This window comes from Corallococcus sp. CA049B (assembly GCF_003611685.1).
GTDB lineage: Bacteria > Myxococcota > Myxococcia > Myxococcales > Myxococcaceae > Corallococcus > Corallococcus coralloides.
Genome location: NZ_RAWC01000052.1, coordinates 1 through 46,131 on the forward strand (window position 1 = coordinate 1; position 46,131 = coordinate 46,131).

Below are 46,131 nucleotides of genomic sequence, written 5' to 3' on the forward strand. Positions count from 1 at the left end.
AGGCCGGTGGTGCCTGGGTGCCGGTGGATCCGCTGCTGCCCCGCGAGCGACTGGCCTTCATGATGGAGGACAGCGCGGCCCAGGTGCTCGTCACCCAGCAGCCACTCGTGGACCGCTTCCCCGAAGCGCTGCATGCCCGCGCGCTCTGCCTGGATACGGAGCGCAGCGCGCTCTCCGCTGAGCCGACAGATGCGCCTACTACGTGCGTGACGCCCGCGAACATGGCGTACCTGCTCTACACCTCGGGCAGCACCGGCACGCCCAAGGGCACGGCGGTGGAGCACCGCAGCGTGGCCAACCTCGTCACCCACGAAGCGGTGGCCTACGGCATCGGCCCTGGCAGCCGCGTGTTGCAGTTCGCCAGCCTCAGCTTCGACCTCTCCGTGGAGGAGATTTTCACCACCCTCTGCAACGGCGCCACGCTGGTGTTGGCACCGCTGGAGAAGCTGATGCCGGGCGCGCCGCTGCCCGTGCTGTTGCGGGAGCAGGAGTTGAGCGTCGTCAGCCTCACCCCCGCGGCGCTGGCGGCCACGTCCTCCGAGGGGCTGCCCAAGGTGCGCACCGTCATCTCCGGCGGCGAAGCCCTGCCCGCGGACGTCGTCGCGCGCTGGGCCCCGGGGCGGCGCCTGCTCAATACCTACGGCCCTACCGAAGCCACCGTCATCGCCACCTTCGGCGAGGTGGTGGCGGATGGGGACGTGCCCTCCATCGGCAAGCCGCTGGCGAACGTGCGCGTCTACGTGTTGGACCCGCACGGGCAGCCCGTCCCCGTGGGTGTGCGCGGTGAGCTGCACATCAGCGGCGTGGGCGTGGCGCGAGGGTACGCGGGACGGCCGGGCCTCACCGCCGAGCGCTTCGTACCGGACGCCTTCTCCGGGGAGGAAGGGGCTCGCCTCTACCGCACCGGCGACGTGGTGCGCTGGCGCGCGGATGGCCAGTTGGACTTCGTGGGCCGCATCGACGCCCAGGTGAAGGTGCGCGGCTTCCGCATCGAGTTGGGCGAAGTCGAGAACGCGCTGCGTGCCGCCCCGGCCGTGAAGGACGCCGTCGTGCTCGCCCGCGAGGACTCCCCGGGCGACAAGCGACTGGTGGCCTATGTCGTCGGTGACGCCCTCGACGTCACGGCCCTGCGCGCCCACCTCAAGCAGCACCTGCCCGAGTACATGGTGCCCGCCGCCTTCGTCCCCATGGACGCGCTGCCTCTCACGTCCAACGGCAAGGTGGACCGCAAGGCCCTCCCTGCTCCCGACGCGAGCGCGCTCCGGGCTTCACACGCCTACGAGGCCCCGGCGACGCCACTGGAGGAGAAGCTCGCCGCACTCTGGAGCGAAGTGCTGCGCGTCCCCGCCGTGGGCCGCACGGACAACTTCTTCGAGCTGGGTGGCCACTCGCTCCTCGCCACGCAGCTGGTGGCCCGCGTGCGCGCGGCGCTGGACGTGGAGTTGCCCCTCCGCGCCCTCTTCGAGGCCCCCACCATCGAGGCACTCGCGGAACGCCTCCAGCGAGCCTCTACCCGCACGCGTCTGCCCTCCTTGACGCGTACGCGCACCGAAGGACACCTGCCGCTCTCCTTCGCTCAGCAACGCCTTTGGTTCCTCGACCAGCTGACCCCGGACGACGCCTCCTACAATCTGCCCGTCGCGCTGCGACTCCTGGGCCGCCTGGACATCGAAGCGCTGCGTCGTGCCTTCGAAGCGCTCGTCGCGCGCCATGAAGCGCTGCGCACCACCTTCTTCGAGGAGCAGGGCCAGCCGTTCCAGCGCATCCACGCCCCGGCGACCTGGGCGCTCCCCGTGGAGGATCTGTGCGGCCTGGAGGAGTCCGCGCGAGAGGCGCAGACGTTGCGGCTTGCCACCCGTGAGGCCCGACTGCCCTTCAACCTCGTCCGTGGGCCGCTGCTGCGCACGGCCCTCCTCAAACTTTCGGACGACTCCCACGTCCTCCTCGCGACGATGCATCACATCGTCTCCGACGGCTGGTCCATGGGCGTCCTCATCCGTGAACTGGCGAGCCTCTATGAGTCCTTCAGTGGAGGCCGGGCTCCCTCCCTGCCTCCGCTGCCCGTGCGGTACGCGGACTTCGCCCTCTGGCAGCGCCAGTGGCTCCAGGGTGAGACGCTGGATGCGCAGCTCGGATACTGGAAGCAGCAGCTGTCCGGTGCGCCTGCCGCGCTGGAGCTGCCCACGGACCATCCTCGGCCAGCCGTGCAGTCCCGCCGTGGCGCCACCGTGCCCGTGCAGTTCCCCTCGGAGCTGACGGACTCACTGCGCAGCCTCGCTCAGCGGGAGGGCGCGACGCCCTTCATGCTGCTGCTCTCTGCCTTCCAGCTGCTGCTGTCGCGCTACTCCGGCCAGGACGACATCAGCGTCGGCTCCCCCATCGCCGGCCGCACCCACTCCGAGGCCGAAGGCCTCATCGGCTTCTTCGTCAACACGCTCGTCCTGCGTGCCCACGTGCGCCCGGAGGACTCCTTCCGCCAGCTGCTCTCCCAGGTGAAGGCCACCACCCTCGCGGCCTATGAGCACCAGCACGTCCCCTTCGAGAAGCTGGTGGAGGTCCTCCAGCCCTCGCGTGACTTGAGCCGCAGCCCGCTCTTCCAGGTGATGCTCGTCCTGCAGAACGCACCCGCCGAAGCGCTGCGCGTGCCGGGCATGGCCTTCCAGCCCATCCCCCTGGAGGGCAACTCCTCCCGCTTCGATTTGGCCCTCACCCTCTTCGAGGTGCCCCAGGGCCTCACCGGCTTCCTCGAGTACAGCTCCGACCTCTTCGACGCCTCCACCGTCCAGCGCCTCATGCGCCACTTCGGTGTCCTCCTCGCCTCTCTCGCCGCACAGCCCGACGCGCGCGTGTCCACGCTGGAGGTGATGACCGCGGAGGAGCGGAAGCAGCTCCTCGTCGAGTGGAATGAGACGGACATCGCCTTCCCTCGCGACACCTGCATCCACCACGTCGTCGCGGAGCATGCCCGACACACGCCTGACGCCGTCGCCGTGCGCATGGGGGAGCGAAGCGTGACCTACGCGGCCCTCAATGCATGGGCGAACCAGCTTGCCGTCCAGTTGCACGCGGCCGGTGTCACTCGGGGGAGCCGCGTCGCCGTCGTCGCGGAGCGCTCTCCGGAGCTGGTGGCGGGCCTGCTGGGCGCCCTCAAGGTGGGCGCCGCCTACGTCCCCGTCGCTCCCGGTGTCCCGCCGGAGCGCCTGGCCTTCATGCTGGAGGACTGCGGCGCTACCGTCCTCCTCACCCAGCAGCACCTGCGTGACTCGCTGCCGTCCCTCACTTCGCGCGTCCTCTCGCTGGAGATGGAAACGGGTGCACCGCAGCCGCCGCTGCCGGTGACGCCCGTGGGCCCGGAGGACTTGGCCTACGTCATCTACACGTCCGGCAGCACCGGCCGCCCCAAGGGCGTCGCCGTCCACCACCGCGCGTTGATGAACCTCGTCTCCTGGCACCAGCGCACCTATTCGCTGACGCCCCAGGACTCCACCGCCCTCACCGCGGGCGTCGCCTTCGACGCTTCCACCTGGGAGGTGTGGCCGTCCCTCGCCTCCGGCGCCAGCCTCGTCGTCCCGCCTGACTCCGTGCGTGCGGAGCCGTCCCAGCTGCTTCAGTGGCTGGCCCGCGAAGCCATCACCACCTGCTTCATGCCCACGCCCCTGGCCGAGGCCGTGCTGCGTGAAGAGTGGCCTCGCCCCATGGCCCTCCGTGCCTTGCTGACGGGCGGAGACGCCCTGCACCACGGGCCGCCGCCTTCGGTGCCCGCCCCCCTCTTCAACCACTACGGCCCCACTGAGAGCACCGTCGTCGCCACCTTCACCGCCGTCACGCGCGACGACGGCACGCGGCCTCCCATTGGCCGCCCCATCGCCAACACCCGCACCTACGTCCTCGATGCCCACTTGCAGCCGGTGCCCGTGGGTGTCCCCGGTGAGCTGTTCCTAGCCAGCGAAGGCCTGGCCTGGGGTTACCTGGGCCAGCCCGCACTGAGTGCCGAGCGCTTCATCCCGAACCCCTTCTCCTCCACCCCAGGTGCCCGCCTCTACCGCACCGGTGACGTCGTGCGCTGGAAGGCAGACGGCCAGCTGGACTACCTCCAGCGGCTCGACTTCCAGGTGAAGGTGCGTGGCTTCCGCATCGAGCTGGGCGAAATCGAGGCCTCGCTCCTCGCCCATGCGTCCGTGCATGAAGCCGCCGTCCTCGCCCGTGAGGACGTCCCTGGAGACAAGCGACTCGTCGCATACGTCGTGCCCGCCCAGGACCAGCAGCTGGACCCCTCGGCGGTGCGCACGTTCCTCAAGGAGCGGCTGCCCGAGTACATGGTGCCCTCCGCCTTCATCGTCTTGGAGGCCCTACCCCTCAGCCCCAACGGCAAGGTGGACAGGAAGGCGCTGCCCGTCCCCGACGCATCGCCGCTCGCGGACTTCGTCGCTCCTCGCGATGCAACCGAAGAGAAGCTCGCGGACGTCTTCGCCCACGTCCTGCGCGTGGAGCGCGTGGGCGTCCACGACGACTTCTTCTCTCTCGGTGGACACTCGCTGCTGGCCACCCAGCTCGTCTCTCGCGTCCGCGCGGCCTTCGGTGCGGAGCTGCCGCTGCGTGCCCTCTTCGAGGCCCCCACCGTCGCCGCCCTCGCCGAGCGCCTGCGCACCGCCACCGAGGGCTCCCGACTCCCGCCGCTCCCTGTCGCCGCCCACGAGGGTCCGCCGCCGCTCTCCTTCGCGCAGCAGCGGCTGTGGCTGTTGGATCAGCTCCAGCCGGGCAGCGCCGCGTACAACATCCCCGCCGCCCTTCGGCTGAAGGGCCAGGTGGACGTGGAGTCCCTGCGCCGTGCCTTCGAGGCCCTCGTCGCCCGGCATGAGACGCTGCGCACCACCTTCTTCCAGCACCAAGGCCAGCCCGCTCAGCGCATCCACTTGCCCGGGGCATGGACACTGCCGCTGCTCGACGTGTCCTCGGTGCCCGAGGCCCAGCGGGAAGAAGAGGCGCGCCGCCTCGCGAACGTGGAGGCCCGGCGTCCCTTCGACCTGGAAGCCGGTCCGCTCCTGCGCACGTCGCTGGTGCGACTGGGGGAAGCGGAGCATGTGCTGCTGGTGACGATGCACCACATCGTCTCCGACGGCTGGTCCATGAGCGTCCTCGTCCGGGAGCTCACCGCGCTCTATGCGGCGTTCCACACGGATCACCTGCCCACCCTGGCGCCGCTGCCCGTGCAGTACGCGGACTTCTCCGTCTGGCAGCGTTCATGGCTCCAGGGCGAGACGCTGGAGACCCAGCTCGCCTACTGGAAGGAGAAGCTCGCGGGTGCGCCCGCCGCGCTGGACCTGCCCACGGACCGTCCACGTCCGCCCGTGCAGTCGCACCGTGGAGCCACGGTGGACCTGCGCGTCCCCGCGCAGCTCTCGGACGCCCTCAAGGTGCTGGCGCAGCGTGAAGGCGCCACGCCCTTCATGCTGCTGCTCGCGGCGTTCCAGGTGCTGCTGTCGCGCTACTCCACGCAAGGCGACATCAGCGTGGGCACGCCCATCGCGGGCCGCACGCAGGCGGAGACCGAGGGCCTCATCGGCTTCTTCGTCAACACGCTGGTGCTGCGCGCTCACGTGCAGCCGCAGGCGACCTTCCGCCAGCTGCTTGCCCAGGTGCGCGGTACGACGCTCGCGGCCTACGAGCACCAGCACGTGCCGTTCGAGAAGCTGGTGGAGACCCTCCAGCCCGTGCGCGACCTGAGCCGCAGCGCGCTCTTCCAGGCGATGTTCTCCCTGCAGAACACGCCCATGGAAGCGCTGCGCGTGCCGGGCTTGTCCTTCGAGCAACTCCCGCTCGAATCGAACTCGGCGAAGTTCGACCTGACGTTGACGATGCAGGACTCGCCCCAGGGCTTCGTGGGCGTCCTGGAGTACAGCAGCGACCTCTTCGATGCGTCGACCATGCAGCGCATGGTGGGCCACCTGGGCGTGCTGCTGGAGGCCATCGCCGCACAGCCGGACTCGACGCTCGCGAGCCTGCCCCTGCTCACCGCTCCGGAGCGGCAGCGGATCCTCGTCGATTGGAATGGCCCCAGTGCTGAGTTCCCCCGCGACCTCTGCCTTCACGACGCCTTCAGCGCCCAGGCCCGTCTCACCCCGGATGCACTGGCAGTCATCTGCCGTGAGGAGCAGCTCACCTTCCGTGAGCTGGACACGCGCGCCAATCAGCTCGCCCACCGGCTGGTGAAGCTGGGCGTTGGCCCCGACGTTCGCGTCGTGCTGTGCGTGGAGCGCTCCGTGGAGGCACTCGTTGGCATCCTCGGCATCCTCAAGGCCGGTGGCGCCTACGTCCCCATCGACCCCAGCTACCCGCGCGAGTGGCTTGCCCACGTCCTCACCGACACGGGTGCTCCGGTGGTGCTCACCCAGCAGCGCCTGCGTGACTCACTGCCTCCGCACTCCGCGCACACCCTCTGCCTGGACTCCGATTCGGACTCACTCGCCCGTGAGCCCTCGGGCGCTCCGGTGACGTCCGTCACGCCGGAGCACCTCGCCTACATCATCTACACCTCCGGCAGCACCGGCCGCCCCAAGGGCGTGATGATTCAGCACCGCTCCGTGCTCAACCTTCGCGTCGCCCTCGCCGCGACGGTGCACGCGGACTCACAACCGGGAGAGCGCGTCAGCGTCAACGCGCCGCTCTCCTTCGACGCCTCCGTCAAGCAGCTCATCCAGGTGCTCGACGGCCACACCCTCTGCATCGTCCCTGACGAAGCCCGCGCCGACGTGGCCGAGCTGGTGAATCGCATCGAGAAGGACGCGTTGGACGTCCTCGACTGCTCCCCCGCGCACCTGCGCCTGCTGGTGGATGAAGGCCTGCTGGAGCGCGAGGCCATCCCCAGCCGCGTCCTCGTCGGCGGTGAGGCCGTGGACCCCGCCACCTGGCGTCACCTCGCCCAGGCCCCGCGCCCGCGCGTCTTCAACGTCTACGGCCCCACCGAGTGCACCGTCGACGCCACCGCCTGCGCCTTCGATGCTTCTCCCTCTCCCACCATCGGCAGGCCCCTGCCCAACGTCCGCGTCTACGTGCTCGACGGCACGCTGCGCCCGGTGCCCATTGGCGTCGCGGGTGAGCTCTTCATCGGCGGTGAGGGTGTTGCGCGCGGCTACCTCAACCGTCCCGAGCTGACGGCGGACCGCTTCATCCCGGATGCCTTCTCCACCACGCCCGGTGCCCGCCTCTACCGCACGGGCGACGTGGTGCGCTGGCGCGCGGACGGCATGCTCGACTACCTGGGCCGCGCGGACTTCCAGGTGAAGGTCCGCGGCTTCCGCATCGAACTGGGCGAAATCGAAGCCGCGCTCCTCAAGCATCCCCAGGTGCACGCCGCCGTGGTGCTGGCTCGCGAGGACGTGCCCGGCGACAAGCGGCTCGTCGCGTACGTCGTGCCTCCGGAAGGCACGGAGTCCGCGCCCACGCCTGAAGTTCTCAAGGACTGGCTCAAGCAGCTCCTGCCCGAGCACATGCGCCCCTCCGCGCTCCTCGTGCTGGAAGCCCTGCCGCTGAACACCAACGGCAAGGTGGACCGCAAGGCCCTGCCCGCGCCCCAGGGCACCGCGCTCGCCTCCACCTTCGTCGCGCCGCGCACTCCTGCCGAAGAGCAGCTCGCGGCCCTCTTCACGCAGGTGCTGCACTTGGAGCGCGTGGGCATCCACGACGACTTCTTCGCGCTAGGCGGTCATTCGCTGCTGGCCACCCAGCTCGTCTCCCGCGTGCGCGCCACGTTCCGCACAGAGCTGCCGCTGCGGGCCCTCTTCGAATCCCCCACGGTGGCCACGCTCTCCGAGCGCCTCCAATCCCAGACGCCGAGCGTCCGCCTCCCTCCGCTCACCCGGACCCAGGCGGACGGGCCCCAGCCCCTCTCCTTCGCGCAGCAGCGGCTCTGGTTCCTGGATCAGCTCACGCCGGGCGATGCGTCCTACAACATCCCCACCGCGCTCCGGCTGACGGGTCAGGTGGACGTGGAGTCGCTGCGCCGCGCCTTTGAAGCGCTGGTCGCTCGCCACGACGCCCTGCGCACCACCTTCCGCGAAAGTGAAGGGCAGGCCACCCAGCACATCCACACGCCCGCCACGTGGGCGTTGCCGCTCATCGACCTTTCCACGCTGCCCGAAGCGCGACGCGAAGACGAAGCACAGCGGAAGGTCGAGGCGGATGCACGTCAGCCGTTCGACCTGCGGAACGGTCCGCTGCTGCGCACCGCGCTCGTGCGACTGGCGGCGGAAGAGCACCTGTTGCTCGTGACGATGCACCACATCGTCTCCGACGGCTGGTCCATGGGCGTGCTCGTCCGCGAGTTGGTGGCCTTCTACGAGGCCTTCAGCGCCGGTCAGACGCCCGCGCTGGCCCCGCTGCCGGTGCAGTACACGGACTTCGCGGCGTGGCAGCGCGACTGGCTCCAGGGCGAGACGCTCGACGCGCAGTTGGGCTACTGGAAGCAGCAGCTCGCGGGGGCTCCGGCCACGCTGGAGCTGCCCACGGATCATCCCCGCCCGGCCATCCAGTCCCCCGCGGGTGCGACTCACGCCGTGAGGATTCCCCAGGCGACCTCCGAAGCGCTCAAGGCCCTGGCCCAGCGCGAGGGCGCCACGCCCTTCATGGTGCTGCTCGCGGCCTGGCAGGTCCTCCTGTCGCGCTACGCGGGCCAGGACGACATCACCGTGGGCTCGCCCATCGCGGGGCGCACGCAGGCGGAGACAGAAGGACTCATCGGCTTCTTCGTCAACACGCTCGTGCTCCGTGCGCGCGTGACGCCAGAGGAGTCCTTCCGCCAGCTGCTCGCTCAAGTGCGCGGCACGACGCTCGCGGCGTACGAGCATCAGCACGTGCCCTTCGAGAAGCTGGTGGAGGTCCTCCACCCCGTGCGGGACGCGAGCCGCAGCCCGCTGTTCCAGGTGATGTTCGTCCTCCAGAACGCCCCTGGAGAAGCGCTGCGCGTACCGGGCCTCACCTTCCGGCCGGTCGTCGCCGAGGGCCACTCCGCCAAGTTCGATCTCACCCTGACGTTGCAGGACTCACCGCAGGGGTTCACCGGCTGGATGGAGTACAGCACCGCCCTCTTCGAGCGGAGCACCATCGAGCGGATGGGCAGCCATCTGCGCACGCTCCTGGAGGCCGTGGCCGCGAAGCCCGAGCAGCCCGTTGCCGGGCTGTCCCTCCTCTCCAGTGAGGAGCGTCACCGCGTCCTCGTGGAGTGGAATGCCACGGCCGCCGTCAGTCCTACGGACGTGCCCGTCCACGTCCACTTCGTCCGGCAGGCACAGCGCACGCCCGACGCGGTGGCCCTGGTGCTGGGCGACGCGACGCTGACGTATGCACAGCTGGATTCACGCGCGAACCAGTTGGCTCATCACCTGCGTGCCATGGGCATCGTCCCTGGCGCGCGCGTCGGCCTCGCCATCGAACGCTCCTTCGAGCTGGTGACCGCGCTCCTCGCCACCCTCAAGGTGGGCGCGGCCTTCGTCCCCGTGGACCGCAATGCCCCCGTGGACCGCATCGCCGCCCTGCTGGAGGACACGGGCGTCAGCGTGACGCTCGCGCACCAGCCCTTCGCTTCCCTGCTGCCCGCATCCGGTACCCGAGTCTGGCTGGATGCCCAGTCCGCGGAGCTCGCCTCGCGGCCCACGCATGCGCCCGACGTCCGCGTGGACGGTGAAGCCCTGGCTTACGTGATGTTCACCTCGGGCTCCACGGGCCGTCCCAAGGGCGTCAGCGTACCCCACCGGGGCATCACCCGCCTCGTGCTCGGCAGCACCTTCATGCGCTTCGGGCCGGACGAGGTCTGGCTCCAGGCGGCCCCTGTTGCCTTCGATGCGTCCACGCTCGAAATCTGGGGCGCGCTGCTGCACGGCGCGAAGCTCGTCCTCGCTCCGCCGCACTCCCTCTCCCTGGAGGAGCTGGCTGCCCAGCTGCGTCACCACCGCGTGACGTCGCTCTGGCTCACCGCCGCCCTCTTCGAGCAGATGGCACTTCACCAGGGTGAAGCGCTCGCGGGCGTGCGCCAGGTCCTCGCGGGTGGCGACGTGCTGCCTGCCGCCCGCGTTCGTGAGCACCTGGCCCGCCTGCCGGAAGGCGCCACCTTCCACAACGGCTACGGCCCCACGGAGAACACCACCTTCTCCACCACCTTCGCCATGCACCGCGATTCCGTGGTGGGCGGGTCGGTGTCCATCGGCCGGCCGCTCTCCAACTCCACGGTCTACGTGCTCGACGCAAGCCTGCGCCCGATGCCCGTGGGTGTCGCGGGCGAGGTGTACGTCGGCGGCCAGGGCCTGGCCTGGGGCTACCTGAACCGCCCCGACCTGACCGCGGAGCGCTTCGTCCCCCACCCCTTCGCCTCCACTCCGGGCGAGCGGCTCTACCGCACGGGAGACAAGGCCCGCTGGAAGGCGGACGGCACGCTCGACTTCCTGGGCCGCGTCGACTTCCAGGTGAAGGTGCGCGGCTTCCGCATCGAGCTGGGTGAAGTCGAAGCCGCCCTGCGCGCCTTCCCGGGCGTCAACGAGGCCGTCGTCGTGGCCCGAGGCGCGGACGCGGACAAGCGCCTCATCGCCTACGTCACCGCGAGCGAAGGCCAGTCGCTGGACGCGGACGCGCTCAAGGCCCACCTCCGGCGGAGCCTGCCGGAGTACATGGTGCCGTCGGCCTCCGTGGTGCTGGACGCGCTGCCCCTCAACGCCAACGGCAAGGTCGACCGCAAGGCCCTGCCAGAGCCGGAGGAGACCGCGCGCGCCGTCGCCTACGTCGCACCGCGCACCGCCACCGAGAAGCAGCTGGCGGCCCTCTTCACCGAAGTCCTCCGGGTGGAGCGGGTGGGCCTCCACGATGACTTCTTCGCGTTGGGAGGCCACTCGCTGCTGGCCACCCAGCTCGTCTCGCGCGTGAGGGCCACGCTCGGGCTGGAGCTGCCCCTGCGGGCCCTCTTCGATGCGCCGACCGTGGCCGCCCTCGCGCTGAAGCTCGCGGACGCGCGGCCCGCGGCGGCCCGAGGGGCGCCTCCGCTCCGCCCCGCCTCACGCACGGGCGCCATTCCGCTCTCCTTCGCCCAGCAGCGCCTCTGGTTCCTGGATCAGCTCACGCCGGGGGATGCGTCGTACAACATCCCCTCGGCGCTCCGGCTGAAGGGGCCGGTGGACGTGGCGTCGCTGCGCCGCGCTTTCGAGTCCCTGGTCGCGCGTCACGAATCCCTGCGCACCACCTTCCATGAGCATGAAGGACAGGCCACGCAGCACATCCACGTGCCGGACGCGTGGACGCTGCCGCTCGTGGACCTGTCCGCGCTGCCCGACGCGCGGCGCGAAGCCGAGGCTCAGCGCCGGCTCACCAGGGAAGCGAACCAGCCCTTCCACCTGGAGCGAGGCCCCCTGCTGCGCACGACGCTGGTGCGGCTGACGGAGGAGGACCACTTCCTGCTCGTGACGATGCACCACATCGTCTCCGACGGCTGGTCCATGGGCGTGCTCGTCCGCGAGCTGGTGGCCTTCTACGAGGCCTTCACCTCCGGTCAGACGCCCACGCTGGCCCCGCTGCCGGTGCAGTACGCGGACTTCGCGGAACGGCAGCGCCAGTGGCTCCAGGGGGAAGCCCTGGACGCGCAGCTGGGCTACTGGAAACAGCAGCTCTCGGGCGCGGCGTTCGCGCTGGAGCTGCCCACCGACCATCCGCGTCCCGCCATCCAGTCCCACCAGGGCGCGGCCGTCTCCGTCCGGATTCCCCAGGCGACGTCCGACGCCCTCAAGGCGCTGGCGCAGCGTGAAGGCGCCACGCCCTTCATGGTGCTGCTCGCGGCGTTCCAGGTGCTCCTGTCGCGCTACTCCGCGCAGGACGACATCACCGTGGGTTCGCCCATCGCGGGCCGCACGCAAGCGGAGACCGAGGGCCTCATCGGCTTCTTCGTCAACACGCTCGTCCTGCGCACGCGTGTGACGCCGGAGGACTCCTTCCGGGCGTTGCTCGCCCAGGTGCGCGGCACGACGCTCGCGGCCTACGAACACCAGCACCTTCCGTTCGAGAAGCTGGTGGAGGTCCTCCAGCCGGTGCGGGACGCGAGCCGCAGCCCGCTGTTCCAGGTGATGTTCGCCCTCCAGAACGCTCCGGTGGGAGAGCTGCGCGTTCGCGGCCTCACCTTCCAGCAGATCATCACCGAAGGGCGCTCCGCCAAGTTCGACCTCAACCTGGCGATGCAGGACTCGCCCCAGGGCTTCGTGGGTTCGCTGGAGTACAGCACCGCCCTCTTCAAGCACGGCACCGTGGAGCGGATGGCCCGCCAGCTGCTCACGCTGCTGGAGGCCGTGGCCGCCCGGCCCGAGCAGTCCCTGTCCGGGCTGTCCCTGCTCTCCAGCGAGGAGCGGCAGCGCATCCTCGTGGAGTGGAACGACACCACCGTCGCCAGCCCCACGGACATCCCCGTCCACATCCACTTCGCCCGGCAGGCGCAGCGCGCGCCCGACGCCGTCGCCCTCGTCCTGGGGGACGCCTCGCTGACCTATGCCCAGCTGGACGCGCGCGCGAACCAGCTGGCGCACCACCTGCGCGAGCTCGGCATCGCGCCGGGTGCGCGGGTCGGCCTCGCCGTCGAGCGGTCCTTCGAGCTGGTGGCGGCGCTCCTCGCCATCCTCAAGGTGGGGGCCACCTACGTCCCCGTGGACCGCAATGCACCCGTGGAGCGCATTGAAGCCCTGCTGGAGGACGCGGACGTCCACTTCGTCGTCACCCACCAGCCCTTCGCGTCACTGCTGCCCGCCACCGGCACCCGCGTCTGGCTGGATGCGCAGCGCGACGTCATCGCCACGCGGCCCACCCACGCTCCCGACGTCCGCGTGGACGGCGAGGCCATGGCCTACGTGATGTTCACCTCCGGGAGCACCGGCCGCCCCAAGGGCGTCTGCATTCCGCACCGGGGCATCACGCGAATGGTGGTCGGCAGCACCTTCATGCGCCTCGGCGCTGACGAGGTCTGGCTCCAGGTCGCCCCCATCGCCTTCGACGCCTCCACGCTCGAAATCTGGGGAGCGTTGCTGAATGGCTCGAAGCTCGTCCTCGCGCCGCCGCACTCGCTCTCGTTGGAGGAGCTGGCCGCGCTGCTGCGCCACCACGGCGTGACGACGCTGTTCCTGACGACCGCGCTCTTCGAGCAGATGGCCCTGCACCAGGGTGAAGCGCTCGCGGGCGTGCGTCAGATCCTCTCCGGGGGCGACGTGCTGCCCGCGGACCGGGTGCGTGAGCACCTGGCGCGCATCCCCGAAGGCGCCAGCTTCCACAACGCCTACGGCCCCACGGAGAGCACCACCCTCGCCACCACCTTCGCCATGGGCCATGGCTCGCGCGTGGAAGGCGCCATCCCCATCGGCCGGCCGCCCTCCAACTCCACCGTCTACGTGCTCGACGGGCACCTGCACCCGGTGCCCGTGGGCATTGCCGGCGAGGTGTACGTCGGAGGCCAGGGCCTGGCCTGGGGCTACCTGCACCGTCCGGACCTGACCGCGGAGCGCTTCATCCCCCACCCCTTCGCCACCACGCCGGGCGAGCGCCTCTACCGCACGGGCGACCAGGCCCGCTGGCGGGAGGACGGCACGCTCGACTTCCTGGGCCGTGTCGACCTCCAGGTGAAGGTGCGAGGCTTCCGCATCGAGCTGGGCGAAATCGAGACCGCGCTGCGCTCCGCCGCTGGCGTCAATGAAGCGGTCGTCGTGGCGCGAGGCACCGGCGCGGACAAGCGCCTCATCGGCTACGTCACCGCGCGCGCGGGCCATTCGCCGACCCCGGACACGCTCCGGGCAGGCCTCAAGCAGCGGTTGCCGGAGTACATGGTGCCGTCGGCCTTCGTGGTGCTGGACGCGCTGCCCCTCAACGCCAACGGCAAGGTGGACAGGAAGGCCCTGCCGGAGCCGGGGAACACACCGCGGAGCACCGTCTTCGTCGCGCCGCGCACCGCCACCGAGGAGCAGCTGGCCACGCTCTTCGCCGACGTCCTCCGCGTGGAGCGCATCGGCGTGCGGGACGACTTCTTCGCCATGGGAGGCCACTCGCTGTTGGCCACCCAGCTCGTCTCGCGCGTGCGCGCCACCTTCCGTGTGGAGCTGCCGCTGCGGGCCCTCTTCGAGGCGCCCACGGTCGAAGGGCTCGCGCCGAAGCTCGAGGAAGCCCGGTCCGCCGGGCTGCGCGCACCGCCCCTGCGGCCCATGCCGCGCGAGGGCCTCATCCCGCTGTCCTTCGCCCAGCAGCGCCTGTGGCTGCTGGATCAGCTCCAGCCGGGTGACCTCTCGTACAACATCCCCACCGCCCTGCGGCTGACGGGCCCGGTGGAGCTGGAGTCATTGCGCCGCGCCTTCGAAGCGCTGGTGGAGCGCCACGAATCCCTGCGCACCACGCTCTCCACGTCGCAGGAGGAGCCGTCGCAATGCATCCAGGAGCCCTCCGGCTGGGAGCTGCCCCTCATCGACCTGACGTCCCTGCCTGAGTCGCGGCGGGAGGAGGAGGCCCAGTGCGCGGCGGCCACGGAGGCCCGGCGTCCCTTCGACCTCTCCACGGGCCCGTTGCTGCGCAGCACGCTGGTGCGGCTGGGGCAGGACTCGCACCTGTTGCTGGTGACGATGCACCACATCGTCTCCGACGGCTGGTCCATGGGCGTGCTCGTCCGGGAAGTGGCGGCCTTCTACGAAGCCTTCGCCACGGGCCAGTGGCCTTCGCTCCCGCCGCTGCCCGTGCAGTACGCGGACTTCTCGATGTGGCAGCGAGGCTGGCTCCAGGGCGAGGCCCTGGACGAGCAGCTGGGCTACTGGAAGAAGCAGCTCGGGGGGGCACCTTCCGCGCTGGACCTGCCCACGGACCGTCCGCGTCCGCCGGTGCAGTCGCGCCGGGGCGCCACGGTGGACGTGCGCATCCCGTTGGAGGTCTCCCAGTCCCTGAAGGCCCTGGCCCAGGATGAAGGCGCCACCCCCTTCATGCTGCTGCTGGCGGCCTGGCAGCTGCTCCTGGCGCGCTACTCCACGCAGGACGACATCAGCGTGGGCACGCCCATCGCGGGCCGCACGCAGGCGGAGACCGAGGGCCTCATCGGCTTCTTCGTCAACACGCTGGTGCTGCGCGCTCACGTGCAGCCGCAGGCGACCTTCCGTGAGCTCCTCGCGCAGGTGCGCCGCACGACGCTCGCGGCCTACGAGCATCAGCACCTGCCCTTCGAGAAGCTGGTGGAGGTCCTCCAGCCTTCGCGCGACCTGAGCCGCAGCGCGCTCTTCCAGGCGATGTTCTCCCTGCAGAACGCGCCCACCGAAGCGCTCCGCGTGTCCGGCCTGTCCTTCCAGAGCGTCCCGGTGGACACCCGGTCCTCCAAGTTCGACCTCACGCTCACCCTCGGCGAGTCGCCCCAGGGCTTCGTCGGGCTGCTCACGTACGCGACGGACCTCTTCGAGGTTGCGACGGTCCAGCGAATGGTGGGCCACCTGGGCGTGCTGCTGGAGGCCATCGCCGCTCAGCCGGACGCGACGCTCGCGAGCCTGCCCCTGCTCACCGCTCCGGAGCGGCAGCGGCTCCTCGTGGATTGGAACGGCCCCAGCGCTGACTTCCCTCGCGACCTCTGCCTCCATGAGGCCTTCAGCGCCCAGGCCCGTCTCACCCCGGATGCACTGGCCGTCATCTGCCGTGAGGAGCAGCTCACCTTCCGTGAGCTGGACACGCGCGCCAATCAACTCGCCCACCGGCTGGTGAAGCTGGGCGTTGGCCCCGACGTGCGTGTGGTGCTCTGCGTGGAGCGCTCCGTGGAGGCCCTCGTCGGCATCCTCGGCACCCTCAAGGCCGGTGGCGCCTACGTCCCCATCGACCCCAGCTACCCGCGCGAGTGGCTTGCCCACGTCCTCACCGACACGGGTGCTCCGGTGGTGCTCACCCAGCAGCGCCTGCGTGACTCACTGCCTCCGCACTCCGCGCACACCCTCTGCCTGGACTCCGATTTGGACTCACTCGCCCGTGAGCCCTCGGGCGCTCCGGTGACGTCCGTCACGCCGGAGCACCTCGCCTACATCATCTACACCTCCGGCAGCACCGGCCGTCCCAAGGGCGTGATGATTCAGCACCGCTCCGTGCTCAACCTTCGCGTCGCCCTCGCCGCGACGGTGCACGCGGACTCACAACCGGGAGAGCGCGTCAGCGTCAACGCGCCGCTCTCCTTCGACGCCTCCGTCAAGCAGCTCATCCAGGTGCTCGACGGCCACACCCTCTGCATCGTCCCTGACGAAGCCCGCGCCGACGTGGCCGAGCTGGTGAATCGCATCGAGAAGGACGCGTTGGACGTCCTCGACTGCTCCCCCGCCCACCTGCGCCTGCTGGTGGATGAAGGCCTGCTGGAGCGCGACGCCATCCCCAGCCGCGTCCTCGTCGGCGGTGAGGCCGTGGACCCCGCCACCTGGCGTCACCTCGCCCAGGCCCCGCGCCCGCGCGTCTTCAACGTCTACGGCCCCACCGAGTGCACCGTCGACGCCACCGCTTGCGCCTTCGACGCTTCTCCCTCTCCCACCATCGGCAGGCCCCTGCCCAACGTCCGCGTCTACGTGCTCGACGGCACGCTGCGCCCCGTTCCCATTGGCGTCGCGGGTGAGCTCTTCATCGGTGGTGAAGGTGTCGCGCGCGGCTACCTCAACCGGCCAGAACTGACGGCGGACCGTTTCATCCCGGATGCCTTCTCCACCACGCCCGGTGCCCGCCTCTACCGCACGGGCGACGTGGTGCGCTGGCGCGCGGACGGCATGCTCGACTACCTGGGCCGCGCGGACTTCCAGGTGAAGGTCCGCGGCTTCCGCATCGAGCTGGGTGAAATCGAGTCCTGCCTGCTGGGACACCCCGCCGTGCATCAAGCCGTCGTCCTCGCCCGCGAGGATGTGCCCGGAGACAAGCGGCTCGTCGCCTATCTCGTCCCCGAGGCGGGAGAGTCCCTGGACTCCACCGAGCTGCGCACCTTCCTCAAGCAGCACCTGCCCGAGTATATGGTGCCCTCCGCGCTCCTCGTGCTGGAAGCCCTGCCGCTCAACACCAACGGCAAGGTGGACCGCAAGGCCCTGCCCGCGCCCCAGGGCACCGCGCTCGCCTCCATCTACGTCGCGCCGCGCACTCCCGCCGAGGAGCAGCTCGCCACCCTCTTCATGCAGGTGCTGCGCGTGGAGCGCGTGGGCGTCCACGACGACTTCTTCGCGCTCGGCGGTCATTCGCTGCTGGCCACCCAGCTCGTCTCGCGCGTGCGCGCTACGTTCCGCGTGGAACTGCCGCTGCGGGCTCTCTTCGAAGCGCCTACCGTGGCCACGCTCGCGGAGCGGCTCCAGACGGCCACACCGAACCTCCACCGGTCCGGGCCCACCCAGACGCACGCAGACGGCCCGCGACCGCTGTCCTTCGCGCAGCAGCGCCTGTGGCTGTTGGATCAACTCCAGCCGGGGGACGCGTCGTACAACATCCCCACCGCGCTCCAGCTCTCGGGACACCTGGACGTGGAGTCACTGCGCCGTGCCTTTGAAGCGCTCGTCCAGCGCCACGAGGCCCTGCGCACCACCTTCCACGAGCACCAGGACCAGCCCATCCAGACCGTCCACGCGCCCAGCGGATGGACGCTGCCGCTCGTGGACCTCTCCGCCCGGCCTGATGCGCTCCGGGAAGAAGAGGCACGGCGGATGGCCGACGAGGAGGCGCGGAGGCCGTTCGACCTCGCCAGGGGCCCGCTGCTGCGCAGCACGCTGGTGCGGCTGGCCGAGGACTCTCACCTGCTGCTCGTGACGATGCACCACATCGTCTCCGACGGTTGGTCCATGGGCGTCCTTGTCCGGGAAGTGGCGGCCTTCTACGCGGCCTTCTCAACGGGCCAGTCACCTTCGCTCCCGCCGTTGCCCGTGCAGTACGCGGACTTCGCGGCATGGCAGCGCAACTGGCTCCAGGGGGAGGCCCTGGACGCGCAGCTGGACTACTGGAAGCAGCAGCTCTCCGGAGTTCCCGCGGCGTTGGAGCTGCCCACGGACCATCCGCGCCCGCCCGTGCAGTCGCACCGGGGCGACTCGGTGGACGTGCGCATCCCCAAGCACATCGCGGATGCCCTCAAGGCCCTCTCCCAGCGAGAGGGCGCCACGCCCTTCATGACGTTGCTGGCGGCGTTCCAGGTGCTGCTGTCGCGCTACTCCGCGCAGGACGACATCAGCGTGGGGTCGCCCATCGCCGGCCGCACCCAGGCGGAAACCGAAGGCCTCATCGGATTCTTCATCAACACGCTCGTCCTGCGCGCCCGGCTGAATCCTCGCGCGACGTTCCGCGAGCTGCTCACCCAGGTGCGAGGCACAACGCTCGCGGCCTACGACCATCAGCACCTGCCGTTCGAGAAGCTCGTGGAAGCCGTGCAGCCCACGCGCGACCTGAGCCGCAGCCCCCTCTTCCAGGCCATGTTCGTCCTGCAGAACACGCCCACCGAGGCGCTGCGTCTGCCCGGCCTGTCCTTCCAGGCCCTGCCGCAGGAAGCGCACTTCGCCAAGTTCGACCTGTCCCTGGGTCTGCGTGAAGGCCGGGATGGATTCGTCGGCACGTTCGAGTACGCAACGGACCTGTTCGATGCGGCGACCATCCAGCGCATGGCGGGCCATTTCGGCGTCTTGCTGGAGGCCATTGCCAAGAAGCCGGACACCCGACTGGGTGACCTGCCGCTGCTCACCGGCACGGAGCGCCAGCAACTCCTCGTCGAGTGGAATCCCCCTGCCTCGCAGGCGCTGCGTGAGCCCAGCATCCCCGCGATGGTGGAAGCCCAGGTGCGTCGCACGCCGGATGCGCTGGCCGTCATCACGTCTGAGCGGCAGCTGACGTACCGGGAGTTGGATGCGAAGGCGAACCAGCTCGCCCACCGTCTGCGTGGACTGGGCGTCGGCCCCGAAGTCCGCGTCGGCCTGTGCGTCGAGCGCACCGAAGACCTGGTCATCGGAGCCCTCGGCATCCTCAAGGCGGGTGGCGCCTACGTGCCGTTGGACCCCAGCTACCCGCGTGAGCGCCTGGGCTGGCTGCTCGAAGACGCACAGGGTCCCGCCCTCGTCGCCCATTCGCATCTGCTCTCGGCGCTGCCCGAAACCAGCGCCACGCCGGTGTGCCTCGACTCGGACGCGGAGCTGGCGAAGCAGCCGACGACGGCTCCTGTGGTGGACATCCACGCCGGCCACCTCGCCTACCTCATCTACACCTCCGGCAGCACCGGTCGGCCCAAGGGCGTCGCCATCTCCCATGGCAACGCGGTGGCGTTCCTCCACTGGGCCTTGGAGACCTTCTCGCCGGAGGAGCTGAAGGGCACCCTCGCAGCGACGAGCCTCAACTTCGACCTCTCCGTCTTCGAACTCTTCGCTCCGCTCTCCAGTGGCGGAGCGGTGGTGGTGGCGCGCAACGCGCTGCACCTGGCGGAGCTGCCCACCGCATCTCACGTCACCCTCGTCAACACCGTGCCTTCCGCCATGGCGCAACTGCTGCGTCTGGGCGCGGTGCCTCCGAGCGTGCGTGTCATCAACCTCGCCGGTGAAGCCCTGCCGGAGACACTCGCCAAGCAGGTCTACGCAGTCCCCACGGTGCAGAAGCTCTTCAACCTCTACGGCCCCTCCGAGGACACCACCTACTCCACCGCCTCTCTCGTCGGCCGTGATGAGGTGCCCCTCATCGGCAGGCCGCTGCCTGCGACGCGCGCCTACGTACTGGACGCGTCACTGCAACCGGTGCCCGTGGGCGTGGCGGGCGAGCTGTACCTCGCGGGCGAAGGCCAGGCGCGTGGATACCTGCTGCGTCCGGAACTCACGGCGGAGCGCTTCGTTCCGGAGCCCTACGGTCCCCCCGGTGGCCGCATGTACCGCACGGGTGACCGCGTCCGTTACCGCCTGGACGGGCGGCTGGAGTACCTCGGCCGCATCGACTTCCAGGTGAAGGTGCGTGGCTTCCGCATCGAGCTGGGCGAAATCGAAGCCGCCCTCCGTCGTGCGCCGGGCCTCAAGGACGCCGTCGTCGTCGCCAAGGGTGAGGCCGCCGACAAGCGCCTCGTCGCCTACGTCACGCCCAAGGCGGATGCCTCCCTGGAGGTGGAGGCCCTCAGGACGCATCTGCGTCAGGGCCTCCCTGAGTACATGGTGCCCACCACCTTCGTGGTGCTGGACGCACTGCCCCTCAACTCCAACGGCAAGGTCGACCGCAAGGCCCTGCCGGAGCCGGAAGCACCTCAGTCCGGCAGCACCTACGAAGCGCCTCGCACGGAGGCCGAAGCGAAGCTGGCCGCCATCTGGGCCGAAGTCCTCCGCCTGCCCCAGGTGGGCGTGAAGGACTCCTTCTTCGAGCTGGGTGGCCACTCGCTACTGGCCACGCAGGTGGTGTCCCGCGTGCGCGCCGAGTTCAGCGTCGAACTTCCTCTGCGCGCGCTCTTCGAGTCCCCCACCGTGGAGGCGCTCGCCGGGCGACTGCACGGGAGCGCGACTTCTCAGGCCCCGAAGCTCACCCGCGTCACGCATGACGGTCCGCTGCCGCTGTCCTTCGCCCAGCAGCGGCTGTGGCTCCTGGATCAACTCCAGCCGGGGGACCCGTCGTACAACATCCCCACCGCGCTCCAGCTCTCAGGACACCTGGACGTGGAGTCACTGCGCCGTGCCTTTGAAGCGCTCGTCCAGCGCCACGAGGCCCTGCGCACCACCTTCCACGAGCACCAGGACCAGCCCATCCAGACCGTCCACGCGCTCAGCGGTTGGACGCTGCCGCTCGTGGACCTCTCCGCCCGGCCTGATGCGCTCCGGGAAGAAGAGGCACGGCGGATGGCCGACGAGGAAGCGCGACGGCCGTTCGACCTCGCCAGGGGCCCGCTGCTGCGCAGCACGTTGGTGCGGCTGGCCGAGGACTCTCACCTGCTGCTCGTGACGATGCACCACATCGTCTCCGACGGTTGGTCCATGGGGGTGCTCGTCCGGGAGATGGTGGCCTTCTACGAGGCCTTCTCCACGAACAGCACGCCGGCTTTCGCGCCTCTGTCCGTGCAGTACGCGGATTTCGCGGCATGGCAGCGCAACTGGCTCCAGGGGGAGGCCCTGGACGCGCAGCTGGACTACTGGAAGCAGCAGCTCTCCGGAGCGCCCGCGGCGTTGGAGCTGCCCACGGACCGGCCGCGCCCGCCCGTGCAGTCGCACCGGGGCGCCACGGTGGAGGTGCGAATTCCCTCGGAGGTCTCCCGCGCGCTCAAGGCTCTGGCGCAGCGAGAAGGCGCCACGCCGTTCATGACGTTGCTGGCGGCGTTCCAGGTGCTGCTGTCGCGCTACTCCGCGCAGGACGATGTCAGCGTGGGAACGCCCATCGCCGGCCGCACGCAGGCGGAGACCGAAGGCCTCATCGGATTCTTCATCAACACGCTCGTCCTGCGTGCCCGGCTGAATCCTCGCGCGACGTTCCGTGAGCTGCTGACCCAGGTGCGAGGCACGACCTTCGCGGCCTTCGAGCACCAGCACCTGCCGTTCGAGAAGCTCGTGGAAGCCGTGCAGCCCACGCGCGACCTGAGCCGCAGCCCGCTCTTCCAGGCCATGTTCGTCCTGCAGAACACGCCGAATGAGGCACTGCGCCTGCCGGGCCTCGCCTTCCAGGCGCTGCCGCTGGAAGCCCACTTCGCGAAGTTCGATCTCTCCCTGGGTCTGCGTGAAGGCCGGGATGGATTCGTCGGTACGCTGGAGTACGCGACGGACCTGTTCGACGCGGCGACCATCCAGCGCATGGCCGGACACTTCGGGGTGTTGCTGGAGGCCATCGCGAAGCAGCCGGATACGAAGCTTGGCGACCTGCCTCTGCTCAACGACTCCGAGCGCCAGCAACTCCTCATCGAATGGAATCCCCCAGCCTCACAGACGCCGCGTGAGCCCAGCATCCCCGCGATGGTGGAAGCCCAGGTGCGACGCACGCCGGATGCGCTGGCCGTCATCACGCCTGAGCGGCAGCTGACGTACCGGGAGTTGGATGCGAAGGCTAACCAGCTTGCAAACCGTCTGCGTGGACTGGGCGTCGGCCCCGAAGTCCGCGTCGGCCTGTGCGTCGAGCGCACCGAAGACCTGGTCATCGGAGCCCTCGGCATCCTCAAGGCGGGTGGTGCCTACGTGCCGTTGGACCCCAGCTACCCGCGTGAGCGCCTGGGCTGGTTGCTGGAGGACGCCCAGGGTCCTGCCCTCGTGGCCCATTCCCACCTGCTCTCGGCGCTGCCCGAAACCAGCGCCACGCCGGTGTGCCTCGACTCGGATGCGGAGCTGGCGAAGCAGCCGACGACGGCGCCCGTGGTGGACATCCACGCCGGACACCTCGCCTACCTCATCTACACCTCCGGCAGCACCGGCCGCCCCAAGGGCGTCGCCATCTCTCATGGCAACGCGGTGGCGTTCCTCCATTGGGCGCTCGCTACGTTCTCTGCCGAGGAATTGAAGGGCACCCTCGCCGCGACGAGCCTCAACTTCGACCTCTCCGTCTTCGAACTCTTCGCTCCGCTGAGCAGCGGTGGTGCGGTGGTGGTGGCACGCAATGCCTTGCACCTGGCGGAGCTGCCGACGGCCTCTCACGTCACCCTCGTCAACACCGTGCCCTCCGCCATGGCGCAGCTGCTGCGTCTGGGCGCGGTGCCTCCGAGCGTGCGCGTCATCAACCTCGCGGGCGAAGCCCTGCCGGAGACACTCGCCAAGCAGGTCTACGCAGTCCCCACGGTGCAGAAGCTCTTCAACCTCTACGGCCCCTCCGAGGACACCACCTACTCCACCGCCTCTCTCGTCGGCCGTGATGAGGTGCCCCTCATCGGCAGGCCGCTGCCCGCCACGCGCGCCTACGTACTGGACGCGTCGCTGCAACCGGTGCCCGTGGGCGTGGCCGGTGAGCTGTACCTCGCGGGTGAAGGCCAGGCGCGCGGCTACCTGCTGCGTCCGGAGCTCACCGCGGAGCGCTTCGTTCCGGAGCCCTACGGTCCCCCCGGTGGCCGCATGTACCGCACGGGTGACCGTGTCCGTTACCGCCTGGACGGGCGGCTGGAGTACCTCGGCCGCATCGACTTCCAGGTGAAGGTGCGTGGCTTCCGCATCGAGCTGGGCGAAATCGAAGCCGCGCTCCGTCGCGCCCCGGGTCTCAAGGATGCCGTCGTCGTCGCCAAGGGTGAGGCCGCCGACAAGCGCCTCGTCGCCTACGTCACGCCCAAGGCGAATGCCTCGCTGGAGGTGGAAGCCCTCAGGACGCATCTGCGTCAGGGCCTCCCTGAGTACATGGTTCCCACCACCTTCGTGGTGCTGGAGGCCCTGCCCCTCAACTCCAACGGCAAGGTGGACCGCAAGGCCCTGCCGGAGCCGGAAGCACCCCAGTCCGGCAGCACCTACGAAGCGCCTCGCACGGAGGCCGAAGCGAAGCTGGCCGCCATCTGGGCCGAAGTCCTCCGCCTGCCCCAGGTGGGCGTAAAGGACTCCTTCTTCGAGCTGGGTGGCCACTCGCTACTGGCCACGCAGGTGGTGTCCCGCGTGCGCGCCGAGTTCAACGTGGAGCTGCCCCTTCGAGCCCTCTTCGAGTCCCCCACCGTGGAGGCGCTCGCGAGTCGTCTGACAGGGCTGACCCGCACCAGCACTTCGCAGCTCACCCGCGTTTCGCATGACGGTCCGCTGCCGTTGTCCTTCGCCCAGCAGCGGCTGTGGCTGATTGATCAGCTCGAACCAGGCAGCCCGCTCTACAACGTGCCCGTCGCCGTCCGGCTGGACGGCCACCTGCGCGCGGACGTGCTGGAGCGTGCGCTGCAGGAAGTCGTGCGCCGACACGACGCCCTGCGCACCACCTTCGCGCAGGTAGACGGAGCGCCGGTCCAGCGCATCCACTCCGACAGTCACCCGCCCCTGGCCCTCGTGGACCTCACGGGCGCGCCGGAGGCGCAGCGCGAGTCCGAGGCGCGGAGCCAGGTGGAACAGGAGATGCGCCGGCCCTTCGACCTACGCACGGGACCGCTCATCCGCACGCTGCTCTTCAAGCTGGCCGACCACGATCACGTGCTCGTCGTCACCCTGCACCACATCGTCTCTGACGGCTGGTCGCTGGGTGTGCTCGTGCGTGAAGTCACCACCCTGTACGCGGCCTTCTCCGCGGGACAGCCGTCGCCCCTGCCGCCCCTTCCCGTGCAGTACGCGGACTACGCGGACTGGCAGCGCCGGACGCTCTCGGGTGAGACGCTGCGGCAGGAAATGGCCTACTGGGAGGGGAAGCTCTCCGGCGCCCCGGCCGTGCTGGAGCTGCCCACGGACCGGCCGCGTCCAGCGGTCCGGAGCACCGCGGGCGCGACGTTCGGCTTCACCCTGCCGAAGGAGCTGACGGAGGCCCTGCGCGGACTGGCCCACCGGGAAGGCGGTTCGCTCTTCATGGTGCTGCTCGCAGCCTGGCAGGGCCTGCTGTCGCGCTACACGGGGCAGCAGGATCTCAGCGTGGGCTCACCCATCGCCGGCCGCACCCGCTCGGAGACGGAGGGCCTCATCGGTTTCTTCGTCAACACGCTCGTCCTGCGCGCGAAGGTGGACGAGGGCCAGTCCTTCCGGACACTGCTCCAGCAGGTGCGCGCCACGGTGCTGGAAGCCTACGAGCACCAGGAGGTGCCCTTCGAGAAGCTGGTGGAAGTCCTCCAGCCGACGCGCAGCCTCAGCCACACGCCTCTCTTCCAGACGCTGCTCGCGCTCCAGAACGTGCCCACGGAGGACGTGCGGCTGCCAGAGCTCCGCCTCCGCGGATTGGAATCCACCCAGTCGACGTCGAAGTTCGACGTGAGTGTCTTCTTCACGGAGACGCCGGATGGCCTGCGAGGCGCGCTGGAGTACAGCACCGCCCTCTTCAACCAGAGCACCGTGGAGCGGATGGCCCGCCACCTGCGCACGCTGCTGGAGGCCGTGGCCGCGAAGCCTGAGCAGGCCATGGCCCATCTGCCGCTCCTCTCCAACGACGAGCGACAGCGCGTCCTCATGGAGTGGAACGACACCCGCGTCACCAGCCCGACGGATGTCCCCGTCCACGTCCACTTCGCCCGGCAGGCCCAGCGCACGCCTCACGCCGTCGCCCTCGTGATGGGGGATGACGTGCTGACATACGCGCAGCTGGACGCACGCGCGAACCAGTTGGCCCATCACCTGCGGGCCCTGGGCATCGTCCCTGGCGCGCGCGTCGGCCTCGCCGTCGAACGGTCCTTCGAATTGGTGACCGCGCTCCTCGCCATCCTCAAGGTGGGCGCGGCCTTCGTCCCCGTGGACCGCAATGCGCCCGTGGAGCGCATCGCGATGCTGCTGGAGGACGCGGGCGTGGGCGTGGTGGTCACTCACCAGCCCTTCGCGGCGTTGCTGCCCGCCACCGGCACCCGTGTCTGGCTGGATGCCCAGTCCGCGGAGCTCGCCTCGCGGCCCACGCATGCGCCGGATGTCCGAGTGGAGGGTGAGGCCCTCGCCTACGTGATGTTCACCTCGGGCTCCACCGGCCGACCCAAGGGCGTCAGCGTGCCCCACCGGGGCATCACGCGTCTGGTGCTCGGCAGCACCTTCATGCGCTTCGGGCCGGATGAGGTCTGGCTCCAGGCCGCCCCTGTTGCCTTCGACGCCTCCACGCTCGAAATCTGGGGCGCACTGCTGCACGGCGCGAAGCTCGTCCTCGCGCCACCGCACTCCCTCTCCCTGGAGGAGTTGGCCGCCCAGCTGCGTCACCACCGCGTGACGTCTCTGTGGCTCACCGCCGCCCTCTTCGAGCAGATGGCCCTGCACCAGGGCGAAGCGCTCGCGGGCGTGCGCCAGGTCCTCGCCGGGGGCGATGTGCTGCCCGCTGCTCGTGTGCGTGAGCACCTGGCGCGCATTCCGGAGGGCGCCACCTTCCTCAACGGCTACGGCCCCACGGAGAACACCACCTTCTCCACCACCTTCGCCATGCAGCACGGCGCGCGTGTGGAAGGCGCCATCCCCATTGGTCGTCCTCTCTCCAACTCCACCGTCTACGTACTCGACGCGCACCTGCACCCCGTGCCCGTGGGCGTCGCCGGAGAGGTGTACGTCGGCGGCCAGGGCCTGGCCTGGGGCTACCTGAACCGCCCCGACCTGACCGCGGAGCGCTTCGTCCCCCACCCCTTCGCCGCAACTCCGGGCGAGCGCCTCTACCGCACGGGCGACCAGGCCCGCTGGAGGGAGGACGGCACGCTCGACTTCCTCGGCCGCGTCGACTTCCAGGTGAAGGTGCGTGGCTTCCGTATTGAACTGGGCGAAGTCGAAGCCGCCCTGCGCGCCTCCACTGGCGTCAACGAGGCCATCGTCGTGGCCCGGGGCTCGGACGCGGACAAGCGCCTCATCGCCTACGTCACCGCGAGCGAAGGCCACGCGCTAAACGCCGAAACCCTCAAGGCAGGCCTCAAGCAACTCCTGCCCGAATACATGGTGCCGTCTACCCTCGTGGTGCTGGACGCGCTGCCCCTCAACGCCAACGGCAAGGTGGACCGCAAGGCCCTGCCCGAACCCGATGCGCATGCCATCGAAGCCCGGGACTTCGTCGCGCCCCGCGATGCGCTCGAAATGCAGCTGGCCCGCCTCTGGGAGGACCTCCTCGGCGTCCGCTCCGTCGGCGTCCGCTCCAGCTTCTTCGAGCTGGGCGGCCACTCCCTGCTCGCCGTGCGCATGGTCGCCGCCGTGCGCGAGCGCCTGGGCCAGTCGATTCCCCTCTCCGTCCTCTTCCAGCAGCCCACCATCGAGCAGCTCGCCCAGGTGCTTCGCAATGACTCCAAGGAATGGACGCCCCTCGTCCCGCTGGAGCGCGGAGAGCCCGGGCACCGGCCGCTCTTCCTCGTCCACCCCGGCGGCGGCAATGTCCTGGCCTACTCGGAGCTCGCGCGCCGTCTGGGCCCCGCTCTGCCGGTCTACGGCCTCCAGTCGCGCGGCCTCGACGGACGGCCCGTCGCCGAGTCCATCGAGGAGATGGCCAGCCTCTACCTCGAAGCCATCCGCACGGTGCAGCCTCACGGTCCCTACCAGTTGGGAGGCTGGTCCCTCGGCGGCGTCATCGCCTACGAGATGGCCCGCAGGCTGCGCGAAGCCGGTGAAGCCGTGGACCTGCTCGCCCTCATCGACGCCCACGTCCACGGCCTGACGAAGCCCGCCCAGACCGAGCCGCAGCTCGACTCCAAGGCCCGCGCGAGGCTCGCCTTCGCCCATGCCACCGCCACCGCCTTCGGCCAGGCGCTCTCCGTCCCGGACGAAGCGCTGGCACAGGACGACGACGCGATGCTGGGGCACCTGCTGCGGGAAGGACTCCGGGCGCGCATCCTCGACGCGCACTCCGGCCCCGCTCAGCTGCGAGCCCTCTTCAACGTCTTCCGGGCCAACCTCTTCGCCCACGAGAAGTACGCGCCCCAGCCGTACGACGGCGCCGCCCTGCTCTTGAGCGCCAGCACCGCCGCCGCCGGGACTCCGCGTCACCGCGGATGGGAGCCCCTGGTGCGTGGCGGCTTGCAGGTGCACGACGTCCCCGGTGGCCACCACGAGCTGATGCAGGACCCGCACCTCGGGCCTGTCGTCGAGCACCTGCGGTCCGCCCTGGCCGCGCTCACGCCCAACGACGCCACCGGCAGTTGAAGACAGCCTCCACTCCGTGTCTGTCTTTCAGGCACGGAGTGGAAGGGGTTACGGGGCGCGCATGTCGCGTGAAGAGAACAATCGCTATCTCCGCGGAGTCGCGGACAAGCAGCTCCACAAGGTGCCCGTCCTGGGATGGCTGGGTCGCCATCCGTTCAGGTTCCTCCGGGGCTGGGCCGGCAGTTGTTCCCCTTCCTCATCCTCTTCTTCGTGCTCGTGGGCGGGAGCCTGGCCTGGCGGCAGCTCGATGCGCCAGTTCCTCCAGACGCACGCGCCCCATTGAGCCCCGCTCCACCGGCTGCCCGCGCGGGTCCCGGCGGAAGCCTAGAGCTTCAGCCGCTTGAACACGGGCTCCGGGATGCTCTTGATGATGAGCATGATGAGCGCCCAGAAGCCGGGCACGTAGACCTCGTTCTTGCGCCCGTCCGCGGCCTTCAAGAGGCCGCGCGCCACCTGCTCCGGCGACGCGAAGAGCTTGTTCTTCGGAACGTGGGCCGTCATCGGCGTGTCCACGAAGCCGGGCTTCACCGTCACCACCGCCACGCCGGACTTCGCCAGCCGGTTGCGCAGGCCCTGGAGGAACACGGTCAGCGCGCCCTTGGACGCGCCGTACACGTAGTTGCTCTGCCGGCCCCGGTCTCCCGCCACCGACGAAATCACCACCAGCGTGCCGGCCTTCTGCGCCTCGAAGCGGTTGGCCAGCTCCGTCAGCAGCGACGCGGCGGAGAGGAAGTTCGTGCGCAGCACCACCTCCGCCGCCGCCCACGAGCGCTGGCTCTCCGTCTGGTCGCCCAGCACGCCATGCGCCAGCACGGCCCCGTCCAGTCCGCCCAGGGCCTGCCACGCGCGCTCCACGAGGCTCGCGTGCGCTTCGCAGTCGTTCAAATCCAGCGCGCGGAACTCCACCTTCTGCGCGCCGCGCGTGGACGCGTCCTGGGCCACCGCCTCCAGGTTCGCGGCGTTGCGGCCCACCAGGTACAGCGACGCCCCGCGCGCGGCGAGCAGCCGCACCGTGGCCTGGGCAATGGCGCTCGTGGCGCCGAGGACGATGACTTTCTTCATGGGAGGGCGGCCTGACGGTCTTCCTGCGCAGGCAGGGGCAGCGGCGCCGGGTTCACCCGGCGCCAGAAGGAGGACGAGAACGCGGGATCGATGTACGCGGAGAACTGCTCCCGCCTGGGGAAGTACGCCGCGAAGCTCTCCGGGCTCATGCGCGCGTCCTTGGCCGGGTACACCGCCCCGCCCGCCTCGCGCGTCACGCGGTCCAGCGACTCCACCAGCCGCCACGTCTTCTCCCCCTGGTTGGCGAAGTCCAGGGCCAGCGTGTAGCCGGGGCGCGGGAAGGACAGCCACCCGGGCGAAGGCAGGTCACCGAACGTCTTGAGCACGGACAGGAAGCTGGGAAGCCCGCCCCGGGCGCTGCGCTCCAGCAGCTCCTTCAGCGCGTCGCGCGCGGTGGCGTGGGGCACCACGCATTGGAACTGGAGGAAGCCCCGCCGGCCGTAGATGCGGTTCCAGCCGTACACGCTGTCGAGCGGGTAGAAGAACGGATCGTAGTGCACGAGCCGGGGGGACGGCTTCGTCCGCTCCCGGTGGTAGTACAGGAAGTTGAAGGCGGACACCGACAGCCGGTTGAGGCAGAAGCCCGGCAGGTCCATGGGCACCGCGAGCCCGCTGCGATGGGACAGGTGGCTCTTCGCCAGGGGCAGCCGGTCGAACTGCGTGGGCGCGAAGTTGCCCCGGTAGAACAGGCCACGCCCCAGCTTGCGCCCCCGCGCCAGGCAGTCCACCCACGACACGGTGAACTCGGAGTCCCGCTCGGACTCCGCGGACACGCGCATGAAGCCGTCCAGGTTCTCGAACGGGACGGTCTCCTGGAGCACGAAGGGGTTGCGGATGGGCTGGAGCTGCACCTCCGCCCAGGTGACGAGCCCCGTGAGCCCCAGGCCGCCAATCGTCGCGCCGAACCAGTCCGGGTTCTCGTCGGGCGAGCACATCCGGCGGCTGCCGTCCGAGCGCACCAGCTCGAACCTCCGCACGTGCCGGCCGAACGTCCCGACCCGGTGGTGGTTCTTGCCGTGCACGTCGTTGGCGATGGCGCCGCCCACCGTGACGAACTTCGTGCCCGGCGTCACCGGCAGGAACCAGCCGCGCGGCACGGCCAGCCGCAAGAGCGTGTCCAACGACACGCCTGACTCGCAGCGCACCACGCCCGTCGTTGGGTCGAAGTCGATGAGCCGGTCCAGGCCCGCGGTGAGCAGCACCGTGCCCCCGCCGTTGAGGCACGAATCGCCGTAGCTGCGGCCCAGGCCCTGCGGCAGCACGGGCCCATCCACCTGGGGCAGCGCGTCCGAGCGCCACGTCAGCGCGCGCGTCCGCTGCTCCACGCGGGGGAAGCGGCCCCAGGAATCCGACGTGCTCATCGCCAGGCTCCCGTCACGTCGCCACCCACAGCACCAGCGCGGCGACCGCGCCCACGACGTAGCTGACGCGGTCCCTCAGCGCGAAGACGAGCGGGTCCTCGTTCACGAGCCCCCGGTGCGCCAGCAACCAGATGCGCCCCACCCAGTACAGCATCACCGGGCACAGCAGCCACAGCCGCTCCGGGTGGGCATACAGCGCCGTCACCTCCTTGCTGGTGATGTAGAGCGCCAGCACCAGCACCGACACCTGGCCCGACGCCGCGCCCAGGCTCGCGAGCTGCTCGTAATCCTGCGCCAGGTAGCCGCGCCCGTGGGCGGACACCTCGTTGGACTGGCGCAGCCGCCGCACCTCGCTCAGCCGCTTGAGCAGGGCCAGCGACAGGAAGAGGAAGGTGCTGAACATGAGCAGCCAGCTCGACGTGGGCACGCCCACCGCCAGCGCGCCGCCGAAGATGCGCACCGTGTAGAGCCCCGCCAGCACCAGCACGTCCAGCATCACCACCTGCTTGAGCCGCAGCGAATACGCGAGCGTGAGCACGAAGTACGCGGCCAGCAGCCCAAAGAACGACAGGGGCAGCGTCGCCAGCGCCAGCGCCGCGGCGCCCAAGAGCAGCAGCGGCGCCAGCACGACGCCCGCGCGCACCGGCAGGGCCCCGGACGCGAAGGGCCGCAGGGACTTGGACGGGTGCCGCCGGTCCGACGCCAGGTCCAGCAGGTCGTTGATGATGTACACGCTGGAGGCGCAGAGGCTGAACGCAAGGAACGCCAGCACCGCGCGCGGGGCCATGCCGCCCTGGGTGGCCTTGTGGGCCGCCAGCACCGGCACGAAGACGAGCGCGTTCTTCGCCCACTGGTGCACCCGCAGCGCCTTCACCCAGGGGCGCAGCCCGCCCGGCGGGGCCTCGAAGACGCGGTGCACGGGGCGGCCCAGGCCCTGGGCCTGGCGCAACACGCCCGCCGGCGCATGCACCACGATGATCCGCCGGCACTCGCGCCACAGGTGCAGATCCACCGCGTCGTTGCCCGCGTAGTCGAAGCGGCCCAGCCGCTCGCGCAGCCGCTCCAGCTTCCGCGCGCCGGACAGGTTCACCCCGCCTTCGCTGGCGACCACGGTGTGGAAGAGGCCCAGGTGGGCGGCCACCGCGTCGGCGATGCTCCGGTCCGCGGCCGTGGCCAGGACGAGCCGCCGCCCCCGGGCGTGCTCCTCGCGCAGGAAGGCCACCACCTCCGCGTTGTACGGCAGCGAGGTGACGTCCAGCCGGGCCCGGCGGGCCACCTCCGCCTTGAAGAAGGCCTTGCCCCGGAGCACCCACAACGGCAGCAGCAGCAGCAGCCACGGCGCGTGCTTGAGGAGCACGAGCAGGTTCTCGTGCAGCGTGTCCGTGCGCACCAGCGTCCCGTCCAGGTCGACCGCGAGCGGGACGTCGGGGGCGTCATCGGGGATGGGAGCTTGAGGCTGCATGAAGGGGGCCCGCAGGGTAGCCCAAGGGCCCGGGGCGTCCACCGTTCCGTGCCCCTCCGAAGGCCGAAGCCCCTCCAGACGACGGTCCTCCTGGCCGCCGCCCGGACGGGGAGGCGTCGCGTCCGTGCCTCAGAGCGACTTCAGGAAGGCGAGCAGCGCGGCCCGGTCCTCCCGGGGCAGCCGCACGTAGCGAGCCTGCGCGGGGGCCGCCTCCCCTCCGTGCCAGAGGACGGCCTCCTCCAGGGAGCGGGCCCGGCCGTCGTGCAGGAAGCGGGTGTGCCGGTTGACGGCCTCCACCAGTCCAATGCCCCACAGGGGCGGCGTGCGCCACTCGCTGCCCGTGGCCAGCCCGTCCGGGCGCCCGTCCGCCAGGCCCTCGCCCAGGTCGTGCAGCAGCAGGTCCGTGTAGGGGTAGATGACCTGACGGGAGAGCTCGTCGAAGCCCTCCACCGGCCCCGTCTCCTGGGGCGTGTCCACGTGGCACGCCGCGCAGCCGATGGCGCGGAAGACGGCGCGGCCCCGCTGGACCTCCGGCGCCTCCCAGTCGCGCCGCTTGGGCACGGCGATCAGGCGCATGTAGATCATCAGCAGGTCCATGTCGTCCTGGGACACCTCCGGTTCACCCGGGGCGTCCCGGCCCTGCTCCTGGCGGTAGAGCGTCGTGGTGACGCCCATGTCCGCGACCAGCGCATGCGCCACCTGCTGGCGCAGCGTGGGCTGGTTGGCCTTCCACCCGAAGCGGCCCAGGCGCGTCTCGCCCGTCTCCACGTCGAGCACCCGGTTGACCCGGCCGGAGATGCCGTCCTGGTCGCGGTCCTCGGGGTCGGCGCGGGCCACGATGGCGGCCTCGGGCAGCGCCTCCAGCAGACCCAGTCCGAAGTTCACGGGAGACACGCGGGCGGAGAACAGGGCGCCGTCGCCCAGGGGGCCGTGCACCAGCCCCTGGAACTGGTAGCGCGGGCGCACGAGCGAGTACGGCTCACCGGTGGCGAAGGTGCCGCGCATCTCCTCGAAGTCGACGCGGACGTGGCCCTCGGGGACCTGGCCCTCCACGGCGTGCATGTCCAGCTGCATGCCGTACAGCGGGTGGGGACCGGCGCCATCGGGCGCGCTCAGCTGGAACGCCAGCGAGACGGGCGCCTCCGTGGGGCTCGCGGGCGGCTGGCCCCGGCCGTCCTTCACGTGGCAGGTCATGCAGCCGGTGGCGCTGAAGAAGGGACCGGCCACGGCGGGACGCAGGCGCGAGTCGCTCCAGTCGCGGTCGAAGACACCCTTGCCCGCGTAGAAGTCCGGCCAGCGCGAGCGCGGCATGTTCATGGGCGCGCGCCCAAAGGCGTTGCGCCCGGTGTCCGCCACCGTGGTGGCGCCGCCGGACTGCTCCACGTGCGGCAGGACGACGGGGGGCAGCGCGCCCAGCACCAGGGGTTCGGGGCGGCGGACGACAGTGGCCCACGCGGCGCCGATGAGCAGCGCTCCGGCGGAGATGCCAGCGAGAGACCAGGGCACGCGCATCGTCACGACTCCTCGACGAAAAGACAAAGACAGACAGACACCACCGGGCGGGAACACGCGGCCCCCGCCCGGCGGAGGGACAGCTTACTTCTCCTGGCCGAAGGACTCGCCCGTGACGAGGAAGTCCGTGGCGCTGGCGTTCACGTCGATGCCGGAGAAGTGGCGGTACGGGTAGGCGCCGTCGCCAATCTCCTCGATGAACTCCACCGTGTCGCCGACGATGGCCTTGCCGTCCGCCCCCCTGAGGGAGAACGTCGTGCCCGGCGAGTTCAGGCGCCAGCCGCAGGCACCGTCGAAGCCGGAGTCCTGGGCGTAGACGGAACGGTAGGAGAAGAAGTGCCAGTGCATGTTCCACCAGTTCACGAAGGACCACCAGTCGTAGAACGTGATGGAGAAGGACGCAGGCTGCTGCGTGGTGTTCACGAGCCGGCCGTCGCGGTACACGTTCATCCGGTAGTTGCCCGCGGGCGAACCGGTGAAGCCCGGCGTCACGTTCACCTGGCGGTCGGCGCTGGAGGTGATGCTCAGCGTGCTGACGACCTGATCGCCGTCACGCGCGGACAAGGCGACGCTGCCCTTCTGGCTGCCCACGCGAATCTGGGCTTCCTGGGACCAGTTGATGGCGGCGTTGAACGTGCTGGAGACGCCGTCCGTCTTCGCGTCCTTCAGCCCTGTGACCTGCACGCCCTTCTCGGAGGCGGCCAGGGACGCGTTGCCCTTGGCGCAGGTGGTGATGCCGTCGAACCGCTGCACGCAATCCGCCTTGGCGGACAGCGTCGCGGACTGAGAACCTTCGGGAGACTGCGTCGGCTCACCCTGGCAACCAGCCACCAGGCTCAGGAACGCAGCCGCCAGAAGGCGACTCGTCATCTGCAGGTGCATGTGTGGGACCTCGACTGTGTGGGGGGCACTGTCTGCTTCACTCACAACGGACGGAGACGCGGGGGCCCGGCAGGCGGATGCAGGGGGAAGCACCGGACGCACGTTCCAAGCCGTGCGTCTGCACCTACCGCGCCACGGCTCAAGGTTTCGGGGCTTTCCTCGGAAGGCCCCGCTGCGGATGACACGGGTGTCGTGGCCGCTGTAGCGCCGACAGTTACAGGAGCGCGGGAGCGTGTGTCCCTCCGTGTCACAGCCACGCGCCCGGTGGCTTGCGCCAGGCCCGGCACGGGGCTAGGGACAGCCCACGTATGTCGGCGCTCGCGGAACTGCTCGAAGCCATCCGGGAGGAGTCAGGCCCGGCCACGTGGTCCGCCGGACAGGCCCTGTCCCGTGCGGGGGTCGTGTCGGTGCAGTCCGTGGACGAGGAGGAGGTCGTCCTGCGGGTCCGCATCCCCGGCCGCCCCACCCCGCTCACCACCACCCTCTACCCCGAGGACGAAATCTGGGAGTGCGACTGCCGGGGGAAGGTGGACCCCTGCGAGCACGTCATCGCCGCGGCCATCGTCCTGCGGCAGGCGGAAGGAAGGAAGGCCATGGCGGCGGCCTCCCCTGCCCGTCCGGGCCCCGCCGCCGCGGCACCACGCCCCGGCGCCACGCCGAAGACGGAGCGGCTGGTGTACCGCTTCAAGCGCGCGGACGGAGGCCTCCAACTGGAGCGCCTCGTGGTCCGGCCGGACAACACCGCGCGGCTGCTGGCCCGGAGCCTCGCGTCCCTGCTCCAGAACCCCGTGGAGGCCGCGCGCATCCAAGTGGAGCCGTGTGATCTGCTCGCGGACAAGCTGCTCGCGCAGCCCACCCGCGGCGCGCTCCCGCAGAGCAAGCTGGACGCCCTGCTGCACGTGCTGGAGAAGGCGCGCACCGTCCTCTTCGACGGCGCGCTCGTCTCCGTCTCCAACGAGCCGCTCCTCCCGCGAGTCACCGTCGAGGACCGGGGCGAGCAGACCGTGCTCAAGGTGGAGAAGGATCCGCGCATCCACGAGCTGGTGAGCCCCGGCGTCGCGCTGTGCGCGGGCGCGCTCTGCCGGATGGGAGAGCTGTCGCTCACCGGCGCGCGGCTGGAGAACCTGCCCCAGGAGCGCGTCTTCGCCCCGGAGCAGCTGGCGGACCTGACGAGCAAGGTGCTGCCGGACTTCGCGCGGCGCATGCCGGTGGACGTGAAGAGCCGGCGGCTGCCGCCCATCGACCGGACGCTCAAGCCGCGCATCTCGCTGGAGCTGGACAAGCTCGACACGGGGCTCTCGGTGCTGCCCACGCTGGTGTACGGCTCGCCGCCCACCGCGCGCATCGACAATGGGAAGCTCGTGTACCTCCAGGGCGCCGCGCCGGTGCGCGACGAGCCCACGGAGACGAAGCTCATCCACCAGCTGAGGGACGAGCTGAACATGGCGCCGGGCCGGCGCGTGACGGTCCACGGCAAGGAGGCCGTGCAGCTCGCGGACAAGCTGCGCAAGTGGCGCGGAGGACTCACGGGGAACGCCGCGGGCGTGGTCAGCCCGGACGTGAAGCTCAGGCCCATGCTCACGCTGGACACTGCCACCACCGACGCGGGTGTGCCGCGGGTGGGCTTCTCGCTCGACTTCCAGGTGGAGGGCCTGGGCCCCGGAGAGAAGCGCACCGTGGACGCGGGCGCGGTGATGCGGGCCTGGGAGGAAGGCCTGGGGCTGGTGCCGCTGGAGGGCGGAGGCTGGGCGCCCCTGCCCACGGGCTGGCTGAAGGCCCACGGCCAGCGAGTGACGGACCTGCTGTCCGCGCGCGAGCGGGACGGCCGGCTCGCGAACCACGCCATCCCCCAGCTCACCGGCCTGTGCGAGGCCTTGGAGCACCCCGCCCCGCCCGTCATGGAGCGGCTCGCGCCCCTGGTGCAGGGCTTCGAGAAGCTCCCCGAGCCGCACCTGCCCAAGGACCTCACCGCGACGCTGCGCCCGTACCAGTTGCAGGGCGTGAGCTGGCTCACCTTCCTGAGGCAGGCGGGCCTGGGAGGCGTGCTGGCGGATGACATGGGTCTGGGCAAGACGCTGCAGACCATCTGCACGCTGGGCAAAGGAACGCTGGTGGTGGCGCCCACGAGCGTGCTGCCCAACTGGGAAGCGGAGGTGAAGCGCTTCCGCCCGTCGCTGAAGGTGTCTGTCTATCACGGCGTGGGGCGCACGCTGGACGAGTCCGCGGACGTGACGCTCACCACGTACGCGCTGCTGCGCCTGGACGCGGCCATCCTCGCGGCGAGGACGTGGGACACGGTGGTGCTGGATGAAGCACAGGCCATCAAGAACCCGGACAGCCAGGTGGCGCGAGCAGCGTACGAGCTGGACGCGGGCTTCCGCATCGCGCTCAGCGGCACGCCCATCGAGAACCGGCTCGAGGAGCTGTGGAGCCTGATGCACTTCACCAACCGGGGCCTGCTGGGCGGGCGCAAGGCGTTCGAGGAGCGCTGGTCCCGGCCGGTGTCGGAGAACCAGAAAGGCGCCGCCGAGGCCCTGCGTGCGCGAATCCGCCCCTTCGTGATGCGAAGGCTCAAGCGCGACGTGGCGCCTGAATTGCCACCGCGCACGGAGGCCGTGCGGCACGTCACCCTCACGGAGCAGGAGCGCGCCGTCTACGACGCGGTCCACGCCGCGACGCGCGAGGAGGTGGTGTCGCAGTTGGAGGAGGGCGGCAGCGTGCTGAAGGCGCTGGAGGCGCTGCTGCGGCTGAGGCAGGCGGCCTGTCATCCGGCGCTGGTGCCGGGGCAGCAGGCGAGGACGTCATCGAAGGTGCAGGCGCTGGTGGAGGCGCTCGGCACTGCGGTGGCGGACGGGCACAAGGCGCTGGTCTTCTCGCAGTGGACGTCGATGTTGGACCTCATCGAGCCCGCGCTGAGCGACGCGGACATCGGCTTCATCCGCCTGGACGGCAGCACTGCGAACCGGGGCGCGGTGGCGGCGTCCTTCCAGGACGAGAAGGGAGCGCCCGTGATGCTCATCTCGCTGAAGGCGGGAGCGACGGGGCTCAACCTGACGGCGGCGGACCACGTCTTCCTGGTGGATCCGTGGTGGAACCCGTCAGTGGAAGCGCAGGCGGCGGACCGCGCGCACCGCATCGGGCAGCAGCGCCCGGTGATGGTGTACCGGATGGTGTCCCAAGGCACGGTGGAGGAGAAGATCCTCCTCTTGCAGGAGAAGAAGCGAGCCCTCTTCGAAGCCGCGCTCGGAGGTGCCGAGGGAGGAGGCGCCGCGCTCACGCGAGCGGACCTCATGCAGCTCTTGAATTGAGGCCATTCCGCGGCGGGGTGGAGGGCGGCAGCCCCCTCCCCCGCCGTGCCTGCGTGGGGCCTGTGACGCTGAACGTCACGCGGAGCATGTGCATCGTCTCGGAGGACGAACTTCAATCCGAGAGGGAGTCACAGCATGCCAGCATCCATTCCCGAAAAGATGAGGGCCGCGGCGCTCGACCGCTTCGGCGGCCCGGAGGTCCTGGGCATCAAGACCGTCTCCGTGCCCACCTGTGGCGACGATGAAGTGCTTGTGCGCGTCGCGGCGGCGGGAATCGGTGCCTGGGATTGGATGGAGCGCGAGGGCCAGATGGCCGAGATGATTCCAGGCGGCCCGAAGTTCCCCTACGTGCCCGGAGCCGACGGCGCGGGAGAGATCGCCGTGGTGGGCAAGAACGTGAAGGACTTCAAGGTCGGCGACCAGATCTACGGCTTCGCGTTCTTGAGCAACAAGGGAGGCTTCTACGCGGAGTACGTCGCCGTGAAGGCGGACCAGGCGGCGAAGGTGCCCAAGGGGTTGAAGGTGGAGCAGGCGGCGGGGCTCGCCGCGGACGGCCTCACCGGGCTCCTGGGCCTGGAGGAGCACCTCCAGCTCAAGTCAGGGCAGAAGCTGCTCGTCTTCGGCGCCAGCGGAGGCATCGGACACATCGTCGTGCAGCTCGCGAAGAGGCTGGGAGCGAAGGTGCTGGCGGTCGCGTCCGGACAGGACGGCGTGGAGCTGGCACGGAGGCTGGGAGCGGACGCGGTCGCGGAGGGCCACCAGGAGGACCTGGAGAAGGTCTGCCGGGACTTCGCGCCAGACGGCTTCGACGCGGCGCTGGTGCTGGCCCGGGGAGACGCCGCCGAGCCCCTGCTCCGCAACGTCCGCAAGGGAGGGCGCATCGCCTACCCGAACGGCGTGGAGCCGGCGCCCAAGGGCCCGGAGGGAGTCGAAACCAAGGCCTACGACGGCATCCCCAACCCCCAGGTGATGAAGCGGCTCAACGAGCTGATTGAAGCAGGGCCGTTCCACCTGGAGATTGGCCGCCTCTACGCGCTGGAGGAAGCCGCGAAGGCCCAGCAGGAGGTGCTCAAGCATCACCTGGGCAAGTACGCGATGAAGATCCAATGACGCTCAATGCGGTCCAGTGTCATCCGTGGGGGTGCTGAGCATCCGCACCGCCACGGAGCGGCACTCCGAGCAGACGACCCCGGTGCGCTCCCAGTGCACCTGCGCCTCCAGCTCACCGGGGTCCGCGGAGCCTTCATCCAGGCGACGGACCAGCGCCGCGAGCGCCTCCGCCGGATTGCCCTCCAGGTCATCCGAAGGGTCGAGCAGGTCCTGCTCCCCTTCCAACACCAGACTGAAGCGGTAGTAGACGGCGTGCGCGGCGATGACGCGTCCGCACGTCGCACAGGTCTTCGCTTGCGGTCCCGTCATGACGACAAGGATAGCGGCGAAGAAGTCTTGCCGCTCGAACGAAAGCCAGACACCTGACGCGCATGCACTTGCACGAGCCGGGGCTCGAACCCGGACGACCCTTGCGAGTCAGCGGATTTTAAGTCCGCTGCGTCTGCCAGTTCCGCCACTCGTGCGTCGTCCTGTTGGCACCCCCAGCTCCGTGCCCCACCGTATCCGGGCATGGAACCTACCAGATGCGAGAGGCGCCACGCAGCAAGAGCGGTTCCAGGATGGCGGAAAAACCGCGCCTGTTCACAGCGCGGCGGAGGCGCGTCCCAGGCCCTCGGCCACGGAGGTGAAGGCATCGCGGGTGCGCACGCGGCTCTCCCCGAAGCGTTCAATGTAGAGCCGGCGCACGGCGGGGATCTGCGAGGAGCCACCCGTGAGGAAGACCGCGTCCACCTCTCCGGCGCCCGCGCAGCGCTCCAGCAGGCCCTCGGTCACCTGGCGCAGTTCCTGAAGCAGCGGCTCGCTGGCGGCCTCGAAATCGGCCCGGGTGATGCGCTCGCGCAGCTGGATGCGCGCTTCGTCGAACTCCAGCACCGTCTCGTCCTCGGACGACAGCCGCACCTTGGCGGCCTCGATGGCCCGGAAGAGGCGGTAGCCCAGGTTCTCCATGACGAGGTCATACAGCGCCTTCGCCTCGTCGGGCTTGTCACTGGAGACGAGCATCAACTCCAGCACCTCCTGGGTGGCCTTCTTGCGGATGAATGACATTTCATGCCAGGAGAGCAGCTTGGCCATGACGTGCTGGGGCACGGGCAGCCGCTTGTCGCTCACGCCTCGCACCCGGTAGGTCGAGCCCGCGCCAAAACGCGGCAGCAGCGAGTGGCGCATGATCTCCGCGTCGAAGCGGTCACCGCCGATGCGCACACCGGTGGAACCAATCACATCCATCTTGCGGTCCGGCAGGCCTCGTCGCGAGGGCCCCAGCCGCATCAGCGTGAGGTCCGTGGTGCCGGCGCCGAAGTCGGCCACCAGCACCAGCTCGTCCTGGGTGAGCTGGGCTTCGTAGGAGAGCGCCGCGGCGATGGGCTCGATCAGGAACTGGACGTGGGTGAAGCCCGCGAGTTCCGCGGCGCGGCGCAGGCGCTGCTCGGCGAGCGCATCCGCCTCGGGGTCCGAGGAGAAGAGCGCGGGGCGGCCGAGCACGACACGCTCGGGAGCCCCGCCCATGTGGGGCGCCGCGGCCTCGCGCACCCGGCGCAACAACAGCGCCGCCAGCTCCTCGATGAGCCAGGTGCGCTCGTGAATCTGCGTGGCGCGGAAGGAGGTGCTGTGAAGGAAAGACTTCACGGACTGGATGAAGCGGCCCGCGGGGTCGTCCAGGTAGCGCGAGATGGCGGGGGCCCCCGTGTACGCCTCGCGCTCGTCCTCGGGAAAGAAGATGACGGAGCGGTAGAGGCGCGGGTCGCTGTAACCGGTAGAAACGGGCAGCACCCTTCCGTCAGGAAGGGCGAGGGCCGAATTGCTGGTTCCGAAGTCGAGTCCACAGACAGGCATAGGGCTCTTCCTCTACGTGCAAATCGCGGAGATGGATAGCGCCGAGTGCCGGTCCAACCCAGGCTCCAGTGCAGAGCCCGGATCCTCCCCCGGCCGCTCAAAGAACGGCGAGAATCTCGATCTCGACGTCGGGCTCGGAACAGCTGTCGCCCGGCACCTCCATGCGGGCGCCCGCCTTGCGTCCGATGAGCATCGAACCCGAACCCAGCCCACCCCGGTTGAAGACAATCTCGGTGCCGGCATAAGCGAAGGGCTTGTCCGTCTCCGAGGGAGGCGTGATCCACCGCCACTCCACGGCGTTCTCCCGCTCGTCCATGAAGCGCACCTGGACCAATGCCCCCACGTCGATGGGCTCATCCGCCTGGAAGAGCCGCAGGCGCGAATTCCTCGCGGCCTCCAGCCCCAGGAGGAGCGTCTTGCGCCGCGCCTCCATGCCCTTCTCCAGAAAGGGACGGTTGTTCTCGCTCATCGTGGCCAGCAGGCTGTCGCGCTCCGCCTCGAGCCCCTCGAGCAGCGACTGGAATCGCTCGCCCCGCATCCCATGAATCTGGGTCTTGTCCTCGGAGGTCAATCTCTTCGCACTCATTTCAGGCACCCCATGTCTTGTATCAAGATGATTCCGCGTGTCCTCATCACCGCCGCGCCCCAGACACCTCACGTGACGAGCGGACGGCCTCCGTGAGCGGCAACTTCCAACCAGGAATGACGCTCGTCGCGCTCGTGGTGTCGAGGTGGCTCGCGATCTGGTAGAGGCGCCGCGCGTCCGGCAAGGGGACACTGAAGCGGTCGCGCAGGTAATACGGCGGGATGGCCTGATAGTGCAGCCGTGCGCGCACCCGCGCGTGGAGGGAGATGGCGGAGAGTGGCACGTGGTAGCTCACGACGTCACAGCCACAGGCGGCGGAGCCATCGGCGGGGTAGTCGGGATCGCCGTCGACCCCGTGCGGCGCGAGCCCCTCTGGCAGCTTGCCATTCTCCAGCAAGGGCTCGAAGTTGGACTTCCAGCCCGTTGGCAACAGCCGGTTGTCCTTGAGCGGTTGGTAGAGCCCCAGGAAGCTCGTGGTCAGCTTGCCGTTGGAATCCGCGATGCGCTCCTCGTAGATTTGCACCTCGTCCTCGCGGGTGATGACCTGGTGGTGGGGCTCGGGCGCGAGGGTGTCCAGCTCACTCGCGAGCACCTCGCCGTCATGCCCGATGATGGCGCCAGCGCCGTTGGTCCGGCCCGAGGCCCACAGCGTCCCGCCGCTGTCATCCTCGATGGAGACCTCGAGAAAGGCGCGGCGGAAGGCCACGCCCGAGGGCAGCTTGTGCCCGGCCTTGTTGGTGACCTTGACGGTGAAGTCGAGGTGGTCTCCGTTCACCGTGGGCACGCCGATCTCGACGGCCGCCGAGGCATCGGCGAAGGCGCGGCCGCTCACGAGCGCGGTCTTCATCTGCAGGCGCGTCGGCTCGCCGTGCTGGTTGGACATGTAATCGTAGTCGGCGAGGCCGAACACACGCGGGGCCTGCGCGAACATGCTGAGCGCGAACAGGTTGATGCCGTTGAGCTGGTGGCGCGAATAGGGCGTGCGCTCCACGAGATCCACTCCCATGTGCACGTCAGGTGCGCCCGGGATGCTCGCCGTCGGGAAGTCGGAGTCCTCGATGCTCGCGATCTTCTTCTTGAGCGGACTGCCAGCGAAGCTCTTCGGCATATGGCAGTCCTGGCAGCGTTGCGGCGTCGCGCCAGCGTGCCCCTCGTCCTTGATGAACGCGTCGTTCACCCGATAGCTGCTGTTGCGCCACTCGAGGAACGTCGCCTGCTCGAAGAAGAAGCGCTCGTTGGTGCAGGAGCCGACCTTGCGCACGGGCAGCTTCACCACATGGCACGAGCCACAGAGCGCGGAGCTCTTCACCACCTGGCTCCGATCGCCCTCCCCCGACGGCGTCTTGCCTAGCGCGCGCTTCATCGGATCGGCACGTACATCCGCGGAGAACGGCCCCTGCACGTCATCCGCCGCGGTCGGCGTCCAGTTGCCCGTGTAGCTGGCGGGCGTCCCCAGGTCCTTGCCACTCATCTGGTGGCACACCGAGCAGGAGACACCGTCGCGCGCGAGTGCGCCGTATTTGCCGTCGGGGGCATCGGCGAGCGCGGAAACCATGGCGTGGTCGAACTTGCGTGAAGGCGCGTCCAGGCGCAGCTGCCGCTGACCAGCGGGGCCGTGACAGCTATAGCAGAGGTCGGTGATGTCCTCGGCGCAGGACTCCCGGTGGTGGGCCTCCCACTCGCGCTGGGCACGGAAGATGGGATCGCGTCCCGCCAGGCCCATCATCGAAGCCGACCATTCGCCATAGGACGAGACATCGGCATAGCGGGGTGTTCCATCGGCCAACTCGCCGTCGCGCGCCAGCAACGAGCCGGCACCCGCCAGCCCCTGCGCGATGTGGCCGACTCCCGAGTGGCAACTCCAGCATTGATCCGAGGTGAGGAAGGTGTCCGGCTGATGCTGGGCCGCCTTGGCGAAGACATGATCGAAGAAGCGCGGGATGTCCTCGGACGGCGCGCTCTCGTCGGCGGGAAGGCCGTATTGCGCGACGAATTCCGGATTGGCGCCGCCGAGTGCCGGGGGAATCGTGTCACGATCCGGATGAGGCGCGATGTAAGTGCTGGCAGGCTTGTTCTTGTAGTCGTCGTAGTGGTTGTCGGGATTCTGGGCATCGGCCTCGCGCCAGACGCGGCGATAGTCATAGATCGTCTGGGTGCGCGCGCGCGTGCCGCCGGTGCTCGCCGGCAGGTGCGTGGTCTGCGCGAAGGTGAAGTCACGCTGCGATGCGTGGCAGCGCAGGCAGACCTGATAGCCGAAGCCGTTGAAGGGACGGCAGTTGTCGAGGCGAAGCGTCTCCGACGAAGTCCACGCCAGCGGAGGTCTGCTGCACGCGACCACCCCGTGGCGCACTTCATCCTGGGCGATGTCGCTCCAGAACCAGCCATCGCGCGAGTCCTGGGGCCGGCGGATCATCGGCTGCCAGGCCACCAGCTTGAACACGCCGCCCTCCTCCTTGGCCTCGCCAATCGGCCGGAAGGTCTCCTTGATGATGATCGCCTGCTCGGGAACCTCTTTCTCTGGACGGCCTCGCTGGAGCCAGGCGCTCACCTCGGGGGAGTACCAGACACGCACCCAGCCGTGCGAACTCCCCTGGGTGGGTGTGCCCGTGAGGTGGACACCGTCCTCCCCACTCCAGCCGGGCAACTTGTAACACTGCCGCTCGAGGAAGGCCCGGAGCCGGTTGTTGAGCCCGGCCTCAAGCGGCAGATGCGGCGCCTCGAAGCTTGCGGGAGGCTGAGATGCGGTGATGGTCGCCGCGTCCTCGAACAGCGCCGCATGCAAGCCGCGACACTCCTCGGCGGTGCCGGGACTGTAGCCAGGCTCGTGGTCTGAAGGCACGGGGTCGGAGGAAGGGCTCGGGCTGCGGCAACCCATGAACAGCAGCACCAGAAAGACGAACTTCCTTGAGTGGATCGTCATCCCATCAACACTAGCGCACTTGGAGGCATGAGCGGATGGATTGGACAGACACAGCCTGAGGGGGCGCGGCCTGCACGGGTGCAGCAGCCGGGGCGATGAGTCCATTCCAACCTGGCCGCCTCCTCATTTAACCCTGACGGCAATATCCACAACAATCGAATCAATGCCTGACGCTCCGCGTCCAAGCCACCCGTCACCCTGGCGAGCCTTGCCCCCCCCCCACGCCAAGCTATTGACACGGTTCGCTTACCATGTTCAAAACCGGACATGGCAGAAAGTCCAGTCAAAATCGATAGATCGGTCGAAACTGGCGCCCCCAACGGACCTGCCTTTGAGAACACTCTCAAGGCCCTGGTGCGGGACAGGAAGCTCTCCTCGGAGGTCCTGAGTGCGCTCTTGGAGGGATTGCGCAGTCGGCCCGAGCGGGCGCAGCAGGCCCCACCGCCGTGCGAGATCGCGGTCGCGGGTATTGGCTGCCGACTTCCCCCCGATATCGACTCACCCGCTCGGCTCTGGGAGGCCCTGCGCACGGGTCACAGCGGTATCCGGGAGACGCCTCCAAGCCGCTGGGACGTGGAAGCCTACTACGATCCCAATCCTGACCGGCCCGCAAAGACGTACACGAAGTACGGCGGGTACCTTGACCGCATCGACGAATTCGACCCCGCGTTCTTCGGCATCTCGGCCCGTGAGGCGGCCGACATGGACCCGCAGCACCGGCTGCTGTTGGAGGTCGTCTGGGAAGCAATCGAGGACGCGGGCCTTCCCATTGAGCGGCTGAGGCAGCTCAAGACCGGTGTCTTCATCGGGATGAGCACAGACGACTATTACCAGCTCACCGTGGACGACCGCCGGCTCGATCAGCTGACCGCCTACACGAGCCTGGGAACCAGCCGCAGTGTCAGCGCGGGCCGCATCTCCTATCTCCTGGGCTTCAATGGCCCGACACTGCAGGTTGACACGTCCTGTTCGTCCTCACTGGTGGCGCTCCACCTGGCCGCGCAGAGCCTGCGCACGGGCGAGAGCGACATCGCCATCGTGGCGGGCGTCAACCTCATCCTCTCCCCCCTCAATCCCATCCTTCGCAGCCGCATCAGCGCGCTGTCGCCCACGGGCGTCTGCCGGGCCTTCGATGACTCCGCCGACGGCTTCGTCCAGGGAGAGGGAGTCGCCGCGGTCGTGCTCCGGCGGCTGCCGGAGGGCAAGGCTCATCAGGGCCGCGTCCGTGCCCTCCTGCGCGCCTCCGCCAGCAACCACAACGGCGGCGGCAATGGTCTCACGGCCCCCAATGGCAAGGCGCAGCATCAGCTCCTCGGAGACACCCTCAAGGCGGCGCGGCTCGGCCCGAACGATATCGACTACCTGGAGGCACACGGCACGGGCACCCGCCTGGGCGATCCGATCGAGGTCGAGGCCATCGCCGCCGCCTATGCCGGCCGCACCACCCCGCTGTTCGTCGGCTCGGTGAAGACCAACTTCGGCCACCTGGAAGCCGCCGCGGGCCTCTTGGCCTTCATCAAGACGGCGCTGGCCGTGGAGCATGGCGAGATCGCGCCTCAGCTCAACTTCTCCACGCCCAACCGGGAGATCGACTGGGAGCATGTCCCGGTACGGGTCGCGGATCGTCTCCTTCCCTGGCCGAGCACGGGGCGGCCCCGGCGCGCCGCGGTGAGCTCCTTCGGCATCAGCGGCACCAACGCCCACTGCATCCTGGAGCAGGCCCCCGCGGAGCCGGAAGAGGACGCGGCCCCCGCGGAAGATGAGCCGGTGTGCATCGCGCTGTCGGCCAAGAACGACGCGGCGCTCAAGGAGCTGGCCCAGCGCCATGCCTCGGCCCTCGCCTCCGGCTCCGCTTGCCCTCGCGACTGGGCCTACAGCACCTGCACCGGCCGCGCCCTCTTCCGCGAGCGCGGCGCCGTCGTGGGCCGCTCCTCCCAGCAGCTCGCCCAGGGCCTGCTCGACCTCGCCTCCGGCCGCCTCTCCTCCTCCGTCCTGCGCGGCAGCGCCCCCTCCTCCGGCCGCCCCCGCCTCGCCTTCGCCTTCAGCGGCCAGGGCGCCCAGTACGCCGGCATGGGCCGCGCCCTCTACCAGCGCTTCGCCTCCTTCCGCTCCGCCTTCGACGAGCTGGCCGCCCTTCACCGCGACTCCTCCGCCGGCCAGTCCCTCACCTCTCTCGTCTTCGACTCCCCAGACGCCGCCCTGCGTGACACGGGCCTGGCCCAGCCCTCCCTCTTCGCCTTCCAGTACGCCCTGAGCCGCCTCTGGCTCAGCCTCGGCGTCTCCCCCTCCGCCCTCATCGGCCACTCCATTGGCGAGTACCTCGCCGCCCACCTCGCCGGCGTCCTCTCCCTTCACGACGCCTACCTCCTGGTGCTCGCACGCTCCCGCGCCATGGCCTCGCTGCCTCCCGGCGGCTCCATGCTCTCCGTCCTCGCCAGCACCTCCCGCCTCGCCCCCTTCCTC

The 46,131-nt window shown here is 69.9% G+C and carries 13 protein-coding genes and 1 tRNA gene; 4 read left to right on the plus strand and 10 right to left on the minus strand.

The window, feature by feature from the left end; translation table 11 throughout:
* Positions 1-27,632: non-ribosomal peptide synthase/polyketide synthase (locus D7W82_RS14435; RefSeq protein ID WP_147439339.1), on the plus strand; the 27,632-nt coding region annotated here is incomplete at its 5' end.
* 324 nt (positions 27,633-27,956) lie between these two features.
* On the opposite strand, the gene D7W82_RS14440 is transcribed toward D7W82_RS14435, so the two are convergent.
* From D7W82_RS14440 to D7W82_RS14460, 5 genes are all read right to left on the minus strand, one after another.
* Entirely contained in the window at positions 27,957-28,694 is a 738-nt protein-coding gene (locus tag D7W82_RS14440) for an SDR family oxidoreductase (protein WP_120618911.1), read from the minus strand.
* Positions 28,691-30,055, minus strand: coding sequence for an FAD-binding oxidoreductase (locus tag D7W82_RS14445; protein WP_120618912.1), 1,365 nt, complete (start codon positions 30,053-30,055; stop codon positions 28,691-28,693). Before D7W82_RS14445 ends, D7W82_RS14440 begins: the two co-directional genes overlap by 4 nt.
* Before the next feature lie 13 nt (positions 30,056-30,068).
* Positions 30,069-31,517: a UbiA family prenyltransferase gene (locus tag D7W82_RS14450; protein WP_120618913.1), complete on the minus strand. Its 1,449-nt coding sequence runs from the start codon at positions 31,515-31,517 to the stop codon at positions 30,069-30,071.
* Positions 31,518-31,646: 129 nt separating this feature from the next.
* The gene (locus tag D7W82_RS14455) at positions 31,647-33,029 is read right to left on the minus strand and encodes a di-heme oxidoredictase family protein (RefSeq protein ID WP_120618914.1); all 1,383 of its coding nucleotides are present in this window, start codon (positions 33,027-33,029) and stop codon (positions 31,647-31,649) included.
* Positions 33,030-33,113: 84 nt separating this feature from the next.
* Positions 33,114-33,899, minus strand: coding sequence for a hypothetical protein (locus D7W82_RS14460; protein WP_233587570.1), 786 nt, complete (start codon positions 33,897-33,899; stop codon positions 33,114-33,116).
* A 320-nt stretch (positions 33,900-34,219) separates the two neighbouring features.
* Here D7W82_RS14460 and D7W82_RS14465 point away from each other — a divergent pair, with 320 nt between their 5' ends.
* Positions 34,220-37,219: a DEAD/DEAH box helicase gene (locus tag D7W82_RS14465; protein WP_120618916.1), complete on the plus strand. Its 3,000-nt coding sequence runs from the start codon at positions 34,220-34,222 to the stop codon at positions 37,217-37,219.
* 135 nt (positions 37,220-37,354) lie between these two features.
* Entirely contained in the window at positions 37,355-38,329 is a 975-nt protein-coding gene (locus D7W82_RS14470) for an NADP-dependent oxidoreductase (protein WP_171423178.1), read from the plus strand.
* Positions 38,330-38,332: 3 nt separating this feature from the next.
* On the opposite strand, the gene D7W82_RS14475 is transcribed toward D7W82_RS14470, so the two are convergent.
* The 5 genes from D7W82_RS14475 to D7W82_RS14495 all read right to left on the minus strand — a co-directional run bounded on the left by D7W82_RS14475 (position 38,333) and on the right by D7W82_RS14495 (position 43,668).
* On the minus strand, positions 38,333-38,638 hold the full coding sequence (locus D7W82_RS14475; protein ID WP_120618918.1) for a hypothetical protein: 306 nt from the start codon (positions 38,636-38,638) through the stop codon (positions 38,333-38,335).
* A gap of 69 nt (positions 38,639-38,707) precedes the next feature.
* A tRNA-Leu gene (locus D7W82_RS14480) sits at positions 38,708-38,793 on the minus strand.
* 118 nt (positions 38,794-38,911) lie between these two features.
* Positions 38,912-40,162: an Hsp70 family protein gene (locus D7W82_RS14485; RefSeq protein WP_120618919.1), complete on the minus strand. Its 1,251-nt coding sequence runs from the start codon at positions 40,160-40,162 to the stop codon at positions 38,912-38,914.
* A gap of 97 nt (positions 40,163-40,259) precedes the next feature.
* Positions 40,260-40,748 (minus strand): hypothetical protein, encoded by a 489-nt coding sequence (locus D7W82_RS14490; protein ID WP_147439340.1) that lies wholly within the window; start codon positions 40,746-40,748, stop codon positions 40,260-40,262.
* A gap of 46 nt (positions 40,749-40,794) precedes the next feature.
* The gene (locus D7W82_RS14495) at positions 40,795-43,668 is read right to left on the minus strand and encodes a hypothetical protein (RefSeq protein WP_147439341.1); all 2,874 of its coding nucleotides are present in this window, start codon (positions 43,666-43,668) and stop codon (positions 40,795-40,797) included.
* Positions 43,669-43,935: 267 nt separating this feature from the next.
* On the opposite strand from D7W82_RS14495, the gene D7W82_RS14500 reads away from it, so the two are divergent.
* Positions 43,936-46,131, plus strand: a 2,196-nt coding sequence (locus D7W82_RS14500; protein WP_147439342.1) for a type I polyketide synthase, incomplete at its 3' end; no start/stop codon positions are given.

Bases quoted from the DNA above. Each gene is read 5' to 3' on its own strand.
- D7W82_RS14440 (WP_120618911.1), bottom strand. From the start codon at position 28,694: ATGAAGAAAGTCATCGTCCTCGGCGCCACGAGCGCCATTGCCCAGGCC.
- D7W82_RS14445 (WP_120618912.1), bottom strand. From the start codon at position 30,055: ATGAGCACGTCGGATTCCTGGGGCCGCTTCCCCCGCGTGGAGCAGCGG.
- D7W82_RS14450 (WP_120618913.1), bottom strand. From the start codon at position 31,517: ATGCAGCCTCAAGCTCCCATCCCCGATGACGCCCCCGACGTCCCGCTC.
- D7W82_RS14455 (WP_120618914.1), bottom strand. From the start codon at position 33,029: ATGCGCGTGCCCTGGTCTCTCGCTGGCATCTCCGCCGGAGCGCTGCTC.
- D7W82_RS14460 (WP_233587570.1), bottom strand. From the start codon at position 33,899: ATGACGAGTCGCCTTCTGGCGGCTGCGTTCCTGAGCCTGGTGGCTGGT.
- D7W82_RS14465 (WP_120618916.1), top strand. From the start codon at position 34,220: ATGTCGGCGCTCGCGGAACTGCTCGAAGCCATCCGGGAGGAGTCAGGC.
- D7W82_RS14470 (WP_171423178.1), top strand. From the start codon at position 37,355: ATGCCAGCATCCATTCCCGAAAAGATGAGGGCCGCGGCGCTCGACCGC.
- D7W82_RS14475 (WP_120618918.1), bottom strand. From the start codon at position 38,638: ATGACGGGACCGCAAGCGAAGACCTGTGCGACGTGCGGACGCGTCATC.
- D7W82_RS14485 (WP_120618919.1), bottom strand. From the start codon at position 40,162: ATGCCTGTCTGTGGACTCGACTTCGGAACCAGCAATTCGGCCCTCGCC.
- D7W82_RS14490 (WP_147439340.1), bottom strand. From the start codon at position 40,748: ATGAGTGCGAAGAGATTGACCTCCGAGGACAAGACCCAGATTCATGGG.
- D7W82_RS14495 (WP_147439341.1), bottom strand. From the start codon at position 43,668: ATGACGATCCACTCAAGGAAGTTCGTCTTTCTGGTGCTGCTGTTCATG.